This window comes from Paenibacillus sinopodophylli (assembly GCF_005930355.1).
GTDB lineage: Bacteria > Bacillota > Bacilli > Paenibacillales > Paenibacillaceae > Pristimantibacillus > Pristimantibacillus sinopodophylli.
Genome location: NZ_VDBO01000019.1, coordinates 1 through 57671 on the forward strand (window position 1 = coordinate 1; position 57671 = coordinate 57671).

Here is a 57671-nt window from a genome sequence, read left to right on the forward strand (position 1 = left end):
GCAGTGATCGTTGTTGCTAGTGGTGCTGTCGATACCGGCTCAGTCACATATTTCGCAGCCGTACGTGTACTTTCCAGTTGACCTTCTTTCTTGACGCTGACATACACACTTCCTGCAGCAACGCCAAGCTGTTCGATCGTTACCGTTGCTGTTGTTGCACCTGTGCCAACCGTTGCTGTGCCGATTGCTGTTCCGCCTGTTGCTGCAGCGTAGACGTTCACGATGTCGCCTTCTGCAAGACCTGTAATCACAACTGTATCGTCAACGCCTGCTTTGTTGTTCGTTGCAGTGATCGTTGCTGCTAGTGGCGCAGTAGCTACCGTCTCGGTTGCATATTTCGCAGCCGTACGTGCACTTTCCAGCTTGTTCGCTTTCGTTACCGATACGTATGCTGTTCCGCCTGTTGCGGTAAGCAGATCGTTTTTCGAAATCGTTACTTCCGTTGCACCGCTTGCTACAGTTGCCGTGTCAAGTGCCGTGCCGCCTGTTGCTGCCGCGTAGACGTTCACGATGTCACCTTCTGCAAGACCTGTTATTTTCACTGTATCTGCTGTGCCTGTTGCATTATTCGTTGCTGTGATTGTTGTCGCTACTGGTGCTGCAGTGATTTCAGCGTCGTACGCTTTAACCGTTCTTACACTCTCCAGCTCACCATCTTTTTTCACGCTGACATAAACGTTGCTTGCTGCTGCGCCAAGCTGTGTAATCGTAACTGTCGCTGTTGTTGCACCTGTACCGACTGTTGCTGTTCCGATTGCTGTTCCGCCTGTTGCTGCTTTGTAGACATTGACGATGTCGCCTTCTACTAGACCTGTCACAACCACAGTATCATCTACGCCTGCTTTGTTGTTCGTTGCAGTGATCGCTGCTGGTAGCAGCGTAGCAGCTACCGTCTCAGTTGCATATTTTGCAGCCGTACGTGCACTTTCCAGCTTGTTCGCTTTCGTTACCGATACGTACGCTGTTCCGCCTGTTGCGATAAGCAGATCATTTTTCGAAATCGTTACTTCCGTTGCGCCGCTTGCCACAGTTGCCGTGTCAAGTGCCGTGCCGCCTGTTGCTGCCGCGTAGACATTCACGATGTCGCCTTCTGCTAGACCCGTTACTTTTACCGTATCTGCTGTGCCTGTTGCATTGTTCGTTACTGCAATCGAAGTTGCTGCTAGTACCGCTGAGGTCTCGGAGTCGTAAGCCTTAGACGTTCTAGCGCTCTCGAGTTTATCTGCGTTTTTCACACTTACATACACTAAACCAGTTGCAGTGCCTAATTGATCAATTGTAACAATCGCTGAAGTTGCGTCTGCAGCCACTGTGGCTGTTCCGATTGCTGTGCCGCCTGTTGCTGCTTTATATACGTTTACCACATCACCTGTTGTAAGCCCGGTTACAGTGACTTTATCCTGAACTCCAGCCTTATTATTGACTACACTAATTGTGTTGGCAGCTAGTACAGCAGATACTGGCTCACTGATATACGTTTTTGATGTACGCGCACTCTCTAACTTATTCAGCTTTGTCACTGAAACCTGTGCTGTTCCACCTGTTGCCGTGAGCAAGTCTGCTTTGGAAACAGTAACTTCCGTTGCGCCCTCCGCAACAGTCGCACTTTCAATAACACTTCCGTACACAGTTACAACATCACCTGTTGTAAGTCCGATTACTTTGATCGTATCAGCGCTTCCTGTTTTTTCATTGTTAATCGTAATGTTACCCGCAGACGGAGCTACAGATGTCTCCGATTCATATGCTTTAACTGCACGAGCACTTTCCGTATCAGCACCGCTTGTAACCGTCACATATACGCTTCCGGTTCCACTGCCGAGCTGATCTATTTCTACTAATGCTTCGGTCGCATCATTGGCAACGGTTGCTGTTCCCATGAGAGTGCCGGAGGTTGCCGCATTGTACACCTTGACAATATCACCTGCTACGAGGCCCGTTACTTTAACCGTATCTTTAACTCCTGCTTTATTATTAGCAACAGAAATAGAAGCGGCTACTGGAGAAGTTGAAGCTGCTGCATACCCAATGGCTGGGCTTACTGCAGATAGAAGAAGTGTTGCGCTTATTATTCCTGTTGCAAGTTTAACGGATTTAGATTTTGATCTAGGTTGTACTTTTGACTTTGGCTTCAATTTCATCGGCTGTGCCTCCACAATAGATCTAGTAGTTTACTACTATTACTATCGGAAATAGCATCCATATTATTTAGTAGTATTTTTAGTCCGTAATTTAAAAAATTTGTAATATTATTATGAAGAACTTCAACAGCTCTCTAGTTCTAGTAAACTCTAACCAATCCATACAAAATCTTAAGAAAATTATCTTAAAAAATGTATTTTAATCATATAGATAAGTTTGCTATATTAAGAGATTCAAATAGTTCTATAGTACTATTTGAATTAGTTTGATAGTTCGCTTACTTTAATCGCACATCAGGCAAATTTTAAAAAATTCAGTTGCTCAACTACTACTAAGTTATGTCATGAATTTCCTGCTTCCAAAAGAAGACTAACTGTATTGCAAAGGTGAAAAAAAGTAAATGCTATGCTACAATACTACAATTGCACAGGCATATATTATTAGGGAGGTTTATTGCAGAACCATGCTTATTATTGGTATCGCCGGCGGCACCGGATCCGGCAAAACAACGGTTGCCCGCTCTGTCATTGACCGCCTTGGGTCAGACAAAGTGACATTCATATCCCAAGATAACTATTATAAAAATCCCATTCACCTCAGCTTAGCCGAACGTGAGCTTATTAATTATGATCATCCCTTAGCATTCGACATTGCGCTGTTAGCAAATCATCTTCTCGAGCTCAAAGCAGATCAGACGGCTTATGCGCCAGTTTATGATTTTACCATCCACGGCCGCTCCACTACAGAAACAATAGAACTAAAACCGAATAAGATCGTCATTCTGGAAGGACTGCACGTATTGGCAGAAGAAAGCATCCGCCGAATGCTCGACATTAAAGTTTTTGTCGATACTGATCCAGATGTCCGTATATTGCGTAGAGTATTACGGGATATAGAGGAGCGTGGAAGAACGATCCAGTCCGTGCACGACCAATATCTGAATACGGTGAAACCGATGCATGAGGCTTTTATCGAGCCATCCAAAAAATATGCTGATATTATCATTCCAGAAGGCGGACATAACGAGGTAGGCATCCAGCTGCTATCGATATTAACTGAGAAATATTTGACGGACAGCCCAGGCTTGCTTGAATTTTAGCAGCATCGGAATCATTATCACTACGAGAGCAAACCGCTTTTCGTGCAAAAGCCTCCAAACCGCGGAATACGTGGAATTGGAGGCTTTCTTTCGCATTAATACACCATTATGGCTTGGCGAACTGTAGCACGGCTATCGCAGCACGTTCTCGTCGATCTGCATCCTCACTGCTCATTGCCTTTTTCAGTATATCCAACGCCTGATTAATGGTCTCTCCGTCGACTATCGACGCTCGCACCATATTCTCGGCCTGTCCTGCAGGCCTCGCCATCCAATACTCCACCTGCTCTAGGCTTACCGCCTTCTCCAGCTTCGATAGTATTGCTGTCCGATCCACGAACGCCTTTAGTTCCGGATGCAAATCTGACCGCAACAAGCTTTTCAACCATGTAACGCCTCGCCTATGGCAAGGGCTGCCTGTATCCGCAGACATGCTGTCGACATAATAGTAATCGCCTAGATCTCCCATATGAACATAATCGCCATCTGTCATAAAGAGGTAATCACCATCCTGCATATCATACACGAAAGAGCTAATTTGCTGTAGCTGCTCCAGCAGGTTTAACTCCTTATTATCACAGCCTTGAACCGCCTTAGCCTGTCCCTCATCCTTGCTTACTTGCTCTAAGTCCCCAACTCCAGGCCAATCAAAACCTACGTAATGATCCTTCAAAAACGTAGAGATATGCAGAGTGCCTTGAAGCTCAGTATTCAAAAGAAAAACATTCATTCGATATACCTCCTATCGGATATGCGAGCCATTCCAAATTGACCAACAACTCCATAATTATCCATAAGGACTACTCACAGTAAGCTTTGCGCTCGTCATTATGAATAGTAAATACCCATTTGAACCAATACATCAATTATGCATGAGAAGCATGCGCCACACAATTCCAGTACCTCGGCGGACATAAAAAAACGACCTGCAGCGGTCGAAATTTTTACTCGTTATGAGAGTTTCACATTCTCGAAGGCACGAATACTGTTTTGTTCTTTGGAAGTATCCAGTACAGCAAACATGATTTCATCAAAGAGTGTACCGTATCGCTCAATGAAAAGCAGTTCCTTCCACCATTTAGCAACTTCAACAGGGTCATTACGGAATACGCCGCAGCCGTAAGCTCCGAGTATAATCGATTTGTCGCCCTTAGCGGCTAGAATAGCTAAGGCTATACGCATACGATCCTTCATCACGCGCTTCGCTTCCTTCGAATCCTCTCCCTTTAACAGCACTTGCCCATAATTGACTGCAGGCAGCGTTAATACAGACGCGGTAACCGGCTGCTCCAGCAGGCTGAAGCGCTCATCGCGAAAAAATACCACATCAGGCGAATATATGGCAAAGTCCGTGTACATCATGGAGCTAAGCGCACGGTTAGTCAAATAATAATGTTCATGGCATAGCTGCGTGGCATACAGCCCGCTCGATGCAGCAAGGCTTTCCTCCTGCGCCATCGCGCCGTTCAGAAACCCGCCGCCCGGGTTTTTGGCACTCGCAAAGTTAAGTACGCCAATATTCGTTTTATTCGCTTCATCTAATTGCAAGATAGCCTTAATAGTAGCCATGTTGGCCAACGTTATTTTCGCAAACGGCGCTGCCGGCTTGCTGATGCATGCCTTCACCATTTCTCGTCCTTGCTCTGGCGTAACAAGTACGCTGTTTTCCTCTGAAGCTTTTTGTGCCTGTGCGAAATCGATCTTGCGCCCTTTATGCTCATAGAAACCTTGGCGCATAATGCATAACGATTCCTCTGCTGTTTGCTTACGGTTCATCGTACTCTCCCTCTTTCTGTGCTAATTCCTGACGCACCTCGGTTAAAGCAAAGCCTAGGCCATTCTTGCCACGCCATTTCAACGGATGATTCGCATGAGGATCACTACTCTTCATGCCAATTCCCCAAATGCGGTCATACGGACTGGCCTCCACAAGCAGGCGGTGCCCCGTTTGCTTAAGAACATTCCACAGCTCCGGGTTTTGCGAGAATTTCGCTATATTTCCTCGTTTTACAATATCAAAGCTATGCTGCTCCCAAATGCGGTTGTCAAAGTTTTGAACAGCTCGACCATATGCTTTAATCGCTTTGGGCTGATTCGTCTTCATGATGGCCGCCAACATCTTGTGGTCTTCAAATAAACGAGCTTTCTCCGCCATCATGTATTGCTCGGTGCTGGTATACATTATCCCGTCCACTTGAAACTCACAAATCCACCATTGGCTGAAGCAGCTTTGGTTCACGCTTCCGTCAGCAGGCGGCGTATGCCCCCAGAAAAACACAAAGCTTGTTTTTTCCCGGCACGATACTGACTTTGTAATTGCTCTAAGTGATTTTCCAACCTTAACACTCCTTTATACTGATGAATTTGTTCAACCCTTTCAAAAATGAAATAAGGCTAGAACTTCGACTTATATATATTCCTTCAGCAGCTAACTTCATTTAAATAATTACTTTGATACTTTTAAAATGATATTATCAATTTAAGGCACTTTACTCTATTTGTCAATACCGCTTTTTTTCAAGCCTTAAACCTCCAGTTCATACCATATTCGCTCTCAGCTATATCCAAACAATAAACACTTGCCCTCGAAATAACGGAAAGAGCACCGTCCTTTCCCATTAACTTAGGAATGGCGGTGCTCTTCCGTTTTAAAAGCCAGTTTAGAGTCTTCCTCTTCCACCGCCACCTTGACCTGATGTTCTCCCTGATGTTACTCCTGATTCACTCAAGTAAGTAATGGATGTAGAGAGGGTCGCGCTGACAATTTCTGAGCCTGCTTGGTATTCACCTTCTGAATAAAGTCCACCCGATTCACTGCCCGTTGAAGAACCACCCGTATAAAGGGTATACGTCGTACCTTCCCGCAGCTCTGGAGAGGAAATAACAACCGTCTGATAATCCTTGGTAGGAGCAAAGCTTGCAATCGTCTTGCTGGTTTCATCCTGAAGATGAACCATCGTTCCTGCTTGCTGAGTGCTTGCGAACTGCATCATAATCGATTTCTGTGTCGACTGCTCAGAAGGAGGTTCAGCCATGCCTGCGCTTATCAGCCTTCTAACATACCAACCAGCATACGCGCCACTCTGACCTCGCCATAGCCGCCAGACAATCTAATTATATTGTTATGACCTGGTTCTAGCGGAACCGTAATCCGGGCTTCGCCGCTGAATTCGGATAAGCTGCCCGTCGATCGCACATTAAGCAATGAATAATCGCTTCCGTTAACCGTCAAATGCAGCTTGGCCAAACGCTCCTCCGTTGCATAGTGAATAAATAGTGCTGCTCGGCCACCCTGCTCTCCAGCTACATGTTCAAATTCGCAATAAGAGCCTTCACCACCCAAACCGCTAATGAACCGATTACCCTGTTTATCCGTTTCGAGACTAGCACCTCCGCCTGTGCTGCTAGCTGCTGACTCATATCTGTTAAGGTCCAGAGCTTCACTCGGTGTATGGACTACTGGCAGCACACCTTCTTTGGTTTGTACAACCGTTTGAATGGAACCATCCTCATTAAAATACAAATAGTCGATGCATACGCTTCTTAAGTTCCCTTCATTAGAAATCTCCTGGTTATGATAGAACAAATACCATTGTCCTTTGAACTCGGCTACGGAGCCATGTGTAGTCGAGCAACCGGTTGGCTCAAGGAATATACCTCGGTATGTCCAAGGACCGAGCGGTTTATCGCTTGTTGCATATCTCATCCGGTTATTGCCTTCTAAATTGTCCGCATAGGTCAAATAATACAAACCTTGCCGTTTAAACACCCAAGCTGCTTCGTGAAAGTCCTCTAGCCCTTCCATTTCCAGCATGTCGCCCTTAATCGACATCATATCGTCATTCAATTCGCCGCCCTCGCATCTGCTGCCGCCGCCGTAATACATGTAAGCCCGCTCGTCATCATCAACCAATACGCATGGATCAATGAGGGCAAATCCACCAAGTCCAGGAACATACCCTTGGTCAACAAACTCGCTTGCGGGCTTCTTACTCGTGGCAACGCCAATTTTCCATGTATCATTCCATGCTGAGCCGCTTGGATGCGGATAATAGAAATAATAAGTCCCGTTCTTATAGGCACAATCCGGCGCCCACATAAAGCCGCCCTCCGGCCTGCCCCAAGCCACATCCTCCGAGCGCAGAATCTCTCCCTCATCGACCCAGTTCACCATGTCTGCCGACGAGAACACATGATACCTGTCCATCAGATCGCAGCCTCTTGCCGGGTCCATATCATGCGAAGCATAAATATAAACCTTGCCATCCTCCCACACATGCGCGGATGGATCAGCTGTGTATATCTTGTCTATAATCGGATTGTGCGAGGATTGCTTGTTTACTTGTAATGCCGTGTTTTTGATATTCATAATGGTTATCCCCCTATTACTCACGGATTAATCATACGCTTGCTTCAGCATAACCCGTGCGGTCATCCCTCTGCCATGAGGCAATCGTAAACAATATAGGGGGTTTATAAATACAAATAAACCTGCCCCTTTGTATCTATACAGGGCAGGCAGGCTAAAAGGTTAAGTTTAGGAGAGCCATCCTTTTCGGATGGCTCTCCTAGTATTTCAACCAATAACCAAGTCAATAAACTTTTCCAACGCAGAAATATCGGTTATGTTCTTGTTGCATTCATGACCATTCATGCATATATAGTTGCCGATCGATTTGTAATAATCTGGTGAAGCTTGTGCCGGCCTTTTCTTGGTTATTGCTGAAAAAAAGACGAGCTCTTCGTATCTGTTGCATACGAAACAGTAGCTTTTCTTATTAACCGTAGTGAATCGACCTTCTACACCGATAAATTGTCCACCTGCATCATACACGATGTACATTTTATTCGTCGAGATATCCGTCCAACTCAGATAGGATACATAACGATAGTCGATGACTGCGAGGTTAGGCAGCTGCAGCTTCTTGTTCTTCGGAAACAGCTTCCGAATTTGCTTCTCTGTAATCTGCGGAAATTCGAGCAAATACGGTTCAAAATCCTGAAGATATTTGTGAAAATCATCTGCCATTTTCAAATCCGAAATGGATTCCAGCATCGTTTTCCGATGATCCGTAATGTCCGGAAACAGCTCCATTATCCGGGTTAGCGCGCTATAACGGACGGTTTCCAATATTTTCGGATCGCCAACCGCTCGAAGAGCATGAAGCACAGTATCTGCTTGTTTCTTGATAACATTATATTGAGCGTTTCTAATAAATGGTTCGTACATGGACGTCAGCCCCTTATTTTTATTTGGACAGCAAATAAGGTGCAAAGCCAATTATTAGAACTGATAAATGCTTACTTGGGCGACTCTCATCTAGTCCAGCCCATGCAAAATATCGCCTCCAATTCAGGCTTTGCATGGGTCCTTTCCAATCTGGCAAGCGCTGATTGCCATCACTATCACATCCTGTTCGCTGTAATGGGGATATTATACCCGAATCATTCTTTAAAATATAGGGAGAACGAATATCGAAAGCCGAACGGGGTTGTGGCATTTTGCTGTTCCATGGCCTTTAGCCATCGCCCTCGTATCATTTTATAAAAAATTAATTATTGTTATTTACTTGTTTATTTCTATTAAACAGTAGTTAATAAAGATGGGGTATGATACTCGTTAGACTCTATCCAACATGCTGTGAAATTCGTAGTATTGGGATTGTTAATTTAAATGATATAGAGGGATATTATGTCGATTCGTGCTCGTTTATTGTTATCTTATATTCTGATGTCTTTCCTGCCATTGATACTCGTAGCCGTTGCATTGTACATCGTTTTGAATGCTTTTGTTGGTGAATTTATTGGCCGCTACAACCTTAACTTCAGCCATAATAATAATCCCTTTAAGGTCATGATGACGAAACAAAAAGAGGTATTCACCGATATGAAGCTGAAAGCTTCTACAAGCCCAGATCAGTTGCTGCTCGAACCATCTCTGCTTGAGGGTTGGGATAGCCAGCTTAAAAAAATCAACATGGGCATCGTTCTTCAACAAAACAATCAATTGGTCTATGCTTCGCCTTCTTTGAATAAAGCGGAGGTTGTGGAAGCCTTCGATCAATATGACAGATCCGGCAGCTTTGCTGATTATTTTTATATTTCAAACAGCTACCAATTTCAATACAAGGACCAAGGCGAGGGCCGTTTTTACATCGTGACGGATATCGGGCCTCTATCTGAATTTATCGGAAAATACGTTGTGATTACCGTTTTGTTATTGGTTTTTATTCTCTTACTAACGAATGGTGCGCTAACTTACTTTGTATTTCGAAGTACCGTTACCCCTTTAAAAGCCTTGCGACGCGCCGTTGACCAGATCAAAGATGGCAACTTGGACTCCGCTGTGAATTTTAAAAAAGATGAAATTGGCGGGTTGTTTCAAGCCTTTGAAGAAATGCGAGAGCAATTAAAGCATTCGATTGGCATGCAACTGCAATATGAGGAAAATCGGAAGGAACTCATCTCGAACATTTCACATGACTTAAAAACGCCAATAGCAAGTATTAAAGGTTATGTAGAAGGGATATTGGATGGAGTAGCTGACAACCCGGACAAGATGGATAAGTACATCAGAACCATCTATGCAAAAACGAAGGATATGGATCGTTTGATTAATGAATTATTTATGCTATCCAAGCTGGATATGGGGAAAATTCCGTTTTATTTTGAAAAAGTGAACATTATTGAATTTCTTGAGGATTGTACGGAAGAGATGCAATTTGTGTTGAACGAAAAAGCGATAACACTTTCATTGGAGCTATCAACAAACGAGGCTGTTCTCATTATGGGGGACCGTGAAAAGCTCAAGCGTGCTATCAGCAATATTTTAGACAATGCCGTAAAATATATGGATAAAGAATGGGGAACCATTCGGATTCGAGTAGCTGAAGAAAGCGAATGGGTCCAACTACGGTTTGAGGATAATGGTCAGGGAATGCAGCAGAACGAGCTTCCTCATATTTTCGAACGATTTTATCGATCCGACCTATCCAGAAGCTCAGAGACGGGCGGCAGTGGTCTGGGGCTGGCTATCGTCAAACAAATTATTGAAGAACATGGTGGAGAAGTACAGGCAGCAAGCGAAATTGGGGTCGGCACAAGTATAGCGATTAGGCTAAGGAAGGTGATGAGACTTGAGTAGAATTTTAATTATAGAAGATGAAAAAAGCATAGCTGAGCTGGAACGGGATTATTTGGAAATAAACGGGTATGAGGTGGATGTTGAGCATAGCGGCGATCAAGGATTAATTCGTGCTTTACAGGAGTCCTACGATTTAATTATTCTTGATGTCATGCTGCCCAAAGTAGATGGATTTGAAATTTGCCGAAAAATACGCAGCGAAAAAAACACACCGATTATTCTGATCTCTTCTAAAACGGAGGACATTGATAAAGTCCGTGGACTCGGCCTGGGCGCCGACGACTATATGGTTAAGCCCTTTAGCCCAAGTGAAATGGTGGCACGAGTGAAGTCGCATATCGCACGTTATGAGCGCTTTCTAGGAAAACAGCAGAATGAAGAAATTAGTCTAGGCAGCCTCCGGATCGATAAAATGTCGAGAAGAGTATATTTGAATGAAACAGAGGTGACGTTTACGACGAAGGAGTTCGACCTTCTAGCCTTTCTGGCAGCAAACCCGAATCGTGTTTATAGCAAGGAGCAATTGTTCGATCGGATTTGGGGCTCCGACTCTCTGGGGGATCATAACACGGTAGCGGTACACATCCGTAAAGTACGTGAGAAAATCGAGCCGGACAGCTCCAATCCACAATACATTGAGACGATATGGGGCGCGGGTTATAGGGCTAGGCCGTAATCAATCATGTATGCTTCACTAGACTTCCAGCGTAATGAGCTGGGGGTCTTTTTTTGTTACTTTTATTCAAAAATGTTTATCAAAATTTAATACATGATTATTTTATAGATCAATGATCTTTAGCGGCAGATAATCTGGCACAGTTAGAATTATAAATATAGAAATGATAACCGCATACACAAAAGGAGAAATCAAAAAATGAAAAAGATTGTACGTATTGTTGTTTATTTCTTAGCCTTTGTCCTTCCGCCTGTCGTTGCGGGATTAGCGAGTATTAGCAGTTTGCCGAAGGCCGGCAGCTTTGACGTACAGATGTCGGCAGAAGTGATTGCCAGAAATGCAACGCCTCCTGTGTATGACTCGAAAAAGCCAACAGTAGCCATCATGCTTGGTGATGAAAAAACCGAGGCAATCGACTTTATGGCGCCTTACCAGTTGTTTGCAGCATCTGAGGCATTTAACGTTTATGCAATAGCTCCTGAAAAACGGCCCACTACGCTAACAGGAGGACTGAAAGTGATGCCTCACTATTCCTATGACGAGCTTGATGAGATGCTAAAGAAGGAGCCGGATGTCATTGTTATCCCGTTCATCCCTCCAGGATCGGAGAAGGGGCAGCAAGCGGTGCATGATTATTTGTTAAAGCATTCAAGCGAAAAAACGATATTACTGTCGATCTGCAACGGAGCAGAAAATTTGGCAAGTACAGGCTTGTTGGATGGATTGTCGGCGACGACCCACTGGGGAGATATTAACGGAGTAGAAAAAAAATATCCTCAGGTAAACTGGGTTCGAGGACTGAGATATGTGGATTCGGGTCATATCGTTAACTCTTCTGGGCTTAGCTCTGGTATAGATGCATCACTTTACGTAATAGCTAAATTCGCCGGTGAAGATACCTCCAAGAAATTGGCCAAGAGCATCAATTACCCGACTTATCATTTTGTTGACCACCCTCAGATGGAGCAATATAAGCTGCAACTAAGCGATGCCTATGTTTATTTGAACTATGCATTTAAGAAGAAGGAACAAACCGGCGTACTGCTCTATCAAGGAATGGATGAGCTCTCGTTGATTACATTGTTTGATACCTATCCGGCGACCGGAACGACTCGTCTAATCACAATTGCCGACTCCATGGAACCGATTCAAACTAAACATCATCTTTATCTCTTTGCTCAGTATGATTATGCAAGTGCGCCAAAAGTTGACCGAATGCTGCTGGCCGGGGCTGAGGCGAAAGCTTTAGCAGACACCGACATTAGACATTGGAACACCAAAAACACAAACACGGAATTGGTTTATCTTAACGCTGATGCCCCTGAACGTTACGTTTTGGAACCGATATTAGAGGACTTGGCGAAACATACGGATGTTTTGACTGCAAAGTATGCCGCCAGAAGATTGGAATACAGAGGCGATGACATGCATTTGGCAGGAAGTTTTATATCACTGGGCATCCTGTTAAAACCATTGCTGATTGGATTGGTGGCTTTGTTGCTTGTTATTTATTTACTCCACTTCCGCAGATCGAAAACAAAATAATGCATAGCTGCTGCAGCGAGCAAAAAGCGTAATATCATCCGTTCAATGAGAACCGAATTGGCCTCTGTCATTTCGGTTCTCTTCGTATGGGCATGACCGTTCATCAACTACTCGATTAATGACTATCTCGCAAAAATAATATAATCTAAGCCCACTGGTTCAAAACCATTTGCTCGAATTCGCGAGTTAATCTGTCCTCGGTGATACTGGCCATGTAGAGCTACATGAACTAAAATATCTCGTATGGAAGTCTTAAACGCTATGCCTTTACTATTTGAGTATGATACTAATTTATCTATATCGATCTTTTCTAATTCCGTGAGTAGGTTTCTGAAGTCTTCCTCGTTTTGTTTAACAAGCTTTGTACACTCTTGGAGGTCACCATCAGACCAGATCGGCAAATGTGAACTGTCCTTTTCTCTGAGTCTTGCAATCCACACTCGTTCGGCATTCAGAATATGTGAAAATAAACGCACCTGCTGGCTCTCAACATCTATATTTTGCAAAGTTTCTAGAATACGTTGATTAGCCCAATGAAGATGTTCATACATCTTTTGAATGGTTTGCAATAGACTCGCCTCCTGATTGCATTCAATCGTTTAACACCTTACATGCTTGCGTTTGAAGCCAATCCGCCCTTTATCTACTGCATTTTGAATGTTATCGGTAGCGGATATGAACTTGCTTTTTGCCTTGTCTCGGTTAACTTCAACTGGGCCAACTGCCTTTGCGGTCTCGGCTGCCTTATTATGGAGTGGCAAATAGGATACCCCTACTGTGTAAATAAAATTATTCATGGAATATTTCGCTCGTTCGGGAGCATCATGAATCGTATTTTGCGCCATTTCAAGCATACCAGCGAGCTTATTTTCAGAAAACTCGCTATCCGGTCGATTACCTAATAGCCAACAGTAACAACTCCAACCCGCCGACATTTTCAGCTCTTCACCGCTTGCAATCCATTTATCGGCAACTTCTTGTGCAATATCTGCTTCTGCCAAGGTTACTGCCACTACAAAATCAGACAGCATATAAAAATATGCCGACTCGATCCAACGATCAAAATCAGCTGCAGTCATTGCTTTTGGATCTGCAATTACGCCTGCAAAGTACATGGCATCGTAGTTCCCCGTCGCATAAAGCTGCTCAGCCAAAGGCTGATTTATTTTAATGATCTTAGACATTGGCTTCATTGCGCCAGTAGCTACACCAAATACAGGTTCGTTCGCGCCGTTAGACATGTATATTTTCTTCGTTCTTTCCTTACCGAGAGCTTCAAGCTCTTGCATAACCATTTCGTAATTCATCGCTCAGCACTTCCTTATTCGAAGGATTTCGTCCATTTTATCAAAGACAATTGTTCACATGTAATCTTATCTCTATTCTTCAATTATCAATCCTCTTGCAAACAAATTTCAACAAATTCAAATAAACTTTTCGCCTCTACAGAACGATTTCCCCAATCATGCCAAAAGTAGAGTACTTGCCCCACGACTCCCGCTTCTGCTGGATCTGTATCTATGCAGAGATAATCTCCGCCGCCATTTTCTGCAATTGGAATCCATTTGGAATGCCATAGCACTGGTTTAATTTCACTATCAATGTCCATCTCCATATCATCTGGATCAAACTCTTCCTGCAAAAAACTCCAGTTTTCTATAATTAGTGAGATAGGTGAGAGCGTTAGGTTTCTTAAAAAAGAACTACCTCCCACTGCACCATTTTGTATGCTATAAAAACTTTTCAACTCTTCAGGAAATGTAATGCCAAGAGTACGCTCGATTAAATGAAAATCCTCATCTGCTGCACCCGACAGTAACTGCAAAGATTGTTTGAAGTCTACTTCTCGCTCTGATCCTCTATTAATGATGCGCGTCCACAGAAACACAGCTTGATTGAGCATGCCTTTACCCTCCATTTTTCCATACTAATATTTTATTTCATTGAGAACTCCATTTGAATGGTGGCAACCTTTTCTTGAGCAGTCCGTTTATAATGAGGTAAAGTGAATATATGGAAATTAGAGGAGGTTCATCCATGCAAAGAAAATTGATTCTTCGGACCGTTCTTACTGCTTCTGCCTTACTCATTGCGATTCAAATTGGACAACCAGCAGGTAATATAGGAATTAGCCACGTGTATGCTGAGAAACCTGTTATATCCATTGGTATAGGTAACGTAGGAATTCAGACACCGATTGTCCAGCCAACTTGGTCCGCACAAGTCGATAAGTGGGATGACTATTATCTTACTTCTAACTATACAACAACGGGTGAGGGCAAGATTTTTACGTTAAGAGATCGGAAGCTAATCGCTTTGAACGCTCAGACGGGAAAGACCGTTTGGACTTTTAAAGATGAGATAGATATCATGCGTCCCACATTTGTCTATCGGGAGGGAAATATTTACGGAACTTTAAGTGACGGGAGTCTCTATGCCCTTTCTGCTACAAGTGGGAAGAAGCTTTGGCAGTCGAGCGTCCGGATTGAAAACCCAAACGCTATCGAAGTTTTCGGCGATACGTTATATGCCCTCATAGATAATTATACATTTGCGGTCCATGTGAAGACTGGAAAGCAGCTTTGGGTAAACACTTGGTCCCCAAAAACGACCGATCCACAACAAGCCTATTACGCTAGTTTAGGAATCATGGATGCAGGAGATGTCGTATTACGCAACATTACCATGTATGAAGCAGCTCAAACCACTCGTCAACTTAATGCCATCGATAAGAAAACGGGAAAGATTCTTTGGGGTATGAATAATGAAGACACCCCATTCAAGATCGAAGGAGGACTAGCGTACCTCATTAAAAATAATAATCAACCCCTAGATGAAGATACTGAGCGCAGTATTACATTTACCGTCATTAATGTAAAAACCGGTGAAGTAAAAGGCAGTCGTATTTACCGCTGGAATGTAAATGACGGTTCTAGCATAGACAATGATACTCGTACCCAAACCTACTTGGATGGGAATGATTTATATATCCATCAAAATGAAACGATAGCAAGGTATGATTTTAAAAATTATAAACCGGATGGCAAACCGCTGCAGACTTATAGTAAGCCACACTTTGATCTTAGCTCATATCCACTTAATAAAGTTCACCGCGGTCGTATTTTGTTCGGTAATACGCAGTATGGTGCACTCTTCAGTATAAAAAAGGTAAACGGACAATACATGAGCTGGACTGGGGATAACCCGTCTGCAAAAACTGTGGTCTACGGAAAAGGTGTTTATATGGCCCAGACGGATGGCATCCTGCACGCGGTCGATTTCGATTCAGGCAAACCGCAGTTCCGGGTGAAAACAGGTGCGCGTCAATATGAAAATCTATTTAAAGAAGATGGATTCCTCATCATACAGACGCCTGACAAACTAATAGGAGTTAAATTACCTGCTGCTTTAAAGTAATTTAGCAATCACTAGGGAGCAGTTGCGATAATAAACTACTGCTCCGTAGTTAAGAAACTATAATTTTTCATCCAAGCATAATGCTACCCCTATTAAAAATATAAACCGTCTTACTTTTTCCGTATTTTTCTTACTATTAAGATGCAGATCGAGTACAGCAAAAATGTGAATAAAGCTCCAATCAGATGAACAAGCCATGTGTAATGGAAAACGATAAAGTAACTGTCTTGATACTGAAAATCCTCAGCCGGCTTCGAAATCATATACCCGGAAAGTAGAAAGATAAGGTAAGGGGCAAATAGGCTAAGCGCAATTCCCAATAAGGTTTGCTTCTTTGAAAACTTCATGTCATGACATCCAGTCTGATTATATGGGTACATCATGCTGTACCTACGCATCTATTAACATTATTATAATTGCGAACTTCGCATGAAGCGACCTACTTCCTGATTTTCATTCATACGAAAGCCATCTTTGATGATACGAATGTTTTGAATATGTTCAGAACCGCCCTGTTATACTGTCGAGTAAGCCAGACTTATGTCGAATAAGCTGGAATATGTTCAACAAGATGGGGGATGCAGGAATGAACACAAGAGAAACAAAGAAGCACAATAACGTCGCAGGCAGATCAATGAAGGGTTGGAAACGACTGCTTGCAACAGGCATGGCTGTATTGGTTGCCGGCAACATTGGCATATGGCCAGCACCCACAGCAGAGGCATCACTTGAGGTGGATTGGGTATGGAGCTACACGGAGGGCGCAATCGGCAACAGTACAGATTTGGATTACAATGATGTCCTGTATGACAGCGAGAGAGACGTATATTTGGCAGTCGGCGATAATGGTGCCATTGCTTATTCACAAGATTTGAACAATTGGATTATCGATCATGTGGAAAGCTTTGAAGAAAACGGCATTGATTTCAATTCGGTCGTTAAATTTGGAAACGGTTATATTGCTGTTGGCGAAAAAATGTCCATTGCCGTATTAGACTACGACACGAAAGATGCTTCAGTTGTTATACCAGAAAATATAGATAACCCATTCATAAATAACGACGAAGAGTTTGACTTGGAAGAAGTAACGGTCATCGACGATGTCCTTTGGGCTGGCGGTGAGGGCGGTATCATTCTTCAGTCAAATGATGGTGAATTGTGGCAAGCGCGTCTTCCGCTCAAATATGACCTCGATTCCAGTTCGGAATACGATACAACAGTAAAAACCATTATTAAGGGCAAAGACGAAGAAATTCTAATCGGCGCTTCCGAAGGACTTGTAGCCAAACAGAATATGCAGGACTGGGAGTATGAATACGTTGGCAACAACTCTATTTATAAGCTCGCATGGAATGATCAACGCTACCTGCTCGTAGGCGGACAAGGTACCATTTTTAATAAGCGACCGGGTAGTAGCTGGATTGATCGCAATGTCTATCATTCAGATACGGACACTTATGAGGTTACGTCTGAAAACATTCGTACAGCCGTTTGGGCTGGAGATCGCTATGTCGCGCTCGGAAGTGACTTAACGATTCTGGAATCGATAAGCGGCAGCGACTGGCTTAACAAATCTTTTAGTGACAAAGATATAAACATTGAATCCGCCGCATGGAACGGCACACAAGTTGTCGGTGTCGGCGAAGAGGGTTTGCTCGTTGTTGGCGGTCCAGAGGTAGATGAGGTGCCAATCGAGCAGCAGCCTAACACTTGGCAGGAAATGGACGATATGGCTTGGCCTTCTGCGCTAAAGACGCTAGAGAAGGCTGTTCAATTGGACGGTAAATTCTATATTGCAGGCCTTACTAATGAAGTCCCTGCGCGCAGCGTGCTCTATGTCTATGATCAAAATGACTCCGAGTGGGATGAGGTTATTGAATTAGCCAAATATGCCTACAACGATGATGAGTTTACAATTGCAAACGGTTATGGCATGGCCGTTCTAAACAACGAAATTTATACAATGGGCGGATACATCAGCTCTTCCAATTATGCACTGTTTCACAAGATTGCACCCTTGAATTCGCAAGTCTGGACAGCCTTGCCTGACTGGTCCTCTACTACCGACGGCAGCAATACAGGCAGAGCATATGTAGCAGCAAGCGCTGCAGGTGACAGCCTTTATATGATTGGCGGCGCCTCTGGCATGACAGTCTCCAAAGACATTCTCAAATATACGCCTGACGAAAATAATGGCGTATGGGTAAAAACGGCTCAAATTGCCGCAAATAAAGCGGCTATTGCCTCCGCAGTCGTTAACGATAACATCTATCTATTCGGTGGATCTTTTGGTCCTACTATTTATAATGATGTCGAGGTGTATGACCCGGCTCTAAACACTGTAACAAAGCTGGAAAGTCCAGCAGCTGGATATGCCGGACGCGTAGGTGCCTCGGCAGCAGCTCTTCCGGATGGCACGATTATGCTAATTGGCGGCAGCGCCTCTGTAGACACATCAAATGTACCACAATCCTCTGTGACGGCGTTCCATACGTCAAGTGGCAAGTGGAGCTGTCTGGCTAATATGCCTGAAGCTCGTCTTCATTCTACAGCATTAACCCTAATCGAAGGCAACGAAACCTACGTTTATGTGTTCGGAGGCTTAACAGCTGAATTTAACGCGGCTACATCCGTACTTCGCTACAAAGTACCAGCACAATTCCCATCTTGTGGCGGTGAAACAGAAGTTCCCGGCGACAATGGTGGGGGCGATGGAGATACTGGAAACGGCGGTTCTGATGGTGGTTCTGACGGCGGTAATAGCGGAAGTGGCGGCGATACTGGAAACGGTTCTACTCCTGTTACAACCGTAACTGCAGATAAGCAGCTTGATGTTTACATTGACGGCATCAAACAGCCTTCACTCGCAACTATTAAAGAAAGTGCTTTCGGCACCAGCAAACAAGCAGTCATCAAAGTAATAGAAGACAATCTGAAGAAGAAGCTTGATCAAGAGCCCGGCAAAAAAGTAACGATTCCGGTAACAGGCAGCTACTCCTCTGTAATCGGTGAAATTAATGGCGGAATTCTACAGCTGCTTGAGAGCCGCGGAGCGTTACTGGAGCTTACAACCGATAAGGCTTCTTACTCCATTCCAGCTGCCTTGCTTCAACTGAAAGCATTGGCAGAAAAGCTAGGCGCAGGCAATGATATAAGCAAGCTTACTTTACGTCTGGAGATTGCGGATAGCAGCAGCGCACAATCCACTGCAATTGAGCAGGCTGCCAAAAATAACGGAGCAACTAACCTTGTTAGCCCGGTAGAGTTCACAATTACGGCAAGCGTAGGGGATAAGCAAGTCGAAGTAAATAGCTTTGGCCAATATGTAAAACGTGAAATTGCCCTTCCTGTAGGAACAGATCCTACCCGCATTACTACAGGTGTCGTTCTTACGAAATCTGGGTTATTGCTGCATGTGCCAACCGAAGTGGTACAACGTGGAGAACAATATTTTGCTATTATTAACAGTTTGACGAATAGTACGTATTCTGTCATCTACCATCCACGTGGTTTTGAAGATGTGAAAGGACATTGGAGTGAAGCGGAAGTGAACGACATGGCTTCCCGTTTAGTCGTAAATGGCTTGAACGAGAAATCCTTCGCTCCTGACCAATCTGTAACACGGGCAGAGTTCGCTGCAATTGCCATCCGTGCGCTTGGTTTACAAGTAGAGGAACAAGGAGCGCTTCCAAGCGATGTAGGAGCAGAGCAATGGTATGCCGCTTCGATTCGTACGGCTATTCAGTATCATTTGATCACTGGCTATGCAGATGGTTCTTTCCAGCCAAACCAACCAATCGCTCGCAGCGAGGCAGCAGCTATTCTGTCGCGTGCACTCGAGCTGGCGGATCCTGCTGCACAGCTAAGCGAGCAGGAGATCACTACTTCTCTAGCGGCATTCAATGACAGCGTGGAAATCGCCGACTGGGCCAAAGCATCCTTGGCGACAGCGATTGATCGCGGCATTATGAAAGGCAGCAACGGCAGCCTTCATGCAACCGAGCAAGTTTCCAGAGCACAGGCTGCGGCCATGTTCGCACGATTGCTTCAATCTTCTAAGCTTATCTAATTAAAAAAGCTGCCTCCCGTGGACGACTCCATGGGAGACAGCTTTTTTGCATTTAAACGCATAACCACCTGTAGTAGACATCCTCAAGCGAATAAACAAATACTTATTTGATCCCATCCGATAAGCCTCTTATAAGGGAGTCATACTGCATTAACAATTCTTGGGGTGGACGTATGCCAAGTTCTCGCTTAAGTAGTCTCACATAGTCGGTGTATTGGGCGGTTAACCGTTTTTTTTCGCCTTCTTGCGCATGCATCCTCATAAGCAGCCCGACAACGGGTTCATCCAGCGGATTACGGGCATGCAGCTTGAGCAGCAGTTTGGAGGCGGCGGCTGTATGGGGCATACCAAGCAGCGTTGCAGCTAAATCTCTTACAAAAACAGAATAGCGTTCAGCCAGCTGATCCGTCTCATAAATAGCCCATACATACGCTTTGCTTCCGAATAGGTCGCCCGTATACAGCCGTTCAACAGCTAGCGCTTCCTCCACATTGTCTGCATGTATACTGCCCAGCTTATCTACCTGGCGCTCAAATTCCTCGTAGTCAATAACAGCACCCTCCAGCTCAAGCGCATAACCATCATTCTCCGATCGAATCGCCTCCCGAAGCCCGATTGGCTCGAGCGACTTACGCAGCTGGTATACGGTCGTATTCAAATACTTCTCGGCATTCATACTCGCCATTCCTGCGAATATATCCGTGATTAAACGGGAGCGCGAAATCCATTTACCGCGATTTAGCAGCAAGTAAGCAAACAGCTCTGCACTTTTACTGGAAATCCACTTTACACGCCCTGTTTCATTTCTAACAAAAAAATCGCCAAGTGTCGCAACACTGATTCGACTGCTGCTTGGAGTGGCAGCGTCTGCTGGCTGCGGCAACTGAACGGTTTTTCTACTCTCAAGCGCGCGGTTAACGGTTCGCTCCAACCTCTCCTGAGTCACCGGCTTTACCAAGTAATCAAGCACGGACAGCTCAAATGCTTCCAAAGCGTAATCCTTGTGTGAGGTAACAAACACAATTTGAGTCTTGCAGCCCGCCTCATCCAGCTTAGCGGCAAACGTTAGGCCACTGTCACCTGGCATAGAGATGTCCACAAACGCAAGTTCCACATCGCTGTTGCTATCTAAGAACGAGGAGGCAGCATGCGTATCTGCGAACGTTCCCGCCACCTGCAGTTCAGGATACTTCACCAGCATCTTCCGCATAATTAAGTGCATGACAGGCTCATCATCAATGAGTATAACTTTCATTCGCTCTCACCACCGCTCCTTCACGTTCTTTTATTCCTTCACTCCCAGCTGTACCAGGTAGCGTGAATAAGAAAGTAGTTCCTTGTCCTGACAAGCTCTCGAAGCGCAGGCTTCCGCCATGCATACGTAGAAACTCCCGAGTCAATACGAGCCCAAACCTCATATCTCCCCCATCTTCCTTGCTTGCAAAGCCCGGCTCCTTGAAGAACATATCATCATGACGCAACAGCTCAGCTGTTTCCTCATCAATCCCGCTCCCATTGTCGCTTATAGATACCGTTACCTGATTGTCCGCCATGGAAGCGCTAAGCTTAATGTCGCCTCCGATATCCGTATACTTGATGGCATTTGACAACAAATTGCGAAAGATTAGATCCAGCATTTCCTTATCCGCATTTACCGTAAACCGCTCGTCTATATGCTCCACAATTTGAATGTTCTTCATGCCGGCTCTTGCTCCGGCGAGTGACAGCGCCTGCCTTACAACCTGCTGTAGATTCCATGAAATCGGACGGAAAGCAACCTCCCCATTCTGGCTGCGGTACCAATCAAGCAAGTTGTCCACCAGGTGAAACGTACCCCGGACTTGCCGCCTAATTTCTTGGAATACCTCAGCACTAGCAATATCGCTGTCAGCCGGCTCTTCACCCAGAAGCTCCGTCAAGCTGACCAGCAAAGCAATCGGGTCCCGGATGTCATGTGCCATTACGGTGAACAGCTTGTCCTTAAACGTATTCAATCGTAATAACCGTTCAGACTTTTCGCGAAGCCGTTCCTCATTTTCCTTTAGCTCCGTGATATCATTAAACATCAACATTTTTCCGATGGGTATATTTCCAGTGTCATAAATATAAGTTAAGCTGCACACAAAGTAGCATTGTCGATTATGAAGGAAACGCTGTAGAGGGAAACGATTATCTTTGTAGTCTGCGTCGCTAATTCGATCAAGTAGATCTGGACATGCCGAGAGCACATCCTTGCCTAGCGCGGGAACACTGTCCGCTTGCCCAAGCTCTGGAAATACTTCCTCAGCTGCATGATTATAATTGACGATTTGGTCCTCATAGTCCAGTAAGATAACACCGTCACGAATGGTATCGAACATTTTGGCGTAGGCCAGTGGCGTTAAGCGTAGCAGTCTGAACCTGAAAATACCCCATGCATAGACGAGACCTGATATCGCAAAACCAAATGGAGTGAGGTCGATAACTTTGCTGAACATGTACGCAATGTTGAACAGCATGGGAGCCCCAGCACCTAGAATCAAAACAATAATCTGCTTTCTTATAATTGGCAGTGCCCGCAGGTACATCGGAATAAACAGCAGAATGCCGAGCAGCAGAATCGTATAGTTGTAAATGGCGTGTACGGCATACCAAGGTCCCTTTACCGTAATAAACAAGGGTATCGTCTCATTCGGGTTCGGTATATAGGCTTCATAGATAAGATGATGCCAATCATTGGTGACATGCAGAAGAAACGTTGCTATCGGAATGCAAAACACAAGAATGGAAAGCCACTTTCGATACTGTACCCCAAGTCCAGTAAATTGAAAAACAAGCAGCAGCCAAAATGCGGAGACAAAGGGGATACCCAAGTATTCAATCTGAAGCGACAGTTTTATGCCGCTCAAGCTTCCACTTACCAGCTCGAACGCATAGCCGAGCGAATAACAGGAAGCCGTAATCATCATATAAATCATCGTCCTCGCCACCTGTAGATGGCGTTTCCGATAGGACAGAAAGGACACGAACAACATGAGCGCCGTGGCAAAACATAATAGTATTGACATCCACTGCCTTGTATCCACGACGGTTCCTCCCTACTTCTGATCTGTCTAACATTCGACAAAATTATTCATAATCCTTGTAAATCTTCTAGAACCTTTCAGAACACTAGCAGATCGCACAAAAAAACCGCAGGGAGGATATCCCTACGGCAGCCAGCCAGCTAGCTGCTTAGCAGCAGCCCGTCAATGACCTTTTTTAATTCTTCCTCATACATAGTGCCAAGCTTTCGATGCGCAATCTTACCATTCTTATCGATAAATATAGATACCGGTAGGGCGCTGACCCCATAATCCTGCGCTACCTTCTTACTTGGATCAAGCAGCGTTGTCAGCTCATAGCTATGCTCTTGCATAAAGCTGTTTACAAGCTCCTGCTTCTCTCCAACACTTACAGTAAGTACAACCAGATTCTCGTCTTTATATAAGCCATTCACCTTGTTAATATCGGGAAGTTCCTTCTTACACCACTTGCACCATGTCGCCCAGAAGTTCAAATATACACTTTTGCCTCTCAAATCTTTGAGGTTGACTTGATTCCCATCCAAATCAGTTAACGTAAAATCGATTGCATCCTCTAGCTCAGCCGTTTCAACGGGAACGCTGCTGACTACTGGAGCTGAAGCAGGGCTTTCGCTCACTATACTCGCCTCTACTGTGGGCTGCGGAAGCTCACTTTCCTCTTTGCCGCTAATGCTGTATTGATTCGTTGCATACGCCGCAAACAGGAACAGCACGATGACGGAGGCTCCTATTAAAATATTTTTTCTCATGTCGAGTACTCCTTTTGCAATCGAGAACGCTATTAAAGCGACTGATTGCCCTTCATTCTGAATGTAAGTATGGAAAAGGGAGCAGTCCAATGACCGCCCCCAACTCAAGTGCGTTTGCTAATGGATTAGCAGCCCTCTTCACAGAATTCTTCAGAAGACGAAGACGTATCCGAGGAGGAGGAGGAAGAAGAGGACGGAGTAGTGACAGCAGGTACCACAACTTTAACTTCTTGCTTCTTCGCGACCGTAATGGATTTTTTCGTTTCTTCTGGAGCAGTTGCTGGTGCAACTGGCTGAGTTGCTTCCTTAGCAACAACCGCTGGTTCTTGCTTAACTACTTCCTTAACAACAGGGGCAGCAGCAACCTTAACTTCCTCTTTGGCAACAGGAGCAATTGCTGCTGGAGCATTCGTTGCTTTCGGCTGCACGGCTGCTTTGCTAGCATTGCTGCTCGAAGCTTGATTATCAGCTGCTGGTGATTTCACCTCTACATTCGCTTCCAATGCCTTAGCTATAACAGACGTTTCTGACTTCACTTCCTGAACAACTGCCGCCGCTGTTGCTGGCTTTGCAATTTCGGATGCAATTGGCTCACTTGGCTCAGTACGGTTAGCTTCTGCAGTTGGCTGTACTTCCGCTGCCTTAACAGGCGCTGACTGCGGTTTTGCTTCCTTCACTACTGCCGGCGCAACGACAGCGCTGCCGTTCTCCGACTTTCCTTCGTCAACTTTCTTATTGGCAGATACAACAGCATAGGTTAAGGACAATATGGCTACGGCTGCAATAATAATGAACAAAGATAGCTTTTTCATCGTTTACAAACATCCCTTCGCTCTTCATGAGCATGTTAGTAGTAGAACTTATCTGCAGTAATCAGTATGCATAAAAAAAAGAGACACAAAGCGTGTGCGAATTCGCACTCTCATTGTATCTCTGGTGGTCCAGTAGATTATTTCACCTCAAGGCCATTAAAGAGCCTTGCGTTAAACTTATAATCTTATTGTATGAGTACATCAGACAGGTGTCAATCATTTTAATGTTTTTCCTATAGATTTAATCGGATTTAATACTCGAAACCAAATTACTGTATCTCATCGCCTCATGAAGGAAAGAATGGACAGCCTACGGCTGCCCATTCCTTTCTCGAATACAGTTATAGCTGCCGCTCTTAGCGAGACAGCAAGTTATACAACACTTGAGCTACTTCGGCTCTGCTTGAAACATGGCCTGGAAGAAGCTTGCCATTCGTTCCGGAGATAACACCTGCGTCAACAAGCGCTTTGAACGCCTCATCCGCATAGCCGGAAATATTACCTGCATCAGCAAAGCTGGATAGTGAAGCTGATCCCGCTTGTGCAGCTGGCAGCTCTCCAATCTCGCTTAGCGCTCTGTGCAGAAGCGTAAATAGCTCCTGACGAGAAATGGTTTGGTCAGGCGCAAAGCGGTTCCCTTCAAAACCGTTTGCAATGTTCAGACGCTTCGCAGCAGCCAAATAACCCGTATAATACGTGCTGCCTGCATCTGCGAAATTGCTTGCTCCTTCAGCATCAGGCTTAATGCCATAAGCATTCAGAAGCAATACGATAAACTGTCCACGGGTTACAGTAGCGTTCGGGCTGAAATGTGAAGCATCCGTTCCGCTTGTAATATCCCGTGCTGCCAAGAAGTTAATTGCTGGTGCGTACCAAGCCGATGCAGCAACATCAGAGAAATCAATTTTGTTGTATCCAATAATGTATTGGGAGAAATGCTCTGTTGCATATTCCACTGCAGCGTTCGTTTTGTTGTAATGACCTCTAATCACTTGTAGTTCGCCCTCATCCGTTACATAGTAGACGATTAAGGCATTTGGATCTTCTCCTGCCTTCAATGTATATGGCAAGGAAACGAATACTTTAGAGCCGCCGAAAGTAGTAATGATTGATTGTCCTGCGAATACCGTTAAGTCATATACCGGGCGGTCGCCAAGTACTTCTTTGTTTTCTTCCGCAAGCTCTGATTTCGAAATAATAAAGCTGATATCGCCTGAATCACTGTTCGCGCTAATTGATTTCAGTGTGCTCGCATCGAACGTAATCGAACCAATCCCCACTGTAATTTTCAATTCAGCATTTGCGCCAGATACGAGCCCGTTGAACGCGCTTCTCGGAACGGTAACTTGAATATCGCTCTTCTGCTCCGAATCTTCCACTTTAATCTCTAGAACGGCTTTCTTGCCTTCAGCTTCTGCCTGTTTTGCTTTATCCAGCAAACCAGTCACAGTAGCTGCAGGTACCAATGCAACAGCTGTACCGGAAGCTTCATCCACTTTGGAAGCGACTGTAGCGACTACTGTATTACCGGATTGCGTAATGTTGTCCGGAGTCGTTGTGCCGACGCTACCTCCACCAGTGCCGCCAGTGCCTCCTGTTGGTGGTGCAACATATTCCGGAACGATAACGGTAACCGTTGCACTTGGCAGTGTGGTCAGCGTTTCTTTATATCTAACCTCGTAGCCGCCAATAAGCAGCCCAGTAATTTCAGTACCCGTCACAGGCTGATAAGTGGATTGATTAACGGAGCGATACTCCAATCCCGCATTTACGCCTGTAATTTTACCACTGTTTTGCAAAGTGTTGGTTGGCGCTACACCTGCAAGCCCTTGTGGTGCAGCCACGTTTGCTTTAATACGAAGCTCAACAGCCGGGCTTGCGCTGAAGTCTTCATAGGTTGCGTAACGAACCGTGTACAGATCAGGAGTCAGACCTGTAAGCTTGCCAGCACTAATTGCTGTTTCTGGTACAGTGACGTATACATCTTCCGTGCCATTCCCTTTTTTGTACTCCAATGTGTACTCGGACTTGTATTCGACACCCGCTGTCAAGCCATCAATTTGTCCATCATCGTTCGCAATCGTGGACGGATGTACAGCACTAAGCGCCGATGGAGGCGCAAGCTCCTTGTAGCCACGAGCATACAAAGTAACGAAGGCGCTTGGAGCATACGTAATGCCGTTTTCTATTTTGGCAGCAAACCGTACAACATATTCTTGGCCTGGCTCAACGCTAATCGAATCGCCTGTTACAGGTTCGTATGACGAGTCTGGAGCGCCTTTCAGCTTATATTCAAGTCCAGCTGGAAGAGCAACTTCCTCACCATTCACAATGCTTACAATTTCACCTTGGCCTGAAGCTGATTCAGGTGGCAGGTTAGTTAGATTGGTCGGAGCCGCTTGGAAATCTGGAACGATGATCTCTACTACTGGACCTGGAGCATACAATTCTGATTTTACAGTTGTAAAATTGTCTGCTTCTGAGTGAAAACCTGGTTTAGCTGCATAGCGGAATTCATACACACCTGGTTTTAAACCAGTAATTGAAGTGCCCAACAATTCTTCTGTTGCTTTATATGGAACAGGTGTATATTCCTCGTTCGAATCTTTTAATTTGTATTCCAAGGACTTGGTCGCAATAACTTGGCTTCCGCCTATTGTCGTTACGTTAGCAATTCCTTCAATCTTCGCGTCCTCGCCGCCTTCAGTGGTCGGAGGTACTGCAGTCAATCCGCTTGGTGTAAGTTCTGTACGTGAGAAAAGCGTTCTCAAGCTGTTTACTTTTAAGTTTTTGGCATTGGCATTATCATGCGTAGCATTCCAATACCCCATAAGTTCCACGTGTCCAAGGATTGGAGCCGGGTTACCATTCGCGTCTTTATTATTCTTGTTGTACACCAATACATATGGAGCTTGAACTCTGCTCGCAGTAGTCGGTGTACTATTTGCTTTCGCTGCGGCGTTTTTATAATAGTTAATCTTAGTACCTGCAATTGTATTTTCGGAAATAATGTTTTGCAAGTATTCATTAACCAAATTCACATAAATCGGTGTAATACTCCACGAATCCTGTCTTGTGTGAAGGAAGTTGGTACCACTAGTGTCACCCCATGTTGGACGAGGATTGGTAGCATTTCCAGGTGAGCTTCCGATCCCGCCATCGAGCTTGGCATCAAAGTTGTACACTTTCTCGATTCCGTACTCATTTGCTACTTGGTTTACGTATTTTACAATTCCTTGTGTATCACCGCACCAAGCGCAGCCAATAAGCAGGGCATGTGTGCCTTCCGAAGAAAGTGTAAATTTCAGTTCATCTAGCGTCACCGAATCGATGACGATTTTAGGATCTTCATTGCTAAAGATGACTGGTGTGGCCGGTCTAGGAGAAACTGACACTGTTCTAAATTCGTTATATGAACCAGAAATGTAAGATTGGTTCGTAAGCACTTTGTAATTCGCATTTTTTGTACCTGCTGGCGAGATTTTATCGAACACACCGCGAAGCGCTGTTTTGTATGCATCTGCTCCGCTGCCGTTCTGCAAAGCTGCAAGACTGCCAGCGCTGCTAATGCCCTCAAGGGAAGCAATAATCGGGGTCGGCTTGCCCTCCGCATCCTTATTGTTCTTGTTATAGATGAATAGGAACGGGGAGTCCACGACATTTACTTCCTGCGCACCCGGGGAACCTTCACCCGTGTAAGTAAACGCTAGTTTACCTGAATTACCTGCTGTCACACCGTTAAGATTTTTCAAATAACGAGCGGCCAAATCGACATAGCGTATACTGAAGCTTTTATTATTTTGCGCAGCAGACGCAGCGGTATTTGGGTTTGTAGCTGTACCCCCTGTATCTATTTCATAATTAGGTTCCTGTGGCCTCGCAATGTCCACCCAGCCGTCTGGTCCGTCCAGCTTCGTATCGAAGTTTTTGATCGACGTCACTCCGTATTCCTTGGCTACATCATTGATATAACCGATAGCGGCTTGCGTCTCAGGCTGCCATGATCCACCAAATAGAAGGATATAGTTATCATCCGGAGCAGGCTCCGTTCCATTCGTAGCATTTCTCAGCAAATAATCGAGCTCGTAATACGTGAGTGTTTCGAATACATGATCTTTACCTGCGAGTGCTTCATACTTTGATCCGAAATAGTCCTGTGTAGCGCTAATTCCTGCTGGTTCAGGAGCTGCAACCGCGCTGCTTGCCCCAAAAACCGGCAAAGCCACTACCGCAGACAACAGCAAGGCGATCCATTTCTTTGATTTTATTGCCTTTTTCATTCTTATACACCTCTACCTATCAGAATAGTTGGAATTAAAGCGATGAAAAATAATGCAGTTCCTATTATGTGAGTGTGAGTACATTTCTCGTACGTTCTTATGTATGTGTTAGAACGTTATTGCAACCTCTGCAAATGACGCCGCCCCTCCTTGTTATAGACTATGTGGATAAAAAAAGAGATTCGTAGCAGGTGCGCTTGCGCCTGCATCGAATCTCTGGTTGACCAGTTGATTATTGTGCTCTTTAATTATCCGTCGAAAGGATTCATCATTCATCCCCTGCAACCATCATAAAGCGTTATTCCGCTCGCTGTCAATGATTTTTACGCATTTCACATCAGATTAGTCGGAATTAATTTTTATTTGCTGTTTGATTACATGCTCGATTAGCACTCGTATATTTACATTTACCGTCAAATTGATTAATCGTCCATTAACAAATGGGCTTTATACTAGCTGTAGTGTCACATCTTATACTTGAAATAGAGAGAGGATTTGCTCTTCATGGGAATTCATACGTATTTTCAATCGCTTAACGATCTTGAACGCATTATTCGCTGCCCTGGAAAATTCAAATTTGAAGAGCATAGCGTGTCCGCTCATTCATGGAAGGTTGTACAATACGCCAAAACGTTGGCAGATATTGAAGAAAGCAACGGCGTTACGATCGACTGGAAGAAGCTTTACGAAATTACGAGCAGCCATGATTATGGTGAAATTTTTATTGGCGACATCAAAACACCGGTGAAACATTATTCTATGGAGCTCCGCGGCATGCTGCAGCAGGTAGAAGAAGGCATGATTGCTTTATTTATAGAAGAGAATATTCCTGAAGAGCTTAAGCCTATCTTCCGCAGACAGCTGCGCGAGGGCAAGGATGATTCCATTGAAGGGCTTATTCTTGAGGTTGCGGACAAATTGGATCAAGTTTACGAGGCGCTTACTGAATTGCTAAGAGGCAATACTGAGAAAGAATTTGTCGTTATGTACCGTGAAGCGCTTGTCAAAATCAAAAAAATAAAGCTGCACTGCGTCGATTACTTTTTGAAGCATATTTTGCCCGATATTGTGAATGATAGCTCTAATTGCCACGTCGATATTCAAAAGATTACGAAGGAAGCCTTGGCGCTTTAACGATCGATTCCCCTTCAACCTTAATCCCCGCTCAAGCAGCTCCATGAAGCATTGTAACCGAACTCCTTCAATAACGGTGCAGCGGAATGATCCATTATCTTATACAGCGCACCTCCATGAAGGTACGCTGTACATTTAATCTTCAATGATTGTTAGCAGCTCTGATGCTGGCGTACGAGGCTTAGGTGCTGGGATTGCATCCGGGCTGAAATAGCCCAAATGCAATGTGCCTACCACTTTTTCCTCTGGTGATACACCTACTGCTGCTAAGAAAACAAGGCTCTCGTTATAAGGACTTGTTTTCCATACCACTCCAATTCCTTGTTCCCAGGCGAGCAGCTGAATATTTTGGATTAACGCCGACGTTGCCGCAAAGGCCTCTTCCCATGCTTTCTGAGGCAGATCGGCCCTCATCACAACAATCAGATGAGCGGGTGTATCACTGCAGTATGCTTCTAACATCTGAGCACCATGCTTCGCTACGAATTCCGGCTGCCGCGTATTCAGCACTGCCTCGGCGAAAACACGTCTTCCGTCACCCATAAACAGAATGAACCGCCACGGCTCTTTCTTAGAATGAAATGGCGCCCATATCGCGTTATCCAGCAAAGCTAGCAGCGTTTCCTTCGACAGCGGCCTGCCATCGAAATCTTGAATCGTCCTTCTCATGCGAATGGTTTCTATGACCTTATTCATCTCATCCACCTTATCATAACGACTAAGGCTGCAGCGAGAAGGAAGCTGCAATTTCGTCAATAACTTTGCTAAGCCCAATCGGTCCGAAGCCAGCGAACCAGAGATTCGCATCTCCGATATAAACCCGTTCATTCTTAACCGCGTTCAGATAGGTCCAGATCGGCGTTTCCATAATATGATCGAGTGCAAGTTTATTCTCGTCTCCAGGACGAAGAATAATAAACATACGATCTGGATTCAGCTCAGGCAGTACTTCTGCTGAGATCGGAACATTCCATGAGTCCTTGAAATCAATGCCCTCAACCGATACAGGTGTTAAACCCAGCGCTCCAAACAACGTAAAGTTATCGCTTGGCTGGATGAGCTGCAATTGCTTATCCTGTACCCTCATGAAAGCTACCGTTTCGTCTGGTGCTGCAGTAGCCAGCTTGTCATGAACAACCGTTACTTTCGTATTGTACTCGGCTTGGATACGATCAGCTTCCGCTTCCATACCGAATACGGCTGCTGTTTCACGGAATCGTTCCCAATCACCTTCATTCTCATTATCGAAAAGAATAGTGGGTGCGATTTTGGACAACTGCTCATAATTCGCTTCGTTCAGTGTCTTCGATGCCAGAATAAGATCTGGCTCCGCTTGGAGCAGCGCTTCGAAATTAGGTGCTTCGCCCGAACCAATCACTAGCGTATCCTTCATCTGGTCAGCCAAATATTCAGGAAATCCAAGATCATTGTAAGTAACCATCGCATGCGGCTCAATACCTAGAGCAAGCAAATGATCAGCGAAAACATAAAGCATGCCTGCTACCTTCTTAGGATGGAGCGGTACCTCAATATCTCCTTTAACCGTCTTAATGATTCGAGTTTCATCAGCAGCAGCGGATGGAGACTCGGCATCTGGCGCAGCCGTTGGTGAGCCTGCCTGTTCAGCCGTATTTGCAGCAGCCTGGTTTGCAGCATTTTCATTGGTGCCACAGCCAGCCAACAACCCGATAAGCAGCAGCATGGAGAGAATGACGGCCCCCCGTCTTATTACTTGGTTAAATAAACTTATGTTTGACAACATGTGCTACACGCCTTCCAATGTGATTTTGATAATCATTATCACTATTTATTATAGGCAGACGTCTTTACCAAAGCCATGGATAAGCGTGCTCAGCGCATGGACATTTGGCTCATGAACAATTCTGTCATCCGGCGCAAAAACAAATCATGAGACACGGATGTGTAGCATGAATAGTTGCGTGAGGCTCCAAGATCATAAATATGTCCGCTGTTTACTGCTTTCAGTTCACGCCAAACCGAATGAGTGGTCAAGGCATGCCTTAGAGCCTCGCGTTGCTGAACTTCACTAGCGGTGAATAGAATGAGATGATCAATATCGTATTCTACAAGCTGCTCAATGGTCACCATGCGAGAATGAGATACTTCGTTTAATTGGCTGGGCATTGTCAGCTGCAGATCGCGATAGAGAACGGTACCTAAGTTGCGGCTGCCGAATAATTGGAAACGACCGGCCTCGAACTGCGCAACCGCAACAGTCCGGTCACCAATCTTTTCTCTTACAGCAGCACGTGAGCGTTCGGCGAGCGTTTCATACTGCTCCAGCCATAACTCTGCTGCTTCGGTACGATTCACTGCCCTACCGATTATACGCAGATGGTCACGCCATTCTCCGTGGAAAGGCACGGTACAGGTAGGGGCAATATGCCGGAATAGATCCGCCTTATCCGGCTCTGCGTAATCCCCCCGTTCAAAGCTAATAATTAGCTCCGGTCTTGCTAGCAAAAGCCTGTCAAGATCAGGCTGCCCATAACCCACTTCCATCGTAGCTTGCAGCCCGGCATTTGGCTCTTGTGATGGATTGACTAGTGCGGCAAAGGGCTGCATGCCAAGCGCTAGCAAATGACCGGTATAGGGAATAGCTGCTGAAGCAATGCGCGATGACATCCGGTGTTTCTTCATATACACAGTAGGAGAGAAGCCTGTAACGGCTTTGAACTTACGGCTGAAATAAAACTCATCTTGGTAACCGACCCTATTAGCTGTTTCTCTAATCGTACGCTCGGTACCCAGCAGCAGATCACCAGCATGCGCAATACGCACTTCATTCAAATATTCCATCGGCCCTTGACCTACAATTCGCTTGAAGAGTCGAGAATAATGAGCGACGCTCATGCCTGCCATTGCTGCCAGCAGCTCTCGAGTAAGACTATTGTGGAAATGAGCATTCATGTGCAGCTTGGTTAATTGAATGCTCTCATGAGCTTGATCGTAATGCTGCTCTGGCTCCGAATTTTGCTCTAGCTCTAGTCGCTTGCGCACAGCTAACAGCAGCTCTTGAAAACAAATATTGGCTTGCATGCGATCCCATCGATTACCGTCCCAAATGCTGCTTATCCTTCGGGCCAGCTGAGGCGCTTCAGGCAATGATACGGCTCGCTCCTCTTCTTCTCTCTCGCTCTCGCGACGGAGAACACCATCTTCGCTTTCCGCATATATCTCAAATTCAAGCTGATTATATACCAGCGGCTGGTTGCCCCTTGCGTCTATCCTCCAACTGGCTCTCGGCGAGAGCACCAGTACATGAGCGGGATGCACAGCCAGCGGCTGACCGTTAACGACAAGCTCTCCGCTTCCCTTTGTTATTACAATCAGCATGTGATGGTCTGATTGCTGGAGGCCGCGCATTGTAACGTCTGTATGGACGGTTTGCATACCTATGAGCGAATATAATCTGTCTGTTTCTTTCATCTTGTCTTCCCGCTCCTTTCACTATCCCCTTTAGACAATCCGCTTTTTCTCTTGCATCACCATTACTCATGTCTGCTTTCAGCTCTGTTGTTCGTATGGAAGGATGAACCGTCAGTTGTGTTATGCCGCACTTTATAGTTTTTATAATCGCTATAAATTGATCTTTCCTATCCTTGTACTCCTCAGACGGATTAAGATCATATGGAAGTGAAATCATATCATTAATCAACAGAATACCACGTTTTCTAGCCGAGTCGATTCTTTTTTGAAACAACTTCTTTTGCGCGTGATGGAGGAAGGGCTGCTCCACGATATGCAGCGGCAAATTGAGAGGAAGACGATATTTTTCGCACAAATCCAAAGTCACTTCCAAAAAATCCCGACCACCGTTTAAGCCCATAACACTTCCGGCATGGCTATCCAGATGAGTGGGCTCTATGCCCATGGATACAGCAGCCTGAATTTGAGCGTCTAATTCAATTCGTACCTCTTCAGAATTAGCGTTAGTTTCTATGGCTACGCTGTTTCTATGGCTACGCTGTCTCTATGGAAATCACCACTCGCAGTCGATCGTTAGCCGCATAGCCCAACCTTCGATTCATCGCATTTCCTCCTGTTTGACGAAAATCCATCTATTATGAGACAGCAATAGGGATACAAACACTTTCATGTGTCTGTATCCCTATTCGTCTGTATAGGCTATAAATTATCACGTCGACAGCCTCTGTGCTACAAAAGAGAAAGTCGTCTACAACACACCTACTGCAACAAGTACCCACCCAATCATAAAACAAAGCCCGCCAAGTGGCGTCAGTGGACCCAGAAACCGCGCTTTCACCAAGCTCAGCACGTATAAGCTTCCTGAGAACAACACAATTCCCGCCGCCAAAAACCAACCCGCCGTTTTAATCAACTGGACATCTGGATAATGGCTTACCAGTATGCCGATTAGAATTAAACCTAACGCATGTGCAATATGGTATTGTACGCCTACCTCATACACCTTCAGCTTGTCAGGCGTAATCCTGCTCTTCAGCGCATGTGCGCCAAACGCACCAATAGCAACGGCCAAAACCATCATTATACTTCCTAGCACAATAAACGTCTGCATCATAAAGCTCCTTACTTTGTTTGAAATTTGTACATCTAGACTGCTGAATCCAAAAGGAATGTCTAATGGTCTCGGGTAACGAAGTAACTCAATAAATGATTTAAGAACGGAATCGGTCGCGGCAGCTCATCCAGCGCATCCATGGCAAGGCAGTAATGTTCCCACATTGCTTTTTGAGCGCCTTCCCGGCTTAGAACGGTTACGAAGGTGGACGTATTGTTTGCTGCATCATTACCTACGGGTTTGCCGAGTTTGTGTTCATCTCCCTCCACATCAAGCAAATCATCCTTAATTTGAAAAGCGATACCTGCATGGTAAGCAAAGGTTTTGAGCCTAGCCATTTCCTGCTCATGAACCTGGGCGAGAATCGCGGGCATAACGAGGGCCGCCTCGAACGCGATGCCCGTTTTATAATAGCAAATCTCATTTAATTGCTCCAGTGTCAATGCTTTGCCTTTGGCGTCGAGATCCATCGCCTGCCCCATGCACAAATCCTCTGCCTTTTGAGCCGAATATTGCATTAGAGCAAGTACGCTTCTGGAATCAAAGGAAGCAAGCGAGGCTTGTTCCTGAATCGCTCGCTGAATGAGCAGCAAACCCGTCAGCTCCGCAGCAGCCGTGTTATGCACCTGATGGAGCGTCGGGCGTCCTCTTCGGGTAGAGGCATTATCCTGCGACGGCAAATCATCGAATATAAGTGACGCCGTATGCATGTACTCTAGCGAGCGTAATAAGGGGATGATTGCTGTCGCATCCAGTCCATATTGTTGTACACCCATAACCCAAGTCAATATGGGCCGTAGACGTTTTCCATCTCCTTGCAAACTATAATTGGCCGCGTCGATTAATGTCTCTTTCATTGATGGCATGCCTACTGGCCTAGCGATCTGCAATGTCTTGTTAATCTGATCACGTGCTGTATGAATCGTCGCTAGAAAATCCTCTTTCTCTTTTCGATCATTCTTCAGAATCGTAATTAATTGATCCCGCAGCAGCTTATCCAGAAACTCCACATCTTTTGCTTTTCGCACTATCTGCTGAATAAGTCGATTAAACGCCGGATTTCCTCCAGCGAATATAGCCATCACGCTATTATACTTTTCAGTGCCAATACGTGCTTTGCAGCGTTTTAGACCATTGATGGCACGATCAAGAATAACCTCACGGGCTTTGGGATCGGATTGATACACATCATGCAGCAAATGTGAAATAACAGTCCAATATAATTCAAAAGGGTTAATCAGATCCGAACGCTGATTGCGATAGGTTAAATAGTAGGTGAAGGGTGTTACTGCCCCGTCTTGCAGGTCATCAAACAAATCTGCAAAATCATCAGCCAGCTGATTGTAGATGCCATAATAGAAAGTACGATTCTCGAACCCCTCATCCTCAGTCGCGCGAATAATAGAACGAGCAATCAACCTGGAAGAAGCGGATTTTAAAATAATCGGGATATATAGTTCTTCGTTGGTGTAAGTGGCACTCGACAATACTTTGGCACGATCCAGCTCCTGAGAATGAAAAAACACATAGGTTTGCTCGAAAAACAGCGTTAGTGTCCCTGAACGCTGATGCTGCTTAATATACTCAAACGCTTCTCGGAGCTCCGCATTTACAAATTGAATCATCGCTTTATTAGCTCCGGACCACTCTCCTATTGCTGGTACCGATCCCGTAAGCAAAGCCGTCCGTATATGGTCTGAATATTGCTCTTTCTCTTGAGCAGTGAGCACCTGTGAATCCAGAAGATCGTCAATAAACGGATAGGTCAGTCCATAAGAGTAGCCGAGTCGGATCGCTTCATCAAGTGCCTTGGAGCGCATCGCAGGCGACTCCTCCAAGGCTAGTTCTTCTGTTGCATGCAGGACAACACCCACAATAATCTTAATCAGTTTACGCTGCGCATGATCGGGATTCATTTCCTCTGGAATATGAGCTGATACGCCTTTGAGCTTATCGATGACCCATATAACGGCAGTCTCAACGCCTTCCTTCTGCGCCCATCTATATAATGCTGCCAAACTTATAAACGCTGGCTGATCTCCTGAATGAAGCAAACGATGTTTCACATCCGCGGATACCTTCTGAATTCTTGCCTGCGTAGCTGGTGTGTTTATCGCCTTACCCAGATCCCTCATGTACATATAAGAAACGCTTCGATTCACATAATCATCTAGTTTTCCTGTATGCTTCAGCCATTGAATGGATAGGTGATAATCCCCTATACCCTGCGTTCCTTTGCCCCGCGATAGAAAAGAAAGCCACGGCTGACGACGAACATGATCCCGTTTCCAAGCTTGAAAATCTTGTGACAAGGCCGGTACATACGACTTTTCCATAACCTGCTCATAAAGCGTGGCAAAGTAGCTGGCGGCCTTCAGCTCAGCATGTCGATAACAGGTATCGGCATGGACTATTAATTCCTCATTCATACGTTGTATGACCTCAGCTTCTATTATGATAATAATGTGAGGACGAGGCTCTCCATGAGCTGTAACTAATGGGCAAGCTTTCCTCGTCGAACCATCTTCTTCTACATACGGACAAAATATTTTTAGGTTACGAATTCAATTGGTTGAAGTCTGTTATGTATGACCATTTTACCACCTTCTATGATTTCCTTCCTATTTACTTATCAACCTACTCTTGCTCCCAAACAAAAAACACCTCCAAGCTGTCCGATTATCTCACGATAATCGCATCACCAGCTTAAAGGTGCTCTGTTATTCTTATTTCGTTTCCGTCAGTGCTTTCACAACATCGTCGATTTTCCTGCTTTCGGAGATGGGACCGCTAAGCATCCAATGTCTTGCAGATATTTTGTAGACATGGTTTTGCTTCACAGCAGGCATCGCTTTCCAAACCTCAAGCTTTTCCAATTCCCTTACCGTTTCCAACGATTTCTGAAAATCAGCTTCCAAGGAACCCGAGTATCCCGCAGTAACAAACAAATAATCCGACTTTAGTTCTGGAAGCATCTCCAAGGATAAGGTGTAGCCCCAATCCTCGTCTGTTTTCTTCTGGAACTCGGCTACGCTTGATGAAGCCGTTAATCCCAAGTCATTATACAGCACGCCGCCATAGGGGAAGCTTGGAAAGAACAGATCGGCTTCTTTCTCTGAAGTACGAATTAAAGCTACCGTCTTGTCCGGACCTATCGTTTGAACGATCGTCTCTCGAGCCTGTTTCAATTTTTCATCATAAGCCTGAATGATAGCATGCGCTTTCTCCTCGCGATTAATCGCTTTGCCGATTTCGACAATTGAAGTTTTCCAATCATCGCGTTCATAGGCGAGAGTAGGGGCGATTTGGGAAAGTTTCTCATATCCGGCTTGATCCACATATCCATTAATAATCATGATTAAATCCGGTTGTGCGGCTAATATGGCTTCGAAATTAGGCGTCGATGATGAAGCAACCACGGGAATATTCTTCTCCGTCAGCTCATCGTACAAATAATCTCCTTCTGTACCGCCTGCCTGTACTAAAGGTGCATCCAGTGATAATAGCATATCCTCAAGTCCGAGACTTACAATATGAACAGGCTCCATAGGGATTTCCACATCGCCAAGTACCGTTTTCACAATTTTTGTTCGTGATTCTGTTCCCGTACCGTCACTGGGTGCCGCTTTGTCATTTCCGCTATTGCCAGCATTATTGCTAGTCTGCGATTGAGCTGGACGTTCAGTAGATACAACGGAACCCCCGTTTGTAGTCGTATTTGCATTAGATACGTTGCTAGAGCATGCCCCCATTAATAAAGCCAAGCACATAAGCAAGATGGCAACCGTAGATGACTTTGCATTCTTATACATAGTTAAATCCCCTTCTCTCAAATATAGATAACGATTATCATTATCAATATATCGCCTGTTTCTTCGAGAGACAATGGACAATCTTTTAGCATTTAAAGCATTATCTTTTACCGTTCTCACACTGCTCGCTTTGGATCTGAATTTGCCCGGCGAAACTCCTTTTTCCTTTTTGAACATGCGGCCAAAATAATTCACATCCGTATAACCTATGCTGGCTGCGATTTCGTGTAATGCTGCGTCTGATGTAAGCAGCAGATCTGCCGCTATAGAAATTCGGACTTTGATTAGGTATCCAATTGGACTAAGGCCGATTTTATTTTTGAATTGAATGGATAAGTGAGAAGAACTGTAATTCAAGCTATCTGCCAATGATTCAAGTGTAATTGGCATCGCGTAATAATCATGGATATATTGCACCGCTTGAGCGACAAGCTCCGGCTTCTGCGTCTTGACTCCTTGTGCTTCCAATTGACTGAGCAACTGATACACAAACTGATAAAACGATACCTTCACATGAAAATGCCCCAATGAACCGGGCTGATGCCATTCTTGTTCCATTTCTCTAACCTTATGCAATAATGAAATCGAATGCTGCGGAGTAAAGCCATATTGGATATGAAACGGACGGTTTCGTTCGATCATGCTGACGATTTCCTGACGGCAAGGCATGGGCAGAATGGCTCTGTAGAAAACAATATAGTACTCGAATTCCTCTCCTGTCAGCATGATGTCGAGAGATAGTCCCTTCCCCCCATGAAGCACATGAAAGCCTTCCGTCATATACTCGATACCATTCAGCACAATTCGAGCGCTTCCACGTACAGAGAACAAGAAACTGCTAGCAGGAAGATGGTAGCCGCGTAATTCCTCGCCTCGTGTCATGTGGGTATGGCGAACGTCCAAAACTTTAATGGAGGCATAGTTCCACGACTTAATATGTTCATCCAGATTCATAAGTTCAACTCTCATATCATGATCGCAACGATTCGTGCGATATACTGTGATCCAACATACGTTTATGAAGCGTGCATGCGGGCTCGTCCGCTGCTTATTCAAAAACATCGTAATCGATGCTATTCTCACTGTCAACCGATTTAGACAAAGAAAAGGGGCTATCTTAAGATCATTTTTGACCTTTTGAGACTGCCCCTTTTGCTAAATATGTAACTACTCTATGCTGTAATTCTTTTGCCTTCACTGTCCGTAAACTTACCGACAATAATCATAATGAGGTCAATAAGCAACCAAATTCCCAAACCACCCAGAGTAATGATTTGTAGGATAGCTGTTCCTACTTTACCAACATAAAAGCGGTGAATCGAGAATCCTCCCAAAAACAAACAAAATAGTAACGCTGCAATAAATGATTTAGAACTCTTTTCCACAACATATTCCTCCTAATGGGTCTATACTCCTATATATTATCGGAAGAATAGATGCCAATTGTTAATACTTAACTTAAATTTAAAAGGAAAATTTAACAGTACTAGGAGTGCTTCCTGCTTTGCCTAATGCCTATTATAGGGACTAGGCCCTTGCTGAGTCGAGTATCCGTTGAAGCGCATCCAAATTACACACGACTATTTTCCTCTGATCTATTCGTATTAAACGCTCGTTTTGTAATTCAAGCAACAATTTGGTTACGGTCTCGCGCGCTGTTCCTGTCATATCCGCCAAGTGCTGATGTGTTAGTTTCAAATCAATCAATACACCTTCATCAGAGGGCACACCATGCTGCTGTGTTAGTCGCAATAACATACGGGCAATACGCGTACGAACGTCAAGAATAGTCAAATCCGTTATGAGCTTGTTCGCATCGAGTTCCTCTTCCTCGCGGTGAGTGACATGCCCCGTTGCATAATCAATGGCAGCGAATAGTTTAGCTCCTTTATGCTGTCCGTAGGTTGGGATTTTTCGTTGTTGTCCCTTCGGAAACCAATTGTATTGTAGCGCCATATAGGCCCGAATGGATGACTTATCTTCAAACAACAAGTGATTGATTTTGCCTTGGCTCAACTGTTCTTTAAGCGTAGGCAGCGTTGTTTCACGGAATTGTAGCTGCTCTTTTTCGTTTGTGCGCGCCAAGGAATAGGTAGCTTTCGTATAACTGAAACCTAGACGCATTAAAATCTTAGACACGCCTTTAAGCGTATAGGATTGACCGAATTCCCTTAGGATGTAGGCACGAATCAGCTTCAGGGTCCATGTAAACTTCGCCTCAAAGCCAACATCAACAGGTCGTTCATCTGCAATGACGTTCTTGAGTTGTTCTTCTTGTTGTTCTGTTAGTTTTTTTGGACCACCTGGGTACTCAGCAAAATCCAAACCTGCTAAGCCCGCTTGCGATAGCTGTTCCAGTAACCACTAATGGTAGGAAAAGATCGGTCTATAATTCTCGTGATTTCGGAGAGTGTTAGCCCCTCCAAGTGCAGCCGGACAGCTAGATATCTCTCGAACATACGAGGATTTTGTGTTTCTTTCATGGCATTTTTTAGTATTGCAATCTCTTTTGTACAGACATTTCGATCGCCGCCTTCTCTTGGTTCTTTCTTTTTCTTACCCATTAACAGACGGTTATTAACTTTACGTGTTCAATCTATATAGCGCCAAATGAAATTGAGCAGTAAATCTATTATTTTTCATACATATCGAACCCTTCCTATCACTAGAATATGAGAATATACAAACATATACCTAGCCTATTAGATTATCTCTTCATACATCACAGTTCTTATAAATATAACATTGATAGTTCCATTAAAATGTAACGCCCGTTACAAAAAGAAATATATATTTGGCCATAGCAGTAAAAACCACAACCTCATCTGGTTGTGGTTCTGAATGGCGTTATTGAGGGAGAACTAACAATCTTCGTTGTGCACCCATAAGCGGCGTTAGTGGTAGCTCATTCAGTATCGACTAGCTTCCCCCACAGCCCAGTGGCGGCATTCGTATATTCAAATTCATCTTTCGTTCTCGATTGTTTTCAAAAAGGAAAGCACAGCAGCATTCATCTGCTCCAGCCCTGGTTGCTCAATTGGAAAATGACCAGCACCCTCTAAAGCTACATATTCTTTCTTACATTTAATATGATCAAAAAACGGTTTACTAAAACGATAAGGCGTCATGGGATCTAATTCAGGATGAACGAGCAACACCGGACAAACATCAAAATCCTCAGGTTTTACAACAGGCTTCATATTTAAAAACGTTCTTAATAAACGCAACGGGATTTTTGTATCTGCGGCATGAGCATCGTTCATAATAAGTTTGGTTAGTTCGGCGTTGTTCGTAATTAATTTCATCCGAGATACATGATTAACAGAGATTTGCATGAAATCTAATAAAACAGGAATTTTGTCCATAAAAAATTTCCCTACCCGACTAATGAGCTTGTTAGGAGCAAGCTGATCACGAACCTTTGGATCACTCGTATCAACAAAAGTCGTAGCAATTAACCCTCTAACTCGCTTGCTTTGCACAGCAGTGTGATAAGCTAACATGCCACCTATGCTGCTGCCTAGTAAAATAATAGGTTTGCCGTCCTTTTTCAGTTCCTGATCGATCAATTCATGAAGTATGTCAATCCAAAGCTGATAATCTAATCGTTTCTTCGGATTTGAATAACTTAAACCATAAGGCGGCAAATCTGGCGACACTACTTCATAACCGTATTTTTGCAGCATTCGTGCATAAGGAGCCAATAATCTGCCATTGCCACCAGCACCATGAATGAAAATAATTTTCAATTTTGCATGCGGAACCAACATACGATCCAGATGGACATGAACATCGTTCCAAGTCATCCATTCTTCTGATGGTAAATGGTCTTCATGAATTTGCATTTCTTCCGGAAAAAACTTCTGGTATTGTTTCCAATAGGTCACCGATTGATTGTATGTTGAGAACTTATTCATGAATTTGCAGTTCCTCTCCCCCTAAGCCTACCTAGTACCCGCCGAAAATAATCTACTGGCAATATGGTCATATCTTATCTTTGCATTTTAACCCATCAATCGTGAGCACTCCACTCTTACGATCTTATAATGAAGCTGCTATTCGTAGACACCAACTGCGCGAAAAAAAAAAGCGTTAGGGCTTCACCCAAACGCTTCTGTAGAAGGACATGATTTATGTGAATGATCATCCTCGTAAATAAACCTCGACTCATCCGATGCTAGAAAGCGATACTCGCCACAGCGTCTGCTTCTCCATTGTTGTATGGTCAAGGTCATTATAATTTCTTAGCGAATTGATTTAACTGCTCCGACATACGATGAACCTCTTCGATAAAAGCCAAAACCTGCCGAGAAGAAGTCGTTTGCTCCTCAACGATTGCTGTGATACTTTCAATGGACAATCGCATTTCACTGATTGCTTCATCAAAGGTTTTTAACGTATGCTGAATAGCTTTTGTGGAGGTTAACGTTTCACTCGACAATTTCCGTATCTCTCCTGCTACAATACCAAAGCCTCTCCCGCGATCTCCCGCATGGGCCGCTTCAATCGCCGCATTAATGCCTAATAAGTTTGTTTGATCTGCTACTCTTTTGACGATTGATACAACTTTATCCGTTTCCTCCACCTGTTTCACCGTCCGATGAGCGAGGGACAGAAGCTGCTGAGCCGATTCTGCAAGTACAACCGAGCCGTCCGTAACTTGTGAAAGCTGACTGCTCGCTTGTGATAAAGATTCCGATATTTGATCAGCAATCGTTATGAGCTCGCTCTGTTTCCGAAGCTGAACGGCAATACCGCCAATCACATTGCCACTGTTGTCATGAAGCGGTGTAGCCGTCCCTATAAATTCAAAGCCATAAAACACGGCCGGTACTTCTGACCTTAGGGATACATTGTTTCGAATTGCCTGCGTTAACGGTTCCTCGTGATGCAGCAATTGCCCTACACGAATATTCAAGTCAATATTTTCACCAGGCCAGTAGGCAATAAACTTCTCTGTATCACAAATAGCGATGGATAACTCAGCAGGAACAGCCGCCTTCAGAATCGGAATCATTGCAACTGCAGCATCCAAGGATTCAATTCTATTCATTTTAAATTGCCCCCTTCCGTGACTATATGATAGATCTTAAGTACGTATCTCTATTAGAAATTCTATACTACCATTATTGCATAATATTGTAAATTTAAAGAGATGCATTACCCTTTAAAAACTCATTATTTTATAAGTTCACTGCGTATTTCTTGTTTTAACTAATAGGAGTGAGGCGAACCCCTTTACGTTTTAAATATAACCAAACAACCGCAGCTTCATTAATTATAATCGATTCTGAAGATTTACTAACTAGTCATTAAGGAGGATTTACATGATTTCCCCCCATATTCAAGTGTCATTCTTTTAATTAAGAATAAGAATGTTACTGAAAATATTACTGCAACTGGCCCGGCTACATGTATTCATTTTTAAACCCTTATCTAGGCTAGAGATACACGGAATAGATGCAAGAGAAAAACAAAAACCCGAACCTCGTGACGTCAGAGCTTCATGGTTTGATCATGTATTTTTAACACCTATATATGTTTAAGTCAATATGCTGATGTCTCTTCAGAATGAGCAAATTACTGGGCTGCTTTCACTAACCTCTTCGCCGCCTTTTGGACAGAGCTTTTGGAATGCGTTTCATATTCATATCCAAACTTTATAACTCCAGCCGCTAGACTAGGGGAAACCTTTGCTATCCCAATCATGGCCGTTAATAATTTCGAAATAAACTTATCACCTAATTGTAAAAGCCCTTGCTTTAATATAGGCAGGACCATTCTCGCTTCCGCTTCACCACAGGATGCCACATTCCCCAAACACAGTATCGAGTAGTCTTTTACAATTGTACTTTGGTCCACTAACATCCGTTCTTGTATATGTTCAATGACAGAGACTATCCGCCCAGGGATAAGAGGACTAATGAATGCAACTGCATGCATAGACTCCCATCGTACCCGCGTATGTTTATGCTGAATGGATGAGAGGAGCTCTTCAGCATAGAGCGTAACCAAATGTGGTTGAGTTTCGGCTACCTTGGTGAATACTTCTGCACAATCTCCTGCGAGTTTTACATCCGTTTGGAATAAGCCCTCTGCAATTTCTTTTAATAAATTCGGATTTTCTTTGCACATTGACGCTACATTTTCATTCGACTGCTGCGTCGAATCGCCTATCTGCGAGGATAACATTGAGATTATCGTTCCTCTCTCCTCCACTTTACGATCACACTCCTCGTTCACTTGTTTGTTCATAATATCTGCATGGTTGTCTATTTGCAAATGCAAAAACCCAACCTCATGAGGTTGGGCTTCTCATATTGACGGAGGCGTGGCTAACAAAACCACAGTGCACCTCCAATCACTAGTAAATATATTTTACTTATTGCTGTCTGTTAAAAAATTAGTAATAATATCTAGCTGTTTTTCTACAGAAATCGGATCACTGGGAAGAAATTCATCAAAATCAATTTTGTAAACCTTTCCTGCTTTTCCTGCAGGTGAAAATTGAATGAGCTTTTCTACTTCCTTCAGTGCTTCCTCTGCCCCCGTATTCACAGCCAGAAATAACCGGTCGCCTATAAAATCAGGAATGACCTCATTTGATATTTGCCACGTTTCTCCATTAATGACATCAGTCTTTATCTTCTCCGTTGGCTTCAAGCCTAGATACTTATAGATGATGTTGCCTCCCATATTGGTATCGCCGTAGACATAAAGCGCGTCAGAACGAACGTTCAAGATCGAGAAGGTTTCATCTGTACCAATGAACGGGCTGATCTTCTCTTTATATTCCGCTATCTTGGTCGCAAATGCCGCATTCCATTGCTTCGCTTCCTCCTGCTTGCCCAGAATATCGCCGAACATTTCAACATCCTTAATCGGATCGTTGTACTGCTCCACAACAATGGTTGGTGCAATTTTGCTTAGTGCTTCGTATCCACCTTCAAACACCTCTGCAAATGGTGCCGTTGTAACAATTAAGTCAGGCTCCAATGATAGAATCTTCTCCGCTTCAGGCGGAACTCCTACATCTTCAATACCTGAAACATCGTCTAACAACGGATTCTTCAGAATAAAGCTAGTCGCACCTACAGGTTTTACCCCGAGGGCCATAATCTCACCCAAGTGGAAAAGCGTAACCACACGCTGAGGCTCCACAGGAATTTCTGTTTCACCTTTTAAATGCTCGTAAACACGCGTATCTGGAGCTGTGTTTGCCGTTGCGCTCTCTGTTGAAGCAGGTGATGAGGTCGGCGTACCTGCATTGTTGCTTGCCTGGCATGCATTCAGAAGCAAAGCTGTGCATAATAGCATCATTGCTCCAAACGTTGGTCTTGAAAATCTAAACATTGATGTGTCCCCTTCCCTAATGCGTTGATAATAACTCTCATTCTCATTATGGGAACCAAGCTTTGGAGTTACAATAGACGATTTTAACAGACGTAATGGATTATACTGAACCATCTGCTGATTATCCTCGCGATATTGAAGGGGAGAGATTCCGGTATGCTTTTTAAACAATCGACTGAAATAATAGACATCGATATAGCCAACGCTGCTCGCTATCTCCTGAATACGAGCATCCGATCTGAGCAGGAGCTGCTTAGATTTATGAATGCGCACATGAATCAAATATTCAATCGGACCTGCTCCAATCTGGTTTTTGAATAAGCGAGACAAGTAGCTCGCGCTGCAGCTGTACATTCCGGCCAGTTCCTCGGCTGTAATAGACTTCCTATAATGCTCATGAATATAGTGAATCGCTTCAGTTACCAAATTCGGTCTGCTGTTTTCTTTTGTAGACGTGTAGGCTTGCCGCAGGACCTCATACACAAATGGAAGAAACAAAGACTGCGCCTGCAGCTTATCCATTGGTGTTGCTTGCTGCCACAGTCGATCCATTGTTTGGCACTTTTCCTGCAGAGGCAGTGACGCATAAGGAACGAATGCATACGACATATGGAAGCTCTCCCATTCCTCTGGCGAGTCACACTCGGCTTTATACAATATCAAATAACAGGCAAAGTCATTTCCCAGCGGTATAACGTCCAACTCTGCTCCTTTGCCTCCGTGCAGAATGTGAAAGGAATACGTTCGATACTCTGTTCCTGACAGACTCACTCTCGCCTCTCCATGGGTAGTAATTACGAAAAAGCTGTTATTCGCCACATAACGATCAGGTATTGTTCCATCCTCCACACGATACTGTCGAATATCCAGCAATCGAACGGCATTTCGGCTCCACCGCTCGATGTGGGTTTCCCAGTCCATACTTTCTTCCCCTCTCGTTGTACTTCAATTCAATGAAATCCCTCAATGGCATATTATATAATTTCTGATTGATTTTAGATAAGATTGCTAAAGTTGAATAACCACTCCTATACATCGACTCTTTAGAAGATATAATGATCCGATACCTACAATACTCACAGCTACGAGTAACTATTAACATCATCATTGTACACTTTAAAAAAGAAGTGCAATAGTGTTTACTTTGACACGCTTCACAACAATAAAATTGGTATCCCCACGAAGCAGAACGCATATCTGTATGCATGCATCTGAAAGTGGTACGATGCTAAGATACTAGAGCAGATCACCGTGTTAGGACGTTTTTAGACTTTAGGCAGACTGCTTACGATGTGCTATAAACTTGATATTCAGAACCACATAGCTCTACTTCATCATCGAGTCTTGCTTGCTCGAATCGCTCATCGAATGAAAATAAGCTTCTCTTATATGCTAGAGAAGCTTATCTTCATATCGATCATTACCTTGATTCGACACTTATTAGAAGAGTGATCTTAATTTTCTTTTAATACTGTTAATCATCTTTTGTCCTGTGTTGACTTCTGTAAGAGTGATATCCCACATCACGGCCTTTGTAATCGGATTTGGGTCATCGTTTATTAATTTAATAGTAAGTTCATTTGCTCCATTTAAAGGGGTTTGAAAAGAGGTAAGCTGATTCTCTCCACTTTTAGCTGATAAACCCAGTGAGTAAATTTCTGTGCCATCTGCGATAAATATTATATCGCTTTCCCCTTTACTTGCCGTGTTAATTACATCATCTGGTATAGCGACATAGCCTGCTATTTCTTTGTATTTTCCATTTAGTTGATACGTAGTCTCGTTAGTTCTTGCATTTTTTCTACTGTACATATTGATTTGAGGCTCAACCTTTTCTCCGACTGCTGTAAAACTTAAGAGTGTTTCATCCCACAGTACAGATCCATCTGTTAATGCAAGCTCATTTAGGGGTACGACTTCGCCGCCTCCCTTTTCCAAATAATTATTGATGCCACCAACAATAGCAGTGACTCCAAATGAGAGTGCAATGGCCGTTAAAATGATTCGACAAATTCCTTTAAATTTATCTCGATCACGATGAACTAACCGTTGTGCCAAAAACCCCACCGCCGCCCCTATTGTATTAATTATGATATCGTCAATATCAAAGGATCCTAAACGAGAAAGCATTTGTAAGATTTCAAGAATTGTAATAGACAGAATAAATAAAGTTATAAATCGAATGAAATGACAACGAAACAGCAATGGGATGACCATTCCAAAAGGTATAAACGCTACAAAGTTGCCCCACTCAAAAAACCAAATTTGAAAGTCCCTTCCCATTGGAAAGTGTAACGGAATCCCTTCCGGTATTAGACTATATCGCATGCTAGAATCTTGAAGAAAAGAAGCTCTGTTAAAACCTAAATACAAAAAATAAAGAGTCAAAACGGTATATATTGCTAACAGTATTATAGTGATTTTTTGTAATTTTCCTCGATACATAATTACATCCTTTCTTTTCTGCAGAGCGGCTGACTCATGTATAATAACTCATTCTATTTATTACGCTTCCAATTCTAAGAATGTTACATTGACCTGCGCGTTAGCTTACTAAAATAAGCAAACCACAATAGCATCTGCTCATCATTTGTGTTATTCAGCTATAGCTTCCACCTTGTGACATTCATAACTCTACTCAAAAATAAAAACGCCGCTTTAAACCATTTATCCCAATCATGAATATGAGATATATGGTTTGAAAGCGGCGTCGTACTAAAGGCTCCGTAGGTGGAGTAAAGGCTTAATCTTCCATACTGATCATGGCGTAAAATATGCCAGGAAAAAATACCGGCGTTCCCTAAATAAACACATAGTTCCTTTACACGTTTACAAAGCAGGTTCTCCGCTTAGCGTTTCATCAAGAGAGTATAGAGCCTTCGTCTACAACTCGCGGTTGAAGCCCTTTTTTTTCTGCAGCAGACCGTTTAAGCGTGGTCGCCAGCAGCACCCCTGCCGCTGCGAGAACGGCCAGCAATAGATAGGTGTTATGGAAAGCATGCGTCATCGCATCCGGCACTTGCGCCTCGCCTTTGCTCACAAAATGAGTTGTGCGGCTGACAAGGAACGTCGTTAGTCCAGCTACTGCGAATGAAGTGACCACCTGCTGAGCCGCACTCGTCAGTGAGGTGACTCGGCCGACAAGGTCTTTTGGCGCCGTTTGAATCAAGTGCGTATTTAAGGATAGCATAGATAAGCCCATTCCCATTCCAAGCAGTGCGCGAGGAATAAGAAATAACCACGGCGTATTGCTAGGGTTAATAAATGAGATAAGAAAAGCACCAATAGCTACAAAGGTTAGTCCTACAATCACTAATGGCCTTGCGCCGATACGGTCGAATAAACGTCCTCCGAGCGGCATCATGATGCCAGCTGCAATGGCTTGTGGAAGCGTCCATAATCCTGCTTCGAATGCACTCATTCCCATTAATTGCTGCATGAAATACGGTACGGTAAAAATGACGCCAAACATAGCGAATTGTAAAATCCACTGCACCAGAATTCCTCTAGTGAATTGAGCGGAGCGAAATACTCTAAGCTCCAGCAAAGGCTCTTTTTTGCGCGTAAGCTCAACGATCGTAAATAAAATAAGAGCTACCACACCAACGGAAATACCAATGATGGTTTTTGCTGAAGTCCAGCTCGTGCCCCCTTCACTTAACCCATAAGAAAGACCTCCAAACGCAAGAGGTGCCAACAGAATTCCCCAGAAATCCAATGAGACGGAAGCCTTCTTTGCAAAATTCGGCAGCACTACCATAGATAGCACAACACCGATAATGCCTATGGGAACATTAATTAGGAAAATCCATTGCCAGCTCACATAGTCAACCAAATAACCGGATACGATTGGTCCAAGCGCAGGCGCAAGCAAGACCGGTACACCCATAAAGCCCATAACCATGCCTACCTTTTCAGGAGGACTGAGCCGATACGTCATAGCGAATGCGATTGGCATAACCATACCGCCGCCTAGCCCTTGCAGTACTCTGAAAAAAATGAGCTGCTCTGCCGTTGTGGCAAAGGCACATAGGACCGAACCAGCCGTAAACAAAATAATAGAAACAATAAAAACCTGTTTAGCTCCTACTCGATCTGACATCCAGCCAGCCAATGGAATTACTGCCGCTTGGGCAAGCGCGTATCCCGTAATCGTCCACTGGATGACGCTTAGCGAGCTTTTGAAATCGGCAGTAAGAACAGGAATAGCTACATTTACGGCCGTGGTATCTAAAATCACCATGAACAACCCGATAATAATGGCGATCAGCGGGGCAATAAGCGCACGCAAAGAGGTTGTCGGAGTGGTATCGGTTACTCCTGAATTTGTAGTCATAGCTGGCTCCTTCAAGATCATTTTTTACTTTCTTGAAAAGAAGATAGCATAATAATTAAACGAAGTAAACTAAAAACAGTAAAAAAGTTTACTTTGTATAGTTTAGTTTAATATAGTCTTAAATTGCGTTATACTAGATCATGCAGGCAGGAGGCGTAGCCGTATGATGGATTGCGAGATCGACCAGATATGGGAGAAAAGAAAATCAACCAAAGTAAAACTTATACTTAAACTCATACCATATGTTCAAAAACATGGCTTCAGTGCGATCAAAATGGATGATGTCGCCAAATATATGGATATCAGCAAAGCAACCATGTATAAATACTTTGCATCGAAAGATGACATTATAGAATGTTTAGTTGAGAAATGCGTGAGCTATACGGAATCGCTTATGTTCGAGTTAGAACCGAATCAACTAATACCCGCTCACGAAACGCTCCCTTCTCATGAAGATTTAAGGCTTTATGGCGAGTCATTTGCCAAGGTTTTTAAGCAATCGTTCAAGATGTCCTTCTATCTAAGCGATATCCTTCTGCAAGATCTGAATACCACTTATCCCGATTTAGCAGCAGCATTGTCTCAGGCAGTAGAGCGTTGTCAAATGAAGCTGGTCGACTATCTGAATAAAGGCATGGAACTTGGCATATTTCACCAGATGAATGCAGAGATCATCCTCATTCAGTTGGATGTCGTACTACGTAGATTATTAGACCCTAAGCTGCTTTTGCAGCACAACATAAGCTTAAAGCAAGCTCTGCTGGATTTCTATCAAGCTATGAAACTTCAGCTTTTTCACGAAAAATGGCTTCTTGATGATCAAACTTTAATTGAGCCCTTTATTAGCGAGATGATCGTCAAGAAGCTCTCTTACGAGTAAGGTTGAACTTCCTTTATCACCTCAACAACATGGTTTCTATGCTTAAACTAACAAGCAAGTAGCCATAAAAAAGGAACCTAATGACTTCTGCCTTAGCAGTGATCATTAGATTCCTTTTTGAATCTATTGGGTCAATTTATAGTACTCAGCAAACACATCCGCGAACGCTTCTGCAGTTTGGAGATTTTCTTGCAGGGTATTGTTTACGCCTCCGAATTCCAATAGCAGGCTCCCGTTAGATACTGATTGGTTGTACTCAGCATTTCCTTGATGCGCGCTTTTGGTCAGAACGCCTCTTGAAATGCCAGGATATTTCTTATCCAGGAGCACACTCAGCGCATCTGCAAATTTTTTGTTTTCTTTATATGTCGGATTAGCGTCTCCGATTACAAACATAATGCGTGCGTACGATTTTCCATTAATAACAACTGTCGTTTTGTTCCTCGGCACATCCGCATCGCGATGAATATCGAAGAAATAAGTCAAGGAAGCATGCGACTGTATCGCTTTATCTACCGCTTTGCGTGATTCAGCATATGCCTTCGTGTAGCTTAGCTTCTGCTCATTCAATTTGGCAGCGAAATCAGTTGCTTCTACTAAAGATGCGATTCCCTTTTTCTCTAAGCTTTGCGCTAATTGTTTGCCTACCAGCGTAATATTAACTTTCGGATCATCGTAAGAGGTCCCTTTTGTACTGCTTGATACATTTTTCCAAGACTCACGGTTATGGGTATGATAGATGTATACTTTACTGTCATTCTGACTAACTTCACCCGTGTTCACAACCCAATTCGCAACATAAGCGCTCCCCCCGCTCGGCAGCGATACTTGATACCATTCTCCGACTAAACCGATGACCGGAAAGGATTCTCCTTCCCGGGCTTTCGTAACAATTTCATAATCTAGGCCGGGACCTTTGCGCAAATTGGTCGTAGCCACCATCTTAACAATCATTTCCTTCTCGCCTTTGCCGCCTGATTGTTCTTCCTTATCCGGCTTCTGTCCGTTATTTGAAGAATCCTTACCGCTGTCCGTCGCATCCGTATCTACAACCCAATTCGCAACATAAGCTTTGCTGCTGCTTGAGAGCTTGATTTGATACCATTCCCCTTCCGATCCGAGAATCGGATAGGATTCACCGGCCACTGCCCTTGCTACAATCTCATAATTAATGCCAGGTCCTTTGCGCAAATTGGTGATATCTATTATTTTGGCTACCGTCGCTTTATTTTGTACCGCTTTCGTTTGTGCATATCGTTGAAGCCCCGTGCTAGTTAAACGCTCACCGGAAAGGCTCTGACCAGTTGCATGAACAGCACCTAATCCACTGAACAATAAAGCCACAATGGCGGTTCCACCCAATAATTGATTTCGAAGTCTCAAAGCTAGCTTCCTCCATTCCAAAATCCTGTTCTACGAATTTCGACAAAATAGAGGAAAATCCTTCTTATCCAAACCTTTCGTTACCAAAATGAGAGTAAAGCCTCGATAAGGAGCTTTTAGAGCTATTTTCCTATCGATATATCGACACTTTGGAGGAATCTGGGTATACTGATGTAGTGCATTTTCGCCATATTCTATTAATAAACCTGTCTATATGACTATTTTATGAAGAATACGACTCTTTTTTTGACGGATTTATGATCGAAATGTATTTATTTTCATTCTAATCAGTAGAGGAGAATTTTTTTGCCATTATTAAAAAAGATGAGAAAATCTATAAGTCTATTGGTAATACTCGCCATGTCACTATCGATAATAAGCAGCGTTGGGGCGGCAGAAGCACCCACACCGATAACGGATGACCTAAAAGGTCACTGGGCTGAAACGAATCTTCGCAAATGGGTCGAAGAAGGCCTTTTACAAGGCTATAACGACGGCTCTTACCAGCCTAACAAAGCCATCACCCGAGCTGAACTAATTGCCTTAACGAACCGGGCATTCGACTTAAAGGAAAAGGCTGCTATTGCTTTCAAAGATTTGCCGAGCACGAATTGGGCATTCGATCAAGTAGCAACAGCCGTTAAAGCTGAATATGTCAAAGGTTACGAGGATGGAACCATCCGTCCGAATCAGCCGATTTCCCGCGAGGAAGCATCGTCTATGATTGCAAACCTGCTTAAACTAGAGCTTGCCGGAGATGCTGGCGCCCAGCAGTTTAAAGATGCTTCTATAATAGCAGCTTGGAGCAAACCAGCTGTATCTGCGCTAGTGACAGAGAGCATTATTAGCGGCTACGCAAACGGAAATTTCGGCCCTAAGGATAAGCTGACAAGAGCACAAGCAGTTACGCTGCTGGTGAATGCTCTAGCTGCTGTGAAGCCTGCAGCTGTTTATGATAAACCAGGAGTTTATGGTCCCGAGAGCGGAACAGAAACGATTAAAGGAAATGTTATCGTAGCCTCAGCTGGGGTTACGCTTCGCAATCTTATTATTGAAGGTGACCTGACGATTGCTTCAAGCGTTGGTGAAGGGGATGCATTCTTCAAAAAAATAACGGTTAAAGGTAATACTGCCATTCAGGGCGGCGGCGCCAATTCCATTCATTTTGAAGACTCTGTGCTTCTCCGTATTATCGTCAACAAGAACGATGGAACGGTACGGGTCGTTGTTGCCGGTTCCACTACGATTCAATATGTTTTGATCCAATCACCAGTGAAGCTGGAAGAGTCATTTGTCACCGATAGCGGATTCGGTAATGTAGAATTATCCAGTACTTTGCCAACAGGCTCGCAGGTACAACTGACAGGTCTATTTGAAAATGTAAGCGTGCTAGCAGCTAGCATTAAAGTGAGCATTCCAAGCGGTTCTGTTCAGCAGTTAACCTTTGGCACAAATGCTGCTAACAATGAAGTTAATCTGGGCAAAGAAGCAAGCGTGCAGCAGCTCATCCTTGATACGGTAACTAAATTAATCGGACAAGGCAAGGTTATAAAAGCCACTGTTAATAACGGCGGTTCAGGTTCCAGCTTTGAGACTCAGCCTAATCAGGTTGTTGGCGAAGCTGCAGGGTCCATTACTACGCCCCCAAGCAGCGGCGGGTCAACTGGCGGCGGTGGCTCCGATGGAGGAAACAGCGGTGGCTCCGATGGAGGCAATAATGGCGGTGAGAGCAACGTTTGCGCTCAAGAAAACGCACCGTTGGAATGTAAAGATTCTAGTTTGGTAAACATTGAAATCGAAGGCTATACCCTCAACCAACTCAACAATAACTATTACGAGACCGATTCTGGGTTCAAGTCTGATGTATATTCCTATAGCATTATTAACAACCTAGTGGCGTCATCTATTCAAGTTCCTATCACAGTAACGAAATCGGCCTATGAGAAAGTTAGTTATTCTATTGAAAACCGAATAGATAATTCGTTCGAAACTAAACCTCTTACTGATATTAATAGTACCTTCTTTGTTGATATTGCTCCACATGAGGATCTCAGCATTAATATTTCTGTACTTAGTGGTGATGAAATCCGCACAAAATTCTATACCATTTATATTCATTACCCAAGAAGCATTCAAGAAGCTTCCAGAATCGAGCGAACGAGCAGCTTCGATTACAATGAATATGGCCATAAATCTGACCTTAGATATAATCTCTCAATGGTAAATGGTAAAAAACTGCTCTTTTCGGATATCATAGAACTCTATCATGTCGGGGCAGAACAACCATTTCAAACGTGTTCGGTATCTGATTCATGCTCGCTTCTAGTAGAAGACTTCCCGCAGTTAACAGGGACCTTTAATGTAAAAGTCATTAGGGACCAGTTGTTGCTGGAAAGCGGATCGTACCAGTACGATCTAAGACCCGTTACAAGAGTAGTGGAAGACATCGGCGTTCGTGTAGAAGCGCTAACCAAGCAACATCTCATCGATGTATTTAATGAAGAACCATGGCTTACAACACCATTAAGCCATGCATTTAAAGCTTATCTTAATCCACAAAAGCTTAAACAAGTATACCCAGAAGCCAAATACTTTAGCTATTATGCTGAAACAATTCCATATCAAATAAATAATTACCCTTTAGCACCGGTCAATGATATGCTCAAAATGGGTACGACTCCATTTCATTTCAATTCATCGGGATTTATTTATGGGCCTAATCACATTGTATTCAATGAAGAAGAACAAGGTTTAACAACCTACTACTATTCACAATCCAATTCACCAACATCTCCAAATGAAGTAAGAGATGTTTTCTACTTTATTTATTTATACGACGAAAACTTCAATCTAATCGGTTACCATGCCACTCCAATTGCCTTTAATGAAGAGCATTTAGCTGATGGCTTAACCCCTCTCCACACCTGGAATCCTTTTATTGAGTAATACAAACATGAAGAAGGCTGGCCGCAGCAAGCGGACCAGCCTTCTTCATGTCTACCGTACGTTTCTCCAGTCTTTTCTCTTAAATACTTACCTTTTCATGGAGTATTAAACTAATTTGCTCTTCGAGATCTCTTCTCCATTAGTGTAAGAAGGGTGAGTCGAGGCAGCCATTTCCGCACGGCTGACCGTCTGCTGTGGCCGCAGTGTACCGTCAGGGTCCCCTTCCAGTATGCGGCTCTTCACCGCATTGCTTACCGTATCTTTTGCCCTAACAGGGATCTTATCATTATCAGTAAAGGAAAGCTTGACTGCTTCCCCCTGTTCTGGAGAGACACCTGGAATACGCAGCAGCATAACTGCTAATTCCACCCGCGTAACCAGCCCTTCCGGACGGAAAATTGTCGCAGAATTACCTTCTACAATACCCTTCCCTGCCGCTTCACAAATTTGAGTCTCTGCCCAATGATCTTTGACATCAATAAACGTACATGCCGGACTCTCCGTTTAATTACGGTGAATAATTAGGCCGTAGATCTTAATCATGCCGTTTTTCGCTTTTATGGTAATCTTAAATATATTGTCCCCTTCGGCAAGAGATACTGTTCTTGCTCCGGTGTATGTTTCCTCAAGCAGGGTTACGGCTGCATTTATATCTGCTTGAATTGCCTGAATTTCGACCTGGGCTGCTGATGTTTCGACCCTATAACTTGTCGTTCCTGCAGTAAATGCAGGGGTTAACCCCAGTTCATTTCCGCCAACCATTGCCCTAAGCTGTTTGAGATCCGCATTTCCTAAAGGATATACACTAGACGAATTACTGCCCTGACTACCGCTTCTAGCATTCACAAGAACTGATCGCGTGACTTCCACAGCCGAATTAGTTAGGAATATAATTATTTCATCGGTCCCTTAAGTCTTCAAGAATACCTTCATCTTCTTCAAATACGTCAAAAAACGCTTCAAGAACCTCTGGCCGTACATTATCGGGGAGTTGATTTTACCGAACCTTTTTCAAGATAACTTCACCGCGATCATTTTCCACAAATTTAATCTCATCGCCTTGAGAGACATTCAACTTTTCAGCCAAACTTTTTGGCAAGCTTACTCCAAGACTGTTTCCCATTCGGCCTATATTACGAGTATATCGAACCACATTCAATTTATCCTTTGTCACCTTGACACACCATTCATCGTTATTCTCCTCTTTAGGGGCATCGCCTCCCTTTATATACAGATTTTTTTCTCAGTACAATCTCAATACAACAGCCTTTTCTTAAAGACTCAAATACCCCTACATGCTGGGAATACAGGATTGCTTCATAGTTCGCTGAACTAACGTTACCTAATAGTTGAATAACAGTTGCTATTTTCAAATTACGTATTAGCTCTTGCGTCGCCCCCCATCGCTCTACGGCCTTTACTTTTTTAATGATTCAATTATCCCTTTGGCTATCACTCTATTTGTTATTAATTCAAATTTCATTCCAGGTTTGATTAAATGATTTGATGCTTCTTCTTTTTCATGGAAAAGCAAATACAAGTCTGCAGTCGACTCTCTTTGAATATTTGGAGAATTGTGAAATTCAATGACTGCACTCCATAAGCCGTTTATTAAATCCCTATCTTCTTCAAAGATGATGGGTGTTGAGAAGTTACTAACTGGAATAATACTCTGACCGCCTTCATCAATAGTCAGAAAATATATTTTCACCTTTCCCACTGTCTGCATGATTTTATTAACTCTTTCAGAGTATTTCAGAAAGCTTCTACTCAAATTATGAGCACATCGCGACACCTGCTCATTCATGTGTGTTATTCAACTATCGTTCTTCGTTAGCTTAAAGCCCCCACGTTAAAGGGCTATAGCAGAATCCAGAATCGTTTTACAATGTTCCCATTATCCTCTTCGTACTCCGATTCAAACTGACCTCCATTTTTGATGATGGTCTTTTCTGATGCTACATTGCCTTCATCACATACTAATAGAACTTTGTTTAAGCCCATTTTTTTGTTATCCGGAGTGTTAATGCTAAAAGGATCGAAGCATAACCTTTTCTTCTTTCTGCTGGGCGTATACCATACCCGATGTGTCCACCACAATTCAGAAGCCTCACATTGAGTCGGTGTCTAATATTCACTGCACCAATGACTATCTTTGAATGTTTCACTATGAGCCAGAACGTAGAATGGGGAACAAAGCCCTCGTTCGTTAACTTATCTCCTGTGTCTTCCGAGTACAAGAAATCAATCATTTCATCAAAATTA

The 57671-nt window shown here is 43.9% G+C and carries 43 protein-coding genes and 3 pseudogenes (1 of these 46 running past the window's edge); 9 read left to right on the forward strand and 37 right to left on the reverse strand.

Features of this window, described 5'->3' with window-relative positions; translation table 11 throughout:
• A partial coding sequence (locus FGT79_RS31670) for a hypothetical protein (protein WP_212758651.1) occupies window positions 1-2141 on the reverse strand: 2141 nt, incomplete at its 3' end.
• 464 nt (window positions 2142-2605) lie between these two features.
• Here FGT79_RS31670 and udk point away from each other — a divergent pair.
• Window positions 2606-3241, forward strand: coding sequence for a uridine kinase (gene udk / locus FGT79_RS28400; RefSeq protein ID WP_138756213.1), 636 nt, complete (start codon window positions 2606-2608; stop codon window positions 3239-3241).
• Between the two features lie 106 nt (window positions 3242-3347).
• On the opposite strand, the gene FGT79_RS28405 is transcribed toward udk, so the two are convergent.
• The 6 genes from FGT79_RS28405 to FGT79_RS28430 all read right to left on the reverse strand — a co-directional run bounded on the left by FGT79_RS28405 (window position 3348) and on the right by FGT79_RS28430 (window position 8471).
• Window positions 3348-3971, reverse strand: a complete 624-nt coding sequence (locus tag FGT79_RS28405; protein WP_138756214.1) for a hypothetical protein — start codon at window positions 3969-3971, stop codon at window positions 3348-3350.
• A gap of 221 nt (window positions 3972-4192) precedes the next feature.
• Window positions 4193-5017 (reverse strand): TIGR02452 family protein, encoded by an 825-nt coding sequence (locus tag FGT79_RS28410; protein WP_138756215.1) that lies wholly within the window; start codon window positions 5015-5017, stop codon window positions 4193-4195.
• Window positions 5007-5519: a riboflavin biosynthesis intermediates N-glycosidase gene (locus FGT79_RS28415; protein ID WP_138756216.1), complete on the reverse strand. Its 513-nt coding sequence runs from the start codon at window positions 5517-5519 to the stop codon at window positions 5007-5009. The genes FGT79_RS28410 and FGT79_RS28415 overlap by 11 nt, the downstream gene beginning before the upstream one ends.
• Before the next feature lie 382 nt (window positions 5520-5901).
• The gene (locus FGT79_RS28420; RefSeq protein WP_138756217.1) at window positions 5902-6276 is read right to left on the reverse strand and encodes a hypothetical protein; all 375 of its coding nucleotides are present in this window, start codon (window positions 6274-6276) and stop codon (window positions 5902-5904) included.
• Window positions 6277-6287: 11 nt separating this feature from the next.
• A complete protein-coding gene (locus tag FGT79_RS28425) occupies window positions 6288-7610 on the reverse strand; it encodes a family 43 glycosylhydrolase (protein WP_138756218.1) in 1323 nt (440 codons plus the stop codon).
• Between the two features lie 207 nt (window positions 7611-7817).
• Window positions 7818-8471, reverse strand: a complete 654-nt coding sequence (locus FGT79_RS28430; protein ID WP_138756219.1) for a FusB/FusC family EF-G-binding protein — start codon at window positions 8469-8471, stop codon at window positions 7818-7820.
• A 747-nt stretch (window positions 8472-9218) separates the two neighbouring features.
• On the opposite strand from FGT79_RS28430, the gene FGT79_RS28435 reads away from it, so the two are divergent.
• The 3 genes from FGT79_RS28435 (at window position 9219) to FGT79_RS28445 (ending at window position 12606) form a co-directional block, all read left to right on the forward strand.
• A complete protein-coding gene (locus FGT79_RS28435) occupies window positions 9219-10385 on the forward strand; it encodes a sensor histidine kinase (protein WP_425465052.1) in 1167 nt (388 codons plus the stop codon).
• Window positions 10378-11061 (forward strand): response regulator transcription factor, encoded by a 684-nt coding sequence (locus FGT79_RS28440; RefSeq protein ID WP_138756221.1) that lies wholly within the window; start codon window positions 10378-10380, stop codon window positions 11059-11061. The genes FGT79_RS28435 and FGT79_RS28440 overlap by 8 nt, the downstream gene beginning before the upstream one ends.
• A gap of 198 nt (window positions 11062-11259) precedes the next feature.
• On the forward strand, window positions 11260-12606 hold the full coding sequence (locus FGT79_RS28445) for a DJ-1/PfpI family protein (protein WP_138756222.1): 1347 nt from the start codon (window positions 11260-11262) through the stop codon (window positions 12604-12606).
• A gap of 122 nt (window positions 12607-12728) precedes the next feature.
• On the opposite strand, the gene FGT79_RS28450 is transcribed toward FGT79_RS28445, so the two are convergent.
• The 3 genes from FGT79_RS28450 to FGT79_RS28460 form a co-directional block, all read right to left on the reverse strand.
• The gene (locus FGT79_RS28450) at window positions 12729-13175 is read right to left on the reverse strand and encodes a DinB family protein (RefSeq protein WP_138756223.1); all 447 of its coding nucleotides are present in this window, start codon (window positions 13173-13175) and stop codon (window positions 12729-12731) included.
• A 30-nt stretch (window positions 13176-13205) separates the two neighbouring features.
• Window positions 13206-13913 carry a DNA alkylation repair protein gene (locus FGT79_RS28455; RefSeq protein ID WP_138756224.1) on the reverse strand — a complete coding sequence of 236 codons (708 nt, stop codon included), beginning with the start codon at window positions 13911-13913 and terminating at the stop codon, window positions 13206-13208.
• Window positions 13914-13999: 86 nt separating this feature from the next.
• Window positions 14000-14509 (reverse strand): SMI1/KNR4 family protein, encoded by a 510-nt coding sequence (locus tag FGT79_RS28460; protein ID WP_138756225.1) that lies wholly within the window; start codon window positions 14507-14509, stop codon window positions 14000-14002.
• 134 nt (window positions 14510-14643) lie between these two features.
• Here FGT79_RS28460 and FGT79_RS28465 point away from each other — a divergent pair, with 134 nt between their 5' ends.
• Together FGT79_RS28465 and FGT79_RS28470 are read left to right on the forward strand one after the other, a co-directional pair.
• A complete protein-coding gene (locus FGT79_RS28465) occupies window positions 14644-16023 on the forward strand; it encodes an outer membrane protein assembly factor BamB (protein ID WP_171056497.1) in 1380 nt (459 codons plus the stop codon).
• A gap of 586 nt (window positions 16024-16609) precedes the next feature.
• Window positions 16610-20092: an S-layer homology domain-containing protein gene (locus FGT79_RS28470; protein ID WP_171056498.1), complete on the forward strand. Its 3483-nt coding sequence runs from the start codon at window positions 16610-16612 to the stop codon at window positions 20090-20092.
• 103 nt (window positions 20093-20195) lie between these two features.
• Here FGT79_RS28470 and FGT79_RS28475 read toward each other — a convergent pair whose 3' ends face one another.
• The 5 genes from FGT79_RS28475 to FGT79_RS28495 form a co-directional block, all read right to left on the reverse strand.
• On the reverse strand, window positions 20196-21347 hold the full coding sequence (locus FGT79_RS28475) for a response regulator (protein ID WP_138756228.1): 1152 nt from the start codon (window positions 21345-21347) through the stop codon (window positions 20196-20198).
• Window positions 21328-23139 carry a sensor histidine kinase gene (locus tag FGT79_RS28480; RefSeq protein ID WP_281286041.1) on the reverse strand — a complete coding sequence of 604 codons (1812 nt, stop codon included), beginning with the start codon at window positions 23137-23139 and terminating at the stop codon, window positions 21328-21330. Before FGT79_RS28480 ends, FGT79_RS28475 begins: the two co-directional genes overlap by 20 nt.
• Before the next feature lie 158 nt (window positions 23140-23297).
• The gene (locus FGT79_RS28485) at window positions 23298-23906 is read right to left on the reverse strand and encodes a TlpA family protein disulfide reductase (protein WP_138756230.1); all 609 of its coding nucleotides are present in this window, start codon (window positions 23904-23906) and stop codon (window positions 23298-23300) included.
• Window positions 23907-24031: 125 nt separating this feature from the next.
• Entirely contained in the window at window positions 24032-24718 is a 687-nt protein-coding gene (locus FGT79_RS28490; protein ID WP_138756231.1) for a hypothetical protein, read from the reverse strand.
• Window positions 24719-25074: 356 nt separating this feature from the next.
• The gene (locus FGT79_RS28495; RefSeq protein ID WP_138756232.1) at window positions 25075-28998 is read right to left on the reverse strand and encodes an S-layer homology domain-containing protein; all 3924 of its coding nucleotides are present in this window, start codon (window positions 28996-28998) and stop codon (window positions 25075-25077) included.
• 504 nt (window positions 28999-29502) lie between these two features.
• On the opposite strand from FGT79_RS28495, the gene FGT79_RS28500 reads away from it, so the two are divergent.
• Window positions 29503-30132: a YfbR-like 5'-deoxynucleotidase gene (locus FGT79_RS28500; RefSeq protein WP_138756233.1), complete on the forward strand. Its 630-nt coding sequence runs from the start codon at window positions 29503-29505 to the stop codon at window positions 30130-30132.
• Between the two features lie 135 nt (window positions 30133-30267).
• Here FGT79_RS28500 and FGT79_RS28505 read toward each other — a convergent pair whose 3' ends face one another.
• The 15 genes and pseudogenes from FGT79_RS28505 to FGT79_RS28580 form a co-directional block, all read right to left on the reverse strand.
• On the reverse strand, window positions 30268-30828 hold the full coding sequence (locus tag FGT79_RS28505; protein WP_138756234.1) for a nitroreductase family protein: 561 nt from the start codon (window positions 30826-30828) through the stop codon (window positions 30268-30270).
• A gap of 22 nt (window positions 30829-30850) precedes the next feature.
• Complete coding sequence (locus FGT79_RS28510; RefSeq protein WP_138756235.1) at window positions 30851-31894, reverse strand: ABC transporter substrate-binding protein; 1044 nt, start codon at window positions 31892-31894, stop codon at window positions 30851-30853.
• An 89-nt stretch (window positions 31895-31983) separates the two neighbouring features.
• Complete coding sequence (locus FGT79_RS28515; RefSeq protein ID WP_138756236.1) at window positions 31984-33582, reverse strand: helix-turn-helix domain-containing protein; 1599 nt, start codon at window positions 33580-33582, stop codon at window positions 31984-31986.
• 67 nt (window positions 33583-33649) lie between these two features.
• Window positions 33650-34096 (reverse strand): annotated as a pseudogene (locus FGT79_RS32680) (ChbG/HpnK family deacetylase); the annotation flags it as partial.
• A gap of 234 nt (window positions 34097-34330) precedes the next feature.
• Window positions 34331-34693 carry a DUF423 domain-containing protein gene (locus FGT79_RS28525; RefSeq protein ID WP_138756262.1) on the reverse strand — a complete coding sequence of 121 codons (363 nt, stop codon included), beginning with the start codon at window positions 34691-34693 and terminating at the stop codon, window positions 34331-34333.
• Window positions 34694-34755: 62 nt separating this feature from the next.
• Window positions 34756-37125 (reverse strand): polyprenyl synthetase family protein, encoded by a 2370-nt coding sequence (locus tag FGT79_RS28530; protein ID WP_171056499.1) that lies wholly within the window; start codon window positions 37123-37125, stop codon window positions 34756-34758.
• Between the two features lie 297 nt (window positions 37126-37422).
• Window positions 37423-39462, reverse strand: coding sequence for an AraC family transcriptional regulator (locus tag FGT79_RS28535; RefSeq protein ID WP_171056500.1), 2040 nt, complete (start codon window positions 39460-39462; stop codon window positions 37423-37425).
• 218 nt (window positions 39463-39680) lie between these two features.
• Entirely contained in the window at window positions 39681-39893 is a 213-nt protein-coding gene (locus FGT79_RS28540; protein WP_138756239.1) for a TM2 domain-containing protein, read from the reverse strand.
• A gap of 142 nt (window positions 39894-40035) precedes the next feature.
• Window positions 40036-40833 carry an IS630 family transposase gene (locus tag FGT79_RS32120; RefSeq protein ID WP_246096674.1) on the reverse strand — a complete coding sequence of 266 codons (798 nt, stop codon included), beginning with the start codon at window positions 40831-40833 and terminating at the stop codon, window positions 40036-40038.
• A 638-nt stretch (window positions 40834-41471) separates the two neighbouring features.
• On the reverse strand, window positions 41472-42425 hold the full coding sequence (locus FGT79_RS28555; protein WP_138756240.1) for an alpha/beta fold hydrolase: 954 nt from the start codon (window positions 42423-42425) through the stop codon (window positions 41472-41474).
• A 317-nt stretch (window positions 42426-42742) separates the two neighbouring features.
• Window positions 42743-43561, reverse strand: coding sequence for a methyl-accepting chemotaxis protein (locus FGT79_RS28560; protein ID WP_138756241.1), 819 nt, complete (start codon window positions 43559-43561; stop codon window positions 42743-42745).
• Between the two features lie 527 nt (window positions 43562-44088).
• On the reverse strand, window positions 44089-44796 hold the full coding sequence (locus tag FGT79_RS28565) for a hypothetical protein (protein WP_138756242.1): 708 nt from the start codon (window positions 44794-44796) through the stop codon (window positions 44089-44091).
• 90 nt (window positions 44797-44886) lie between these two features.
• Window positions 44887-46782, reverse strand: a complete 1896-nt coding sequence (locus FGT79_RS28570) for an AraC family transcriptional regulator (protein WP_138756243.1) — start codon at window positions 46780-46782, stop codon at window positions 44887-44889.
• Between the two features lie 519 nt (window positions 46783-47301).
• The gene (locus FGT79_RS28575; RefSeq protein ID WP_138756244.1) at window positions 47302-48306 is read right to left on the reverse strand and encodes a VanZ family protein; all 1005 of its coding nucleotides are present in this window, start codon (window positions 48304-48306) and stop codon (window positions 47302-47304) included.
• Between the two features lie 415 nt (window positions 48307-48721).
• Window positions 48722-50197, reverse strand: a complete 1476-nt coding sequence (locus FGT79_RS28580; protein WP_138756245.1) for a DHA2 family efflux MFS transporter permease subunit — start codon at window positions 50195-50197, stop codon at window positions 48722-48724.
• A gap of 163 nt (window positions 50198-50360) precedes the next feature.
• Here FGT79_RS28580 and FGT79_RS28585 point away from each other — a divergent pair, with 163 nt between their 5' ends.
• Window positions 50361-51077, forward strand: a complete 717-nt coding sequence (locus FGT79_RS28585; RefSeq protein ID WP_138756246.1) for a TetR/AcrR family transcriptional regulator — start codon at window positions 50361-50363, stop codon at window positions 51075-51077.
• A 123-nt stretch (window positions 51078-51200) separates the two neighbouring features.
• Here the strand turns inward: FGT79_RS28585 and spoIIP are convergent, their stop codons facing one another.
• Window positions 51201-52460: a stage II sporulation protein P gene (spoIIP, locus tag FGT79_RS28590; protein WP_138756247.1), complete on the reverse strand. Its 1260-nt coding sequence runs from the start codon at window positions 52458-52460 to the stop codon at window positions 51201-51203.
• A 306-nt stretch (window positions 52461-52766) separates the two neighbouring features.
• On the opposite strand from spoIIP, the gene FGT79_RS28595 reads away from it, so the two are divergent.
• Window positions 52767-55406: an S-layer homology domain-containing protein gene (locus FGT79_RS28595; protein ID WP_138756248.1), complete on the forward strand. Its 2640-nt coding sequence runs from the start codon at window positions 52767-52769 to the stop codon at window positions 55404-55406.
• Between the two features lie 105 nt (window positions 55407-55511).
• On the opposite strand, the gene FGT79_RS28600 is transcribed toward FGT79_RS28595, so the two are convergent.
• The 6 genes and pseudogenes from FGT79_RS28600 to FGT79_RS28620 all read right to left on the reverse strand — a co-directional run.
• Entirely contained in the window at window positions 55512-55775 is a 264-nt protein-coding gene (locus tag FGT79_RS28600; protein WP_138756249.1) for an S-layer homology domain-containing protein, read from the reverse strand.
• Window positions 55776-55886: pseudogene (locus FGT79_RS32685) on the reverse strand (S-layer homology domain-containing protein); the annotation flags it as partial. It lies immediately after the preceding gene.
• Between the two features lie 24 nt (window positions 55887-55910).
• A complete protein-coding gene (locus FGT79_RS28605; protein WP_138756250.1) occupies window positions 55911-56252 on the reverse strand; it encodes a cadherin-like beta sandwich domain-containing protein in 342 nt (113 codons plus the stop codon).
• Between the two features lie 151 nt (window positions 56253-56403).
• A complete protein-coding gene (locus tag FGT79_RS32125) occupies window positions 56404-56529 on the reverse strand; it encodes an AbrB/MazE/SpoVT family DNA-binding domain-containing protein (RefSeq protein ID WP_246096676.1) in 126 nt (41 codons plus the stop codon).
• Window positions 56530-56823: 294 nt separating this feature from the next.
• Window positions 56824-57135: a hypothetical protein gene (locus tag FGT79_RS28615; RefSeq protein ID WP_138756251.1), complete on the reverse strand. Its 312-nt coding sequence runs from the start codon at window positions 57133-57135 to the stop codon at window positions 56824-56826.
• Window positions 57136-57266: 131 nt separating this feature from the next.
• Window positions 57267-57671: pseudogene (locus FGT79_RS28620) on the reverse strand (GNAT family N-acetyltransferase); it runs 125 nt beyond the window's last position.

Coding starts and splice junctions, on each gene's coding strand:
- udk (WP_138756213.1), top strand. CDS start 2,606: ATGCTTATTATTGGTATCGCCGGCGGCACCGGATCCGGCAAAACAACG.
- FGT79_RS28405 (WP_138756214.1), bottom strand. CDS start 3,971: ATGAATGTTTTTCTTTTGAATACTGAGCTTCAAGGCACTCTGCATATC.
- FGT79_RS28410 (WP_138756215.1), bottom strand. CDS start 5,017: ATGAACCGTAAGCAAACAGCAGAGGAATCGTTATGCATTATGCGCCAA.
- FGT79_RS28420 (WP_138756217.1), bottom strand. CDS start 6,276: ATGGCTGAACCTCCTTCTGAGCAGTCGACACAGAAATCGATTATGATG.
- FGT79_RS28425 (WP_138756218.1), bottom strand. CDS start 7,610: ATGAATATCAAAAACACGGCATTACAAGTAAACAAGCAATCCTCGCAC.
- FGT79_RS28430 (WP_138756219.1), bottom strand. CDS start 8,471: ATGTACGAACCATTTATTAGAAACGCTCAATATAATGTTATCAAGAAA.
- FGT79_RS28435 (WP_425465052.1), top strand. CDS start 9,219: ATGGGCATCGTTCTTCAACAAAACAATCAATTGGTCTATGCTTCGCCT.
- FGT79_RS28445 (WP_138756222.1), top strand. CDS start 11,260: ATGAAAAAGATTGTACGTATTGTTGTTTATTTCTTAGCCTTTGTCCTT.
- FGT79_RS28455 (WP_138756224.1), bottom strand. CDS start 13,913: ATGAATTACGAAATGGTTATGCAAGAGCTTGAAGCTCTCGGTAAGGAA.
- FGT79_RS28460 (WP_138756225.1), bottom strand. CDS start 14,509: ATGCTCAATCAAGCTGTGTTTCTGTGGACGCGCATCATTAATAGAGGA.
- FGT79_RS28465 (WP_171056497.1), top strand. CDS start 14,644: ATGCAAAGAAAATTGATTCTTCGGACCGTTCTTACTGCTTCTGCCTTA.
- FGT79_RS28470 (WP_171056498.1), top strand. CDS start 16,610: ATGAACACAAGAGAAACAAAGAAGCACAATAACGTCGCAGGCAGATCA.
- FGT79_RS28475 (WP_138756228.1), bottom strand. CDS start 21,347: ATGAAAGTTATACTCATTGATGATGAGCCTGTCATGCACTTAATTATG.
- FGT79_RS28480 (WP_281286041.1), bottom strand. CDS start 23,139: ATGTCAATACTATTATGTTTTGCCACGGCGCTCATGTTGTTCGTGTCC.
- FGT79_RS28485 (WP_138756230.1), bottom strand. CDS start 23,906: ATGAGAAAAAATATTTTAATAGGAGCCTCCGTCATCGTGCTGTTCCTG.
- FGT79_RS28490 (WP_138756231.1), bottom strand. CDS start 24,718: ATGAAAAAGCTATCTTTGTTCATTATTATTGCAGCCGTAGCCATATTG.
- FGT79_RS28495 (WP_138756232.1), bottom strand. CDS start 28,998: ATGAAAAAGGCAATAAAATCAAAGAAATGGATCGCCTTGCTGTTGTCT.
- FGT79_RS28500 (WP_138756233.1), top strand. CDS start 29,503: ATGGGAATTCATACGTATTTTCAATCGCTTAACGATCTTGAACGCATT.
- FGT79_RS28505 (WP_138756234.1), bottom strand. CDS start 30,828: ATGAATAAGGTCATAGAAACCATTCGCATGAGAAGGACGATTCAAGAT.
- FGT79_RS28510 (WP_138756235.1), bottom strand. CDS start 31,894: ATGTTGTCAAACATAAGTTTATTTAACCAAGTAATAAGACGGGGGGCC.
- FGT79_RS28515 (WP_138756236.1), bottom strand. CDS start 33,582: ATGAAAGAAACAGACAGATTATATTCGCTCATAGGTATGCAAACCGTC.
- FGT79_RS28525 (WP_138756262.1), bottom strand. CDS start 34,693: ATGCAGACGTTTATTGTGCTAGGAAGTATAATGATGGTTTTGGCCGTT.
- FGT79_RS28530 (WP_171056499.1), bottom strand. CDS start 37,125: ATGAATGAGGAATTAATAGTCCATGCCGATACCTGTTATCGACATGCT.
- FGT79_RS28535 (WP_171056500.1), bottom strand. CDS start 39,462: ATGAATCTGGATGAACATATTAAGTCGTGGAACTATGCCTCCATTAAA.
- FGT79_RS28555 (WP_138756240.1), bottom strand. CDS start 42,425: ATGAATAAGTTCTCAACATACAATCAATCGGTGACCTATTGGAAACAA.
- FGT79_RS28560 (WP_138756241.1), bottom strand. CDS start 43,561: ATGAATAGAATTGAATCCTTGGATGCTGCAGTTGCAATGATTCCGATT.
- FGT79_RS28570 (WP_138756243.1), bottom strand. CDS start 46,782: ATGGACTGGGAAACCCACATCGAGCGGTGGAGCCGAAATGCCGTTCGA.
- FGT79_RS28575 (WP_138756244.1), bottom strand. CDS start 48,306: ATGTATCGAGGAAAATTACAAAAAATCACTATAATACTGTTAGCAATA.
- FGT79_RS28580 (WP_138756245.1), bottom strand. CDS start 50,197: ATGACTACAAATTCAGGAGTAACCGATACCACTCCGACAACCTCTTTG.
- FGT79_RS28585 (WP_138756246.1), top strand. CDS start 50,361: ATGATGGATTGCGAGATCGACCAGATATGGGAGAAAAGAAAATCAACC.
- FGT79_RS32125 (WP_246096676.1), bottom strand. CDS start 56,529: ATGGGAAACAGTCTTGGAGTAAGCTTGCCAAAAAGTTTGGCTGAAAAG.
- FGT79_RS28615 (WP_138756251.1), bottom strand. CDS start 57,135: ATGCAGACAGTGGGAAAGGTGAAAATATATTTTCTGACTATTGATGAA.